Raw genomic sequence first — 57,671 nt, 5'->3', positions numbered from 1 at the left:
TTCCAAGCAATTTACGGCCGCGGCTATTTTATTGCTGGAGCAACAGGGTAAACTCGCTTTAAGCGATGATGTGCGAAAATACATCCCCGAATTGCCCGACTACAAAACACGGATCACCCTAGGACACTTGATGCACCATACCAGTGGGATCAAGGACTGGGGTAATGTCATGGCGTTATCCGATTGGCCTAGGGGCACCAAAACCTACAGCAACCAAGACGTGCTCGCTATTCTTAGCCGCCAAAAGACGCTGAATCATCAGCCCGGTGAGGAATACCTCTACAGCAATTCCAATTATGTTTTGTTTGCCATTATCGTCGAGCGAGTCAGTGGTCAGAGTCTGGCCGACTTTACCCGTTCGGCTATTTTTGAACCGGCGGGTATGAAGCATACCCAGTGGCGAACGGATCCAAAAAAAATCGTACCCGGTCGCGCCATTGCTTATGGGAAAAATGACAATACGTATTTTAGTGACATGCCCAATGAATCGGTCTATGGCAATGGGGGATTGCTGACTACGGCCGAAGATCTATTGCGGTGGAATACGTATTACGGGAGTGGAAAGTTGGGTGATCCCTCCTTATTAGCCAGGCAACTTAGCACTATGCCACTAAATAACGGTCGAACGAATGCGTATGGAGCTGGTCTGCGAATTGACTCGATTCGTGGCTGGCAAGTGATCATGCATGATGGGGCAACGGCTGGTTACCGGTCTACGCTGGAATATTATCCAGCCCTTGGCTTATCGATTGCCTGGCTGGCTAATACGTCGGAATTCGATGGCAAGCCCGACGGAACCGGTCAGTTACGTAAGCTATTTTTAGTGAATCGATCATCTGAATCAAGGCCTAAAAAACCGGATACCCTAACGGTAGCTACTGAGAAATTAGCCCGGTACACCGGTTGGTATCGAGACCTCCAAACCGGCAGCGAATTAAGCTTAGTGGTCAAAGCGGGGAAGCTGGCTACGAACCAGGGCGAGCAGTTGACCCCCATTGCAGAGAATGAATTTAGGCTTGGATCAGACCGAATAACCATTCAACCCAACCGAAAACAACGGTTACTCTATAAAACGGGTACAAACACGAGAATCTATGAAGCTGCCGAACCGGCACTGGTCAATCAGAAAGCGTTGGAAGCTTATACCGGCGACTACTATTCCGACGAAGTAGATGCCAAATTGAGGATTTACTTACAAAGTGGAAAACTCATTATTCACCGCTATTCGGATGCCACTTACACCTTACTGCCGACGTATAAAGACGCTTTTGCTATTCAAAATTCATCGGTTAAAGTTTACTTTGATCGGGACAAAGGTGGTCGGATTATCAATCTGAAGTTTACCACCCCACGAGTGAGAAACGTAGCCTTTAAAAAGCTTCCCCAAAATGGGAGATCGTGCCTGGGCCGGTTTTGATCGGGACCAAACCGCATAGTCACCTTTGCGCAGAAGGGTAAAGGTGACTATGCAAGCCTAAAAGAAGCGACAGGCCCAGACGGTACTTTTCTCGCATTTGAAAATGAGCGCGCACCTTCATGATGTGTTGACCTTTCTGCAGCCCGCACCACCGGCGTGAAGTGACATCAGAATTAAATTAGCGTTTAATCGGCTATTGGGCCTTTGCACTAATTTCAACTTTTTAGTGATTTTCCTAATTGCAGAAAATAATTTAAGAATTAAATTATCAAAAATTCGATTTGGTATTTCAATGTTTTTATAAGAGGTATCCAAAAATAATTTATACAAGTACTATATAATAATTACTAAAATAGTTAAATATCCTTATTATACATATTGACTATAAGAATTCTTTCTCACTACTCATTTTTTTAATAAAATATAACAATCTACAAATAGGAAAAAACAAACAAAATGTAGATTTCACCTGAAAAATCCTGTATTACTATTAGGTCCGACAATTAAACATTATCGGACCTAATAGGAATTAGACATTATATAAATTATCTATCATTACTCAATAGTTATAAATTGTAACTTACTAGTTATAAACAAAGTAATAATTTAATTTATCAATCAATATGAATATATAATACTATTTTTAAGGTAAAATAAAGTATTATGTTGATAAAAATCTATTAACTCGTATATCATCAGCGTTGCTTTATCAATATGTAGATTACAATGAATGAAAGTTAATAAGACAAAAATTATATTAGTCCTGCTGGACTTTTTTCTCAGTAACACTAAAAGTTAACTTTACTCACAGGCAATAATTTCGGATTTGGCAATAAGAGTACTAGTGGCCATTTAGTACGTTTATACTATTTCTGCAGTGTCAAGCTAATCCGCATAATTTGAAAACCATCGTCAGAGCAATCGCGTTATGTGCCAAAAACAATGGTTTCTTATGCTGTTAGACCGGAAGATCTCTTTTGCCTATATCTTTAAAAAGGTTAGGTTCGATTTGCTCGTTGTCCTACTAATTGGTTTGATCACCAATCTGCTTACCGTATATATTAATGAGCATCTACCCGAAATGCCCTTGACCATACCAACTTTCTTAGGCACGGCTATTTCGATACTGCTCTCGTTTAAAATGAACCAGTCGTACGACCGCTGGTGGGAAGCTCGCAAAGTATGGGGAGCTATTGTGAATGATTCCCGAAGTTTTGTCCTTCAATTACAATCTTTTTTAGACCAGACCGATCCCGAAATCATCCGAAAATTAGCTTATCGTCAAATAGCCTGGTGCTACTCGCTGGGCCAGTCCTTGCGGGGTCTAAATCCGCTGGATGGAATTGAGTCGCTGCTGTCAGGCACGGACTACGCCATCCTGTCAAACCACACCAACAAACCACTGGCCATCCTGCAATTAAACGCCCGCGATATTCGGGAGCTACGGCAACAGAATTCCATTGATGTGTTTCGACACGTCCAGCTTGACAATACCCTGGTGCGCTTTTGCGATTCAATGGGAAAAGCTGAACGAATTAACGGAACCGTATTTCCATCGACCTACCGCCATTTTCTACATTTCCTCATCTATCTTTTCGTGATTACACTTTCAATTTCGCTCAAAAATGTCGAGATGATTTTTGAAATACCGCTCCTGCTTCTCATTGCCGCCGGCTTTTTGCTAATCGAAAAAAGTGCGTTTCATTTGCAGGACCCCTTCCGCAATCGCCCCAGTGACGTCTCCGTCACAGCGATTGCCCGCACAATTGACATCAACATTCGCCAGCTACTGAGTGAAGAAACGGTACCCGAACCGCTACAACCCAATGGATTTTACATTCTCTGATAGACCATCTTATAATATATCGTATAGGCGCAACAATATGGATTCGGTCAGCCTTCGTAATACCGCCAGATGAGTGTTCCAAAGCTCAAGCCCTATACAACTCTGATTATCATCTGAGAAAGCTACGCTTTTGGTTCAATTCCCTTCGATTCATCTCTAAAGCTTATCCCCAGTGAGCGCCCCGGTATCTGTTCTTTGCCGTCAAATTCGGTCGTTTTTCCCGTGGTAAAAACCGTCTGACTATTGTTCAGCATTCTGAAGGGCTTAGGCACCTTTTTCAGCTTATCCTCTACGAGAACCATAGTTTTTCGGCCATCCTGGCTTATATTAGCCCAAAGTACAACAAAAGACACGTTATTTTTAAGGTTATTAACTATTTGAACAGTGACTTCAGTCCAATCTTTCATGACCGGAATCATCGGTCGAAATCCCGGCGAAAATGAATTCCATCAGGCAGTCCACGAGGTCGCCGAAACCATTATTCCCTTCATGGCGGATAAACCGCATTACCAGAAAGCCAAAATTCTGGAGCGGATCGCAGAGCCTGAACGTGTCATTATTTTTCGGGTGCCCTGGATGAATGAGCAGGGCGAAGTGGAAATCAACCGTGGCTACCGGGTTCAGATGAACAGCGCGATTGGGCCTTACAAGGGCGGTCTCCGTTTTCATCCTTCAGTAAACCTGAGCACACTCAAATTCCTGGCCTTTGAACAGATTTTCAAAAATAGCCTGACCCAGCTCCCTATGGGGGGCGGTAAGGGCGGATCCGATTTCGACCCCAAAGGACGTTCCGACCGCGACGTTATGGTTTTCTGCCAAAGTTTTATGACGGAACTGTTCCGCCACATCAGTTCAGACAATGATGTGCCCGCCGGAGACATTGGGGTTGGTGCCCGGGAAATTGGCTTTTTGTTTGGTCAATACAAGCGGCTTAAAAATGAGTTTACCGGCGTCCTGACGGGTAAAGGCGCGAGCTACGGCGGAAGCCTGATTCGTCCGGAGGCAACGGGTTATGGCGTGGTTTACTTCGTGGAGCAAATGCTGAACCAGCAGCGCGACAGTATCAAAGGCAAACGGGTGGTTATTTCCGGTTCCGGAAACGTGGCCCAATACACGCTGGAAAAATGCATCGAGCTGGGTGCAAAGGTGGTAACAGTCTCCGATTCGTCGGGGTATGTTTACGATGAGAACGGGATTGATGCAGCAAAGTTAGCCTATATCATGCAGTTGAAAAACGAAGAGCGGGGTCGCATCAACGCGTACGCCGATAAGTTCGGTTGTGAGTTTGTGGCAGGAAAAACACCGTGGGAGATTCCCTGTGATATCGCTTTGCCGAATGCAACCCAAAACGAACTGAACGGGGATGATGCCCGCTTATTGATCAAAAACGGTTGCATCTGCGTGGCCGAGGGAGCTAATATGCCGTGTACCCCGGAAGCAATTGAGGTATTTGAGAATAACGATATCCTGTATGCGCCCGGAAAGGCGGCCAATGCGGGTGGTGTGGCTGTTTCCGGCCTTGAAATGTCCCAAAATTCACTGCGATTGTCGTGGTCGCGCGCGGAGGTGGACAGAAAACTGCAGGAGATCATGCTGACGATTCATTCGACATGCCTACGCTATGGCCGCAAGCCGGATGGGCGTATGAGCTATATGCAAGGCGCCAATATCGGGGGCTTTGTCCGGGTGGCCGACGCGATGGTGGCGCAGGGATTGGTGTAATTGACACCGTTTGTTAGAACCAGCTTAAAAGCTGGTTCTAACAGAAAATGCGTTACTCACTCTGTTCATCTTTGATCCCTTTGAGCAGGGCATAAATAGCCATTGCGTGGCCTTGACCAAGCGAAAAATCCTCCGCAAGCCATTTCGTAATTTCACCTGCTTTCACATCCGCTTTCAGCAGACCCTCCGTAGTAAATCCTTTTTCCTGGGCGAGTTTGCGGAAATCTTCAGGCCCTTTGCCCGTTTTGGTTTTGATTGTTTTCAGATAACCCTGGAAAGACATAACAAATTAGATTGGTTAAGGTAGATACGATACTGTATTGCCGGATTTTGTTGACAAGAGCAAATTTAGGCGTTTTGTCGTGCGCACACCGGGGTGAGATGCGTCCTTTTTAGGGTGAATCGCGCCAGATTTTTGAGGGTGTGGTTTGGAGTAATTCGTTCAATTGATTCACAGTGCCCCCTTCCTCGTTCAGAAAAATGAACCAGGGATTTCTCCATAGACGCCCGTGCCTGTGTCTACGCAACAGGAATATAAAGACCCTAATGAACAGACTAAAAGTAGGCAATCGGTTATTTCATGGATAGCGTTAATTCAGTGATAGCGGGAATATTGGCGGTATTTTTTCCACTTATGTAGAGCTTTTGCCCATCCGAAAACAGGTTGCCGTAATTCGGAACATTATCCAACAAAATAGGAGCGGTTGCCCAGCTATCCTTGATCAGGTCATAGACATAGATTGATTTACTTTGCAGCAAAAACAAATAATCGCCCAGTACCGCAGAATACACACTCTGGTAAGAAGTTTCCACCTCAACAGGAATATCTTTCAACGCGGTCCAGGTGTTGGTAGCGGTTGAAAAATAAGCCATTTTCTGTTTAGCACCCGCCCCGCCAAGCGCATATATCTTTTCTTTATAGGCGACTAATTCCGTGCTGGTGGTTGCGTAAAGATAATTCGGAACGGTAAACCATCTATCCTGGCTGATCGAGTAATACTTAAACAGCGTACTGGGCGTGCGTCCGCCCACAAAATAAATACTGCCGTTATAATACGTAACCCCTGCTTCTCCAGCATTATCTTTTGCGGTTGTTGGATAACTTATGGTTTGCCAGCTATTCGAGGAGGCCGTGTATTTGGTAGCATCGTTGGCAATAAAAAAAACGTTGGTTCCATCCGAAACCAGCTTACTGGAGTATCCACAACCACACACATTATTGGATTTGGCCAAAGCCGAAGAAAACGTATTCCCTCCAAGGGCATAGCGTACAAAAAACTGCGGCTTTGCCGTATTGGAATAATTGCCGAAATAGATCGAATTACCAACCAAAACCGACTGTATGGGGTAAGGTCCGGCGTCAAAGGTGCTGAGAGGCATACTGAGTTGTTTGGCCGTCAGAACAACATCATTTACCGTTTTTTCAGGCGTTGCGGATTCACCTTCATTTTTTTTACAGCCCCCTACAACAAGTAGTAAAAAGCAGAGAAAGAAAGTCTTCATAGTCTAAAAGTAGTTAGGCATCCTGGTTTTATAGATTAAAACTAATTAGTAAGTGAGGATGCTTTTAGCGTAGAAGTACGGGTTTTAGCCTTAGGCGTAGAACCCGATAAAATACGGAGAGAGAAGTCCTAATCAACCAGCAAAATGAGCCAGGGTCACCTTTTGAACCACCGATACGTCAAGTACATGCACCCCAAAATAATTCCTTGAACCTCGCCAATACGATCGCACGGGCGAGGCTATCTTCAATGAGGAAACGCTTCGGTTTTGTTTTTTTGAATAAACGGTACGTATAAAGTAAGAAATAAGTACGAATAGAAAACACAGTAAATCTGGCAATTCACTAGTTACCTATAAGGTTTTCAGATGATTAAAACAAAAAGATGGTTAATTAAAAGAGATGGTTTATGGTTCAGTTTTAAGCCTCACTCTGGTATATCTAAGCAGGACAACTCGATTTGCTCCAAGTAGGGTGTTAAGCGATCTACCCGTGAAAAAGAACAAATACAGGTGAGCTTACCCGTCTCTTTATCGTGGCACTCCTCCACGAAATATTCATTCAATGAATAGAGGTACCGGACCCGGCACAGGTCCTCCCGAATCGCCAGGGGCACACCCCATAATTTCAAAGCCCCTTCCCGAATAAATAAGGGTTTTGCGTCATATTCTTCCCGTTCGACTTGCATTTGAAAATAAGATTAATGGATACGATGTTCTGGAAAACGGGTTTAAATTTAAGAAAATGTCCAGCAACTTATTATACTATCTTTATAGATGAAATCTAAACACTATGAGGCATTATAAATATGAAAAACCAACTAAATAGTAGTCTACAAACCGTTATAAGATACTTTTGATACGTCAAGGAAAGTACAAACTATAAGGTAAGAATTGGAGAAAAAAGCTCTGTTCTGATTCTTTGAGAAGAATGCTTTTCAAAAATGGAAATCCCAAATGAAACCGTGAGTTTAAATCCTTCAGGAATGTCTTTTATATGAAACAGCTTTGTGAAAGATAAAGTGTATAGATTGACAACTAAAAAAGGCTGATAAGTTATTTATTGGGGCAGCTAAAAGGAAAGTTAATGCAGCTAGAAAACCAAAGCACACCCCTCCAGTTGCCTGGAAAAATGTGCTTTGCTTACTATGTATTGATGATTTATTATATCCTCAATCTTTCAGGACCTGTAGATAATCTTGGTAGGCGCTTTCGATATCAACCTTCTGACCTTTTGATTTACAGTAAATTAATACGCCATAACCAAGCTCAAATTTCTCTCCTTTTTTCACGGCTACGGAACTCTTTTCTCCCTGTTTCATGGCCTCCCTGCCAAATGCATTGGCCGCCATCAACCCGTAATCGCGGGTGTGAAACCAGCTTGGACGGAAGTTTTCGGGATCGGGCATGATCGTGACGCCAACGGTTTTCTCGTCGATTACACCACTGTAATCCACCCATTTCGACGCTTTTCCCCACGTTCCGGCCCCTTCTTTCAACCCCTCGGCGTTGGTAATGTGTCCTTTACCGTACTGAACCGTAAATTTGGTGTTGACGCGCACTCCAAGACCCATTTCCTCCTGATCGCCGAAAGCCAGGTCACTGGTTTCGGAAGAAAAAGTACTGTTGGTCAGCAGCAAGGTACCCGAAGGCCGGATCAGAATGGTATATTTCACTAATTCGGCCAATACCCGATCTTTACCGTCTGCCGTCATGTAATAATTCCGGACGGTAAATGAGCCGCTACCCGGGCCGCCTTTGGGTTGCTCCACAAACATTTCGTGCTCAACGCGCGACTTCAGACGCCAGTAATCATTGCCATTGATATCACCAAAACTGAGCCAAATACCAGGGTGAAAGGTCGCATGGTCCTTCGGATCTCCTTCCTGGGGCGGATTGTTACGGGTAACCTGAATACCGCAGGACGATTTTACGTGCGCGAAATAGGGTCTGCTGATTTTCGGATCTTCATACACGTAGCTTGCAAACGGTTTTCCCCCGATCGTGATGGTCAGCTCTCCGGGTTTTTGTTCGAAAGCAACGGTCGGTTGGGCCGCGGCTTTTTTCGCTTTTTGGGCAAAAAGTGGATTGCAGACAAACAGGGTAAGACAAAGCGTTGCGGTGAAAACAACGGCTAGTGGCCGTGCCAATACGGTTTGGGTTGAATTTTTATTCATGAGCGTAAGAGTTTAGTGAGGGTCATATTCGGATTAACCTTTCCAGGGGAGCTCGTACCCTTTTCGGTAGTCTCTGCCCAGCAGCGCGTTCGCTTTGGCATCGAATCCGGGCGAATTGATTTTGACTTTTACGGGATCATATTGGAGCGAAGAAGCGCCAACGCGCGTGGCAATGTTCGCCAGAAACGCCATATTCGTAGCGATGGCCCCTTTTTCAATGGGCGAATTCAACTTGGCAGGATTGTTCTCCCGAACTGCGGTAAGGAAGTTGGGAACGATCGCTTCCACTTCATTGGGGGATTCTATTTTGATCTGCTCCTTACCTTTGGTGACAATCACCCCAGCACGACCGAATTCCATTTTCCCGTCAGTTCCGTAAGCTACATTGCCATTGTCGTGGCCTTCCAGATTGTACGGTGTCCAAAGGCGCATTTCCCAAATGATCTGGGTGTCGTCGTACTCGAAAATGGTGGTTTGTGTATCGGGGGTCTGGTGGTCGTCGTTGTAAAAATACTGCCCGCCCGCGGAAACAATTCGTTTCGGATACCGGTCACCGAGCGCCCACACGGCAACGTCAATTTGGTGTACGCCATCATTGGCCGCATCGCCATTTCCGTACTCCCAAAACCAGCGCCAGGTGTAATGCCAGCGGTTTTTAGTAAAAGGAACTTTCGGGGCCGGACCAAGCCATAAGTCGTAATTGACACCTGCGGGCACAGGTTCTGCCGGCGCACGGCCGATAGCCTCGCGGTGCTGGTGATCAATGGCTTTGATGGTATGCACCTTTCCAATAATCCCTTTCTGGAGCTGCTTCATGCCCTCCATATGAGCACCGTTGCTGCGTCGTTGCGTGCCGTGCTGGACACATTTATTAAAATGTTTGGCTGCTTTGACCAGCAAGTTGGTCTCCTTGATATTGTGGCTGCACGGTTTCTCAACGTAGACGTGTTTTCCGGCCATCAACCCCCACAAGGCAATCGGCGTGTGCCAGTGGTCAGGCGAGGCAATGGAGATGGAATCAATGGAATTGTCTTTTAGCAGCTCCCTGAAATCGCTGTATTTCTTGATTTTGTCGGCGTTCGGCAGGTCTTTCACTGCTTTTCCCAACTGCTGAGGGTCCACGTCACACAAGGCAACCAGTTCGCAGCCCTTGACCGCTGAAAAGTTTTTGACGTGGTTTCTGCCCATGCCGCCAGTTCCGATGATGGCGTGTCTGATCTGGTCGCTCGGCGGGGTTTGCGCCCACGAACTCCGGGCTATGTACGGCGCAGCAATCATGCCAAGCCCAGTCGATTTGATAAAATTCCGGCGGGTTTGCCCGGAGGGAGTTGGTTGGTTTACCGTGTCTTTCATGTAGTCGGATTTAAGAAATAGTTAATGCGCAATTAATTGAATTGATGATTCCGTGAATAGTCCCAGATCGACGCCGGCCAGGCATAACTGCCCGGTTTCAACGTCAAAAACATCCCTTTTTCTTCTTCTATCTGCATTCTGATCGTTCCCGGACCCAGTTCGTGTGTCGGGTAAAAGCGGGTATACCCCAGTTTTTGGAGGATTGAAAAAGAAGTAGAACCGCCTTCGATCAGCAACTCGTCGACGCTGGTTTGTTTTAAAATGCCTACAGTCACCTCCGCCATGATTTCTCTGATCCGGGTCGGAAGATTGCCCGTGGATACAGCGTGAAAACCGTCGACCGCGATGATTACCGTATCCTTTGCCGCCAGCGCTTCAATAATCTTGGCCTGCCACTCGGCACACAGTTGCTGTTCGTTAGAAACGAATATTTTTTCCGGCATGTAGACCACCGCCTGCCCCGCTTCCTTCGCTGCTCTGACGAGCATCCTGCTTTTTGCAAATGCACTGCCGCACACATACAGTTTTTTTTTACCCAACTGCAGGGAGGCAGGGTGAGTGAGACGACCGTTTTTTAAATTTCTGAGAATCGCGTCAAAAAAGCCGGACCCGCCCGCGGCAACCGTTTTGGCGTCAATTTTTTGGGTCCAAAGATCCAGGTCCCGCACACTCGCCGTATTACCGATGACCAAGCCTTTTTCAGGCAAATCCTCTTCCGTTGACAGGACCGAGGTTTGCGTTTTTTCTCCTATCAAATCCAGCACGCGGGCGGAAGTGCGTTTTTTGACCGACCCATGGGTAAAACTGAACTCATTCAACGGCATGCCGTCGTAGTAGTAAATCCCATTTTCGATTGTTCGTTTTAGAACCGGGTTGGCAGGAATGAGCAACGCACGTTTCTTTTCCGAAACCTGCATTTGCGCCAGCAGTTCCTTACCCACATTGCCCCTCAGAATCGAATCTATTTTTTTGTAAACAAAATCAGGTTGCAGCGTCAGCAGCTTGCGGGTGATGGTTTCGATCACGGTCGAAGCGTCGTCCGGTGTTTGCGACCGCGTATCGGTTGCAATAACCAGGATGTCTGTTTTCACGCCCGCATCCACTTTTGTATCGATTACGACCCGAAAACCGTTCCGTAATCCAACTCCCCCAATTTCGGCGGCCCCGGTAAAATCGTCTGCAATAACCGCTATCATACATTCGGGCCGGACTGAACCTTATTCTCAAAAAGTCGGACGGCATAATCGATTGCCAACAGCATGGCATCGGGACTGGCGATGCCTTTTCCGGCTATTTCCATGGCTGTTCCATGATCCACTGAGGTGCGGATGATCGGCAATCCGAGGGTGATATTAACGCCTTTTACACTATTCATTTTCTGCGTCTTATCATCCCAGGTAAAGCCCACCATTTTGAACGGGATATGCCCCTGGTCGTGGTACATCACCACGCAACCATCGTAGCGCCCGCCGATGGCTTTCGGGAATAGGGTATCACCGGGAATAGGGCCCGTCACCTGGTAACCCCGACTGACCGCTTCCGCTATGGCCGGAATAATCTCTGTTTTTTCTTCCCAACCAAAAATTCCTCCGTCGCCCGCATGGGGGTTTAACCCGGATACCGCTATTCTCGGATTGGGAATCCCCAATTGCAAACAAGCCTGGTGCATGAGTTCAATTGTGTCCATGATACGATCTTTTTTAACCAGGTCACATGCCTGGCGCAACGACACATGCGTCGACACATGGATCACGCGCAAGTCGTTTTCAACCAGCAGCATCGCGTATTTTTTTGTGCCGGTATACTGCGCGTAAATTTCCGTATGCCCCGAAAATGGGTGCCCGGCCAGGTGGATCGACTCCTTGTTGATCGGCCCGGTAACCGTACCGTCAATTTCACCTTTTAAAGCCAGATTGATCGTTTCAACCACCGTTTGAAACGCGACCTCACCCGCCAATGCCGACATTTCTCCTTTCGTAATTTGGTCAAGGTTTGTGTTCTCCAAATCGTACACATCGATTTTCCCGAAAACAAATTCAGCGTCCCGCACCGATTTGACCGCATTTACCTCCAAATCCAGCCCGCAAAAATTGATTGCATCCGCAATAACGCGGGCATCGCCCACAAGCAACGGGCGGCACGTTGTATAAATCGATTCTTGAGCAACTGCCTTTACCGCCACTTCCGGCCCAATACTGGCCGGATCGCCCATGGTAATTCCTAAAATCGGTCTCTGATCCATCCTCTTATTGAATATTGTTTAGCTGATTCAAATCGCCGAAATGCGATAAGGTGAGCTTTTGAATTGATTTCTCTTCCGCTTTGGTCAGTTTGAACAGGGGTGGCAGCATGTCGGACTGACACAATCCATAGCCTGCCATCATCGATTTCAAGGCCGGCAGGGAATAACTCAACGTTCTGTCTTTTTGATAAATCGCCGAAATGCGGTCGGCCTTCTGTTGAGCCAGTACGGCCCTGTGATCGTCCTTTTCGGCGACGGCCGTGCAGAGGGTTTGGTAAAGTTTCGGCGTAAGGTTGGCGGTACTCGGAATAATTCCGTCGGCCCCCAGTTGCAGGGCACGAAGTGATTGCGCGGCCCATCCCGTCAGAAAGGAAAAGTCGGCACGGTTTTTCCACCTTGAAACGGCATTTTCCAGCCGCTCAATACTTCGTTCAGAATCTTTAAAGCCGACAATGTTCGGGTGGGTGCTGAGGACCTCAACCACCTCGAGCGGGATGGATAAATGGGTTGTTCCCGGGATGTTGTAGATAATCAACGGCGCAGGTACCGCATCCGCGAGTTGGGTAAAATAGCGCAGCATCTGGTCGGTATCAGCCGGAAAATAGCTTGCCATCGTCGCAACAAACACCTCCGCGCCCAGATCATAGTAATGCCGCGCGTCTTCGATTGAATCGCTCATCGAATTACCCGAAATACCAGCGTATACCCTACTTTTCCCCGCGGCCGCTTTCACGCTGGTTTCCACCAGTTTCTTTTTCTCAGCCCGCGCAATGGAAGCTGATTCGCCCGTGGTGCCCAGTACAAAAGGGAATGTTCCAAAGTCTGTTATATGGCGCACCAGGCGCTCTGTCGCAGCTACATCAATGGTCATGTCCGCCTTCACGGGGGTCACCATCGGCACCACAACACCGCTACATTTTTTGTTCATATTCGGGTATGGTAAAGGCTGCGGTGTAAATGTTCCGGGCGTCGGACAAGCTGATCGCGCGTGGGTTATTTTTGAGCAGCCGCTGAATAGGCAAGGCGCCGGCGGCCAGCTTGTCGATTGATTCAACGGGGATACCCACCTCCGCCAGGCTCCTGGGCATACCGCAGTTTTGCATCAATTTTTTAACGATCGCAACGCCGGATTGGGCAATGTCCAGTGCCGAACCGGTAACCTGGCTTCCCAACGCCCGGGCGACCGTTGCGTATCGCTCAGGTACTGCTGCCAGGTTAAACTCCATAACGGAAGGCAGCAACAGGGCCACGGAAAGGCCGTGCGAAATATGAAATTCCGTGCTCAGCGGATACGCCAGTGCATGGACAGCCGCCGTATTCACTGGCCCAAGGCACATTCCCCCGTACATACTTCCGAGTGCAACCTGAGCCCGGGCCTCTTCGTCACTTCCATTTAAGTAGGCTCTATACAGGTAGGTACCGATCAGTCTGATGCCTTCCAGTGCGATTAAATCGATCATGGGGTGGGCATACGTATTGGTGTATGCTTCCAGACAATGCACCAGGGCGTCGATCCCCGTGGCCGCAGTGACGGCAGGTGGCACCGTTGTCGTTAGGGCCGGATCCAGGTACGCTGCGTCCGGAACCAGCTCCGGACTGATCACCCCAACTTTATGGCCGTTTGAATTGACAAAAATTGCGTTGGGTGATACTTCACTGCCGGTTCCGGAAGTCGTGGGGATACAGGCCAGATAGACGGTTCTTCTCTGGATAAAACCGTCTACCAACACCTCAGCAATCGCCTGAGTATTGTGCAATTGTGCAGCAACAAGTTTGGCAACATCCATGACGCTCCCTCCCCCAATGCCCGTTATACTATCCGCCCCAAACTCCCGCGCTTCTGCCAACAGCCGGTCCACATCGTCGAACGTGGGTTCTCCGAGGATTGAGATGTTGATGCGCAGCTCCACCCCTGCCCCTCTCAGTGTCGTAAGCAGTTCTGAGAGGGTATTTTCCAGCGTAGGGATTGTGACCAGATACAGTTTTTTGCAGGCCAGCTTGCTGTAGTCTTCCAAAAACTGGTCAAGGCTTCCAGCTCCGAAGGACACCTTCCTGGGATTGAGAATTTGGATTTTATTCATACGCTATATCCGAACTATTCATAAAATGGCCTCATGGGGATCGGCTACGCTTTTCAAGGAAATGTAAACGTTTACATTTATAACAAAAAAACACCTCGTATTGGCTACTTTTTTTGTTTGTAACCGCACGAGCTTCGAACGATCAGATCGGTTTTTAAAACGATACTAACACAAGGGCGATCGGGATCAGCAATTCGCTGATGGAGTAACTCGATGGTGATTCGTCCGATTTCGAAACCCGATTGCCGAACCGCGGTCAGGGGTGGATTGAGCGACATAGCCCAGTACATGTCATCGAAACCAACGATGGCGATTTCCTCCGGAATTTTCAGTCCACGACTGTGAATGGTTTCCAAAGCCCCCAGCGTCAGCAGGTTGTTCGACGTAAAGATTGCACTCGGCGGAACCGGCAAATCCAGCAACTGGGCCGTTAATTCCACCCCACTTTGATGGTCCGAATTGCGGCCGACAATAAGCTCGTTGTCAATCGCTATTCCATACTTGGTAAGGGCAGCCTGGTAGCCCGCAATCCGTTCCGTGGTGGTAGGAATAAAAGCGTTACCAGCTATATGGGCGATCTTACGGTGCCCAACGTTGATCAAGTGTTCAACTGCATCAAACGCGCCCTGAAAGTTATCAACCTTCACCACATCCAGGTCCGTATTGGCCAAGCCTCGATCAATACACACGACGGCGTACCCCTCGTCTACTAATTCTTTCACGTACGCTTGCATTCCCGGAAACGGTGCCACAATGAATGCATCGACAGACTCGGATTTGAGTATTTCAATGTAAAATTTCTGCCGCTCCTCATCCTGCGAAAAGTTGCCAATCACAATCGCAAAATTCTTCGCGTAAGCGTACTGTTCAATCCCCCTGATAATATCCACGTAAAACGGGTTCTGAATATCCGGAATCAGCAAACCAATCAGCTTACTGGCTCCGTGAGTCGCCCGGAGTCGTTGGGCCACCCTATTCGGCCGGTAGCCTAGCTGCTTGATCACCTTTTGCACCCGCAATTCAGTTTCTCCCTTTACGACGGTTTTTGAGTTGATTACCCGCGAAACCGTAGCCGTGGATACACCCGCCTTGTCCGCCACCTCTTTGAGACTTACGCCTTTCTGAACTGCCATCTAAAATAAAAATGTAAACGATTGCAACAATATTACGCGATCGGTTTCAAACATAAAAAGAAAACCGCAGTCTTTGACCAATTTTAGAGAAATCTTCACTAAATCGTTCAATTACCTATTGCTTTTTTTACAAATTTAGACAAAAAATTTTGATTTCAATGTAAACGATTACATTTTTGCAACAGATACAGATCACAGCGTGTCATGACACTAACAATAAATCCGGACCAACCAGGCTGATTATCAATCACCTTTCTTTTCACAGCATTTTTTGCCTGGCAGTAAACAATGCGTTCCCGGCTAATTGTTTCAACTCGTTCTTAATCCATCTTCAATTTAAAGCAACAACCGGAAATAACTAATAGTCAATAGCCTATACCCGAATTCCTTATTCCTAAACCTTATTTCTTCTTACTCCCTGATGCGTCCATCACTTTCTGTACTGGATTATTGTATTATTCTGACTTTTCTCATTGGTACACTTGGCTTCGGCTTCTATTTTGCAAAGGCTCAGAAAACGACCCAGACGTATTTTCTGGCGAAAGGCAAAATTCCTTCCTGGGCACTGGGAATGTCACTGCTGGCGACGCTGATCAGCAGTGTCACATTTCTCGCCTATCCCGGCACAGGCTATTCATCAAACTGGATTTTACTCGTCCAGGGCTTGATGGTCCCGGTGGTGCTGCTAGCGACTATCTGGTTTATTGTACCGCTGTTCAGGAAAGTAATCAACCTGAGTACGTACGAGTATTTTGAACGAAGGTTTGGGGTAGTTGCCCGCTACTACAGTTCGATCGCTTTTGTGCTTAGACAATTTTCCGGCATGGGGACGGTTTTGTTTTTGCTGGCCATCTCGTTGCAAAAGATGTTGACCATCAACACCATGCTGATCATCATCCTGGTAGGCGCGATCATTATTCTGGTCAACTTGCTTGGCGGAATCGAGGCCGTAATCTGGCTGGACGTCTTTCAGGGATTTATGCTTTTTGCGAGCGGGATCATCTGCATCAGCGTGCTCCTGTTTTCCGTCAAAGGCGGTCCCGCGGAGATTTGGCGGGTGGCTTCTGAAAACGGGCGAACCGGCTTTGGTCCGTATGAGTGGAGTCTGACCAATTTAACGTTTATCGTGATGGCTATCAACGGGATGTTCTATGCCATTCAAAAATATGCCACTGATCAAACCGTTGTGCAACGATATTTAACGGCTAAAACCGACAAATCGGCCATTAATGCTTCCCTCCTGGGCATCCTGCTCACGGTCCCGGTCTGGACGCTTTTTATGTTTATCGGTACTGCACTTTTTGTTTTCTATAAACAAAACCCGTTGCCTCCCAATACCCGCGCCGATGCGGTTTTTCCTTATTTTATCATGACCCAACTGCCGGTCGGCGTGGTTGGATTGATTTTATCGGCCATGATTTCTGCGGCCATTTGTAGCCTGAGTGCAGACCTTAACTCGCTGGCAGCCGTGGGTGTGGAAGATTATTACAAAAAATTTAACCCCGGAAAAACGGATAAGCACTACCTCCTTACCTCCAAACTGATCGTTGTCCTGTCCGGGCTCATTTCAATCGCAATTGGAATGCTTTATATCAATGCTGGCGATGAAGGTGTACTCGGCATCGTATTTACCCTCTATGCTATTTTCTCGGGGGGCATTGTAGGAATCTTTCTGCTGGGCTTATTCAGCGAACGGGCCAATAGTCAGGGAATTAACATCGCCATCGTAACCTGTATTGTCTTCACGGGTTACGCTTTCCTGACCTCTACCCCAATCGGCCTGGGTGCCGACAAAAAACTGCTCCTGGACCTGGGTGCCTGGAATTTTTCCCATCATAAGCTCATGCTCGGTGTTTACAGTCACCTGCTCGTCATGGGTGTAGGGTACGTAGCCAGCCTGCCTTTTCCAAAACCCGTGCTCGACAGAACCTTATTGTACAAAGGTTGGCGAGAAGCGAACAGCACTGTGACGTCCTATACCTGATGGCTGCTTTTTGAGCTAATAAGAATAGGCAACCGGAATTCCGCGCATTTAATGAAAAGACAAGGGTCACGAATCGGTGCGACCAAAGGTCGGATTGGCGGGATAAACCGTAGTGAAGCGCACTGAGCATAAAATAGTTACACAATTCGGTCTTCTGCGCAGTACTTTTTGCAGGAATTGCCGTAATGCTTACTAAAATCGGATTCCGTGAAAAACGTTGAGAGAAGAGAATTTGTCAAAATAGGTCTGGCCGGAACTGGCGCGCTCCTGATGGGAATCAACCACAGTCCGGCGGAAGCAAAATCAGTCGTTGTAACGAAAAAGAGCAACATCCTCGACTACGGCGCCGTGGGCGACGGCAAACAACTCAACACGGCGGCCATCCAGAAAGCCATTGACGCCTGTTTCCGGAACGGCGGTGGTCAGGTGAACGTTCCGGCGGGAACGTTTCTAACCGGGTCGGTCGTACTTAAAACGGGCGTGCATTTGCACCTGGAACAAGGGGCGGTTTTGCTCGCCAGCCCGCAGTTTAAAGACTTTCCCAAGCGCACCGTCCGGACACCTGTGCGCTACCAGCGTGACCTCATGCGTTGCCTGATTTACGCGCAGGGAGAAAAAGACATCAGCGTAACCGGGCCGGGTATCCTGGACGGAAACGCCCGGCTGGATGGCAGCGGAGAATTCAAGGAGAAAAACCCGGAAAATCCGCTCCTGATCTGGTTCGACGAATGCGAGAACGTCCTGATCAAAGACGTAGCTTTTCGCCATTCGGTCTGGTGGACGCAGGCGTATACGCGCTGTCACCACGTGCACGTGGATCACATTACCGTCACGGAAAACTACTTCCACAACGCCGATGGCGTCGACATCATCGACACCGATGACTTCGTGGTGGAAAACTGCGACATCAACAGCAACGACGACGGAATCTGCCTGAAAAGCTACACTCCGCCGGGCTGCAACCGGGGCACCATCCGCAAAAACAAGGTCCGCAGCCTGTGCAATGCCATCAAAATGGGCACCGACTCCTCGGGCGGTTTTCGGAATATCCTGATTGAAGACAACGAAATCTGGCAAACCGTCATCTCCGGGCTGGCGCTGCAAATTGTCGACGGCGGAACGATGGAAAACATCACCGTGCGCCGGATTACCATGAACGGCATCGGGACTCCTTTCCACCTGTGTCTGGGCAACCGAAATCGGAAAATGCCGAACTCCCGCTCGATTCAGAACGGGATTATGCGCCAAATCCGAATCAGCGACATCAAAGCCATCGTCCATCAAGCCGAACGGTATAACGACGAAGAACGGAAACGGCACAATTACCCCGTGCATACGTCGTCGATCTGCGGGGTGCCGGGCAATTACATCCAGGAGGTAACGATTGAAAACGTCGACATTGAGATTCGGGGCGGTTTTCCGCCGGCGACGGCCGACGACACCCTTCGCCAGATCCCCGAAGTAGGCAACAAATACCCCGAAAACCGGATGTACGGCACCTTACCTGCGTACGGTTTTTACCTGCGTCACGTCAAAGGAATTCATTTGAATAACATTTCGGTGTCCATCCTGCAGGCAGACGGACGCCCGGCTTTTTTGCTCGATGACGTGCACGATTCGGAATTTGATGAAATCGCCGTCGAAAGCCGTACGCCAACGGCCGTGTTTGCCATGCAGCAAAATTGCAGTGGTGTTTCCCTCCACCAAACGATCCTAAACCATGATAAGTCCTAAGTTTCTGAGCCGTTACCCCCTTACTCCGCCGGCCGATCCCCAAAAGGACCTGAATATCCTTCGGTTCGGTGCGGTGGGCGACGGCCAGCGCATGAACACGGCAGCGCTTCAGCGGGCCATTGATACCTGTTCCAAAAATGGCGGTGGCCGACTGGTCGTGCCTAAAGGCAACTTCCTGACCGGTACATTCTTTTTGAAAAGCAACGTGCATCTGTACCTCGAAGAAGGCGGGGTTATTCTCGGAAGCCCTTACCTGAAAGACTATCCTCCGGTGTATAGCATCACGGACCAACAGCGTAAGAACCCTTTTCAAACGCTCGTTTGCGCTCTGAATCAGTCCACCGTACTGATTTCGGGTCCCGGAACCATCAACGGAAATGCGCAGGTCAACAGCACGGGCGAGTTTCGGGATACGGGCAACAATGATTTGCGACCGTGTCTGTTTCGGTTCGAAAACTGTTCAGACGTTACGATCAGGGAAATTACGTACCGGCAATCGCTGATGTGGACCGCCATTTTTTCCCACTGTCAGCACGTGTGGATTGACAACGTAAAAATCAACGAAAATTATTTTTACAACGCTGACGGCCTGGACATCATCGACTGCGTGGATTTTCTGGTGGAAAACTGCGATATCAACACCGACGACGATGGCATCTGCCTGAAAAGCTCCACGCGGGGGTGCCTGCGTGGGGTGATCCGCAATAACAAAGTGCGCAGCCTGTGCAACGCCATTAAAATGGGTACCGGTTCGGCGGGCGGTTTTCAGAGCATCCTGATTGAAAACAACGAAATCTGGCAAACCGTCATCTCCGGGCTGGCCCTGCAGATTGTCGACGGGGGAGTTATGGACGATATTGTGGTCCGGAAGCTGGTCATGAACGGGGTTGGAACCCCCATCACAATCCGGCTGGGCAACCGGCGAAAAACCGCAACAGGTCAAATGGGCACCCTGCGCAACGTTCATATTCAGGACATTACGGCGACGGTTTCGAAAGCAATCAAGTACAATGAAGCCGAGGAGAAACACCATCCTTACCTGCCCTATACCTCATCGATTTGCGGTATCCCGGGGCATTACATCGAAAATGTGACCATTGAAAACATGGCCATCACCTTGGGCGACGGTTTTCCGGTCGGAACGGCGGAGGACGCCCTGCGGGACATTCCGGAAGTGGCCGAGAAATACCCCGAAAACCGGATGTTCGGCTTGTTACCGGCGTACGGTTTTTACATCCGGCACGCCCGGAACATCACATTGAGAAACATCCACGTTTCCACCAACCAGGAAGACGGTCGCCCGGCGTTTGTACTGGACGATGTGCACACCGCCCAATTCACCGATCTGAAAACTACCAGTCCTAAAACCACGCAACTTCTGTCGGTAAAACCCGGTTGCAGCCAGATTGCCCTCCGGTAAACCGTAAAACCCACCCCTTCCGCATGAAAACCGTTTCCTTGCTTTACCTCGCAGCCTTTTTTGCGTCAACTGGCTGCCTGGCCCAAAAGAAAGATTATCTGTATTACGTCAAAACCCACTGCGACAACCTGATTGACAAGGGGAAAGATCAGTACGGCAAGCAAACTTCACAGATGCTGGCGTCGGTGATCGATACCCGTGACATGAGCATTCCGAAAGACAATGTAACGCCCACGGAAGGAACCCGCCCCTCGGATCGGGCGGTGGGTGGCAGCAATTTCTACCACGATGTTGAACTGGTCAAAGTCTTCAACGAACTGACGGCGGTTACCGGAAATCAGCGGTACAAAACTGCGCTCAATCAGTATGCGCGCGATTTTTTGACGTACGGTCAGAACCCACTCACCGGTTTGCTGGGCTGGGGTGAGCATATTTACTATAATTTTTACGCTGACACGGTGATGGAGGGCTCCGACCCGCTCGGCAAGTACAAGTCCCACGAGTTTCTGGAAAGTACCCCACCCTGGGCGTTTCTCTGGGAAATTGATTCGGCGGCAACCCGCAGAGCCATTGCCGGTGTTCGGTACCATTTTCGGTCGGGCGTAACGCAGAGCTTTTTGTATAACCGGCACGCCAGGTGGCATAAAGCCGACAAAGCCGAGTACCGGGGTCTGGAGCAATACCAGGACGGCGGGCAAGCCTGGATAAAGCATTCAGGGCTTCAGTGTTATTCCTTTACCTTTTTATACGGAAAGACCGGTCATCCGGAATGGAAGCGGTGGAGCGAAGGTACCGGGAATCTGTTTTGGAAATTCCGAAACCCCGAAACCAACCTAACCATCTCCTGCGTCGACGACCCTCGCTCCTCGGGCGTAAATGCATCGCTGCCGGGGGCCTCCCTCCTGGCTTATTACTTGCTCAAGTCGTCGCAGCATCATCCGGATTTTCGGCACATGCGGGAAAAAGCGGAAACCCTGTTGAAAGCCATCGACCACCATTCGTGGGATGAACGGCGGAAGGGATATTGCAGCGAGATTGCGTTGGATGGCACGGTTGCCGACTCCACCCTGATTCCAGTGATTACCACGGGCTACGGGGCCGCCGACATTTCGCTGGTTGGCCGCATTGCGGCTTATTTTTACAAAGTAACCGGCGACCCGGCCTATCGGGAAATGGTCAGAAAAGCCGCTACGCGGGTGGCGGCTCAGCCCTGGCCGGATACGTTTGTCATGAACAGCCTGGCCAGTGCGCTGCAATTTTCCCTGGACGCAGCCGAAGTACTGAATGACAAAACGATGCTACAACACGCCCGGAAACTGGGCGACATTGGCATCCGAAACGTATGGAGCGGTAAGCTGTTTGTGCGCCAACCCCAGGATCCGTTCTACGAATCAAAGCTGGGAGCGAACGAATTCGTTGCCGGCCTGTTGCGGCTGCACCTGATCGAGACGAAGAACCCCGCCCGCGCTTCACTCCTGAACTGGTCGCTATAACCGTTCCTGTGCATTCCTAAGCTGTGGGGTTGCCATACGCGGCATAATGAGCCGTTGGAGAGGGCCCCTGAGCATTCAGCAATCAATTAATAATTTGAAAATATTCTCGTTACACTAGCACAATGTGGCTCCGATACTTTTGTGGCTTTTAAACCATAAAGTAACTGGAATGCAACAATTGTTTACTTTTCCTAAATGGCGCAGCCTGACAATCTTTTTCCTGCTTCTGCTGAGTGGATTTAGTATGCTGGCGCAGTCAACCTCCCTGCGCGGCACGGTCACGGACGAAAAAGGACAGCCGCTGCCCGGCGTCAACGTCCTGATAAAAGGTACATTGACAGGCGCCGTTTCCGATGCTTCGGGCCAGTATTCCCTAACCTCACCCAAGCCACTTAACCCGACTGACCGGCTGATCTTTAGCTTTGTGGGCTTCAAGTCGGTGGAAACGAACATCGGTGCCAGCGGAGTCATAAATCAGCAGCTTTTGCCCGCCGACCAGGTGCTGAACGAGGTAGTCGTGACGGCCCTGGGGATTAAGCGGGAAGAAAAATCACTGGGCTACGCGGCCCAGAGCCTCGGCGAACAGGTCGTGAAAGACGCAAAAACCACCAACTGGGTCAATTCGCTATCGGGCAAAGTGGCCGGTTTGAATATTCAGGGAACCGGAGCGGGTCCGATGGGTTCGGCCCGGATTACGCTGCGGGGCGAATCGTCGCTGAATCTGGATAACAACCAGGCGCTGATTGTGGTCGATGGCGTACCGGTCAGCAGCCGGATCACGGGAACGGGGTACAATTCCCACCTCTCCGCCGACAGCCCAGTGGACTACGGTTCGAGCTTATCCGACCTGAACCCCGACGATATCGAAAACGTAACCGTCCTGAAAGGACCCGGTGCAACCGCCCTCTACGGAAGCAGGGCAGCCGGGGGAGCCCTGATTATCACCACCAAGTCCGGGGCCCGCAAGGATCGCGGCATCGGGGTGACCATTAATTCCAACGTTAGCATCGAACAGGTCAACCGCTGGCCCGACTACCAGTTTGAATACGGCGAAGGACGCACCAGCGAGTACTTTTCTTACCTGGACAGCCCCGACGGACCCAACACGGCCACGACCGTTGCCGCGGGCCGGGCCTGGGGCCCCAAGTTTGCCGGTCAGTCATATTATCAATACAATCCAGCCTCTCCGGACGGCAAACCCACGGAGCGCACCCCCTGGGTTCCGTACAAGGATTACATTTCCGGCTTCTTCCAGACGGGCATTACCTACTCCAACAGCCTGTCGCTGGAAGGGGGCAACGAAAACGGGTCCGCGCGCTTGTCGGTTACCCACATGAAGAACAAATGGATTATCCCGAACACGGGTTTCGAGCGAATCAACGCGGCCCTGTCGGTAAACCAGAAACTATCGGATCGGCTGAAATTGACCGGGAAAGTGAACTACGCCAACAAGCAGAGCGATAACCTCCCGGCTGCCGGTTACAACAATCAGACGCTGATGTATTTTTTGATTCTGGGCACCGCGCCGAACATTCGGCCAGAGTGGTTCAAGCCGTACTGGGTACCTGGTCTGGAGCAGGTGCAGCAGCGGGCGCCGTTCAACCCAACGCCGGATAACCCGTATCTGGGCATGTACGAGATGCTGAACAAGATGAACAAAAATGGGGTCATCGGTAATCTTTCGGCAACCTACCGAATTTCCGACGAGCTGGACTTGCTCGTGCGCTCGGGGATGGACATGGCCTTTGAATTCCGGTCGCAGCAACGCCCTTTCTCCATGACCCGCTATCCCCGGGGGATGTACCGTGAACAGAACGTGTTCAGCTACGAGTCTAACACGGACGTGCTGCTCAGTTACAAGAAAGACCTGACCCCGCTGTTTCACCTGAATGCTTCGGCGGGAGCAAACGCCATGCGGCAAACCTACGATTTTGCGGGTATGTACGCCGATCAGTTGGCCCAACCCGGTATTTACCAGATTTCCAACAGCTTAGATCAGGCCGTGGCTGACCCGCTGAAAACCCGTAAGGCGATCAATAGCGTGTATGCCGCTGCGCAGCTTTCCTGGGATGAAAAAATCTTCGTGGATGTCACGGGTCGCAACGACTGGTCGAGCACGCTGCCCTACGGCAATAATTCTTTTTTCTACCCCTCGGTCAGCACCAGTTTCTTGCTGAACGAATTGGTCCAGCTGCCCCAGGCCATTTCGTTCGCCAAGCTACGGGCTTCCTGGGCGCAGGTGGGCAACGACACGCGTCCGTACCAGACGGCCCGGTATTACGACAAGATTTACGGCAACAGCTTTACCAATTCGTCCACGCTGTTCAACGCCAATCTGAAGCCGGAAATTACGTCGAGCTACGAATTTGGGCTGGATGTACGGGTGCTGAACAATCGTCTGGGGCTGGATGCGGCCTACTACAACAACCGCAGCCGCAACCAGATTCTGGCCATCCCGCTGGACCCGGTTTCGGGATACGCCAACGCGCTGATCAACGCCGGTCTGATCAACAGCCGGGGTCTGGAAATCAAGCTGACCGGCAAGCCCGTTATCCGGAAGTCATTTAGCTGGAACACCACCCTGCTTTGGTCGCGGAACCGCAGCTACGTCCGGGAACTGGCCGAAGGGCTGACCAACCAGGTTATTTACAACCACAACACCAACGTCTCGATCGAAGCCCGCGTAGGTGGATTGATGGGCGATATGTATGGTCGGGGTTTCCAACGCGCCCCGGACGGCCAGATTATTTATTCGTCGGTCGGTCTGCCCGCCCCGCTCGATCCCGAAAACAAAAAATGGGGCAATGCTTTTGCCGACTGGAAAGCCAGCTTATCAAACGAGTTTACCTTCCAGAAAGTCCGCCTTAGCATCCTGCTCGACGGTCAGAAAGGCGGCAGCATGTATTCGCAGACCAACCACAAAAACAATACCCTGGGGAAAACCAAAGTTACGCTACCCGGTCGCGACGAGGGAATCATTGGGCAGGGCGTCGTTAAGCAGCCCGACGGTTCGTTCAAACCCAACACGGTGCGGGTTCCGGCCAGCTCGTACTACGATAATTATTACCAGATTGCCAACGCCGAGACGAATATTTTTGACGCTTCCTTCCTCAAAATTCGGGAGGTTCGGCTGGAGTTTAACCTGCCGGCCAATCTGCTTCGGAAGCTGGCCGTTCGGCAAACGAGCCTGGCCTTTTACGGACGCGACCTGTTCAACTTCACCAAGTTTCCGGGCTTCGATCCTGAAGGAGGCAACCTGAACGGTAGCACCCTGACGCCGGGGGTTGAACTGGCGCAGTTTCCGTCGGCCCGCGTCATGGGCTTGAACCTAACCTTAAAATTGTAATTTCTACGTATGAAACTCCACCATACAATACGTCTCATCGGTTTGCTGGTATTGGGCTCGCTAACGGCCTGCACCGATGGATTTGAGGACCTAAATACCGACCCCAACCGACCCAAAGAAATTACGCCGGGGGTCATGCTGGGCCAGTTGCAATACCGGATCGTGAACAGCACCATCAGTGCGTCCCGGAATTTCACCCACGAACTAATGCAGGTCGACGCCCCCCGCGCCAGTGCGGGCGGGGGCGGGCTGCACCGCTACGTCGTGAATCCCGGCGCGGGGGTCTGGAACAATTTCTATGGCTACCTGACTGATATTGAGGATATTTACAAAATTGCCGACCGGCTCGGAGAGAATAATTACAAAGCCATTGCTTTGGTGTACAAAAGCTGGGCCTATTCCATCCTGACCGATTTATACGGGGATGTGCCCTACTCGCAGGCGATTCAGGCGGAAAGCGGTGTTTTCAAGCCTAGCTTTGATAAGCAGAAGGATATTTACGTGCAGGTGTTGAAGGATCTGGAAACGGCCAACAAACTCTTCGACGAGACGAAGGCGCTGACCTACGCCGGGGACATGGTTTTTAATGCCAACGCGGTTTCGGGTGGCAAAAACCCGGGCTTGCTGAAGTGGAAAAAGTTTGCCAACTCTCTGCGGTTGCGGCTCTTGCTGCGGCTGTCCAAACGGGATGGCGAACTGCCCATCCGGGAGCAGATTACGGCGCTGCTGAACGATCCGACGGGCCAGCCGCTGATGAGCAGTACGGCGGATGATGCTATTTTCCGGTATCCGGGGACATTTCCGTACTACAATCCCTATTACAACGCCCGGCAGGTGGATTGGCGGGATGGCAACTACTTCACGAAGTTTTTCCTGGATAAGCTCAATGCCAATAATGACCCGCGCCGTACGGCCTGGTGTTCGCCGGTTGTCGTGAACGGAACCAACCAGTTTGTCGGGATCGAAAGCGGCTACCCAACCAACCTGGAATATGCCGTTGGCCGTAATTCGAGTTATGCTGACGCCCTGAAAACGCTGCCCCAACTGGGGGTAATGATGCCCTATGCGGAAGTTGAATTCATGAAAGCGGAGCTGGCCCTTAAGGGCTTTCCAACGGGTAAATCGGTCCAGGCGCACTACGAAGCGGGTATTGCCGCGTCGATGACCCAGTGGGGCGTCACCCTGCCGCAAGGCTTTTTGCAACAACCGGGGATTGCCTATAACGCCACGGCCCCGGTCGAGAAGCAGTTGGAGCAGGTGATGTTGCAGAAATATTACGCCTACTTCTTCGTCGATTATCAGGCCTGGTTTGAAAAACGCCGGACGGGCTACCCGGTGCTGCCCCGGGGCGCTGGCATTCCCGCCGAAAACACATTCCCAGTCCGCGTTCCGTACCCGACTTACCTGCAATCGCTTAACCCCGAAGGGCTGGCCACGGCCGTTAAAGCCATGGGCGGAGACGATAGCAACATCCGCGTCTGGTGGGACCGGTAGGTTCTTTATTCATTCCCTACAGCTATGAATACGCTACGAATTCCCTTATATACATTGCTCTTGAGCTGTCTGACGGCAGTTGCATTTAGCCAGCCGGGAGCGGTTAAGCTGCCCGAGCGCGGGCTGTGCGCCCACCGCGGTTGCATAGATACGCACCCCGAAAATACGCTGCCCGCTTTCCGCCGGGCCATTGAGCTGGGGGCCCAGATGATTGAATTTGATGTGCAATTGACCAAAGACGGTCAGCTGGTGATTATGCACGACGAAACCGTGGACCGCACCACCAACGGCCACGGCAAGGTTTCGGAACTGACCCTGGGGGAACTGCGTCAACTGGATGCGGGGGTGCGGAAAGACGCCCAATTCGCGGGAACCCGCATTCCTACCTTCGAAGAAACCCTAGCGATCATGCCCCGAAACGTCTGGCTCAACTGCCACCTGAAAGGCGACGAGGCAGTGGGCAAAGCTGCGGCCGCCCAGCTGGTCCGGTCGGGGCGGTTGCACCAGGCATTTCTGGCTTGCGGGGAAGTCGCTGCGGCTGGTGCCCGGCAGGTTGCTCCAACTGTATTGATCTGTAATTCAGAGAATCGCTACCGGAAAGATACCCGAAAGTATGCCGACGCAACGGTGGCGATGCGGGCCAATTTTATTCAGCTGCTAAGGGCCGATGGCGAAGATCGTACCGAGGTATTGGCCCTGCTGCGCAAAAACGGGATTCGCATTAATTATTTCTACGCCATGCAGCCCGACGAGTTGCCGCAACTGTTTCAGTCCGGCGTTGATTTCGTGCTAGTGAATAATCTGGTCGATTTTCAAGACACGGCTAAACGGTTGGATATTAGTCCAGTTAAGCCGTTGTTTTAACGCTCATTTACGCTTTAAACTCTTGAACCGCAACGGTTCAGATACATACGATGAAAACATTTCCAATTCGGACTTTGCTGTTTGGGCTGTCCGTCTGGCTTCCGCTGGGCTTGCAGGCTCAACCCAAAAGCGGCCCCGACGAGCTGCGCACGCTGGTGGTTATTTTTGATGGTCTTCGGTCCGACTACATCCGGCCGGAAACCATGCCGAATCTGTATGCCTTTCAAAAATTGGGCGTGCACGCGCAACAACATCACAGCGTTTTCCCGACAGTAACCCGGGTGAATACGTCCTCCTACTCCACGGGGAGTTATCCGAAGACCCACGGTATTTTGGGTAACTCGGTCTACTTTCCCGAAGTCAGTGCCAACAAAGCCTTAAATACGGGTGATTACGAGGATCTGTACAAAATTGATCAGGCGACAAAAGGAGCACTGCAAACCACGGTTTCACTGGGCGAGTATTTGCAAACTGCCGGAAAACGGATGATGGTGTTTAGCTCGGGAACGACCGGACAGGCCTTCCTGCAAAACCGCAAACTCGGTGGTGGGGCCATTATCAATCCGGGCTTAATTCTGCCCGAATCCATAAGAGATAGTGTTCAGGCCGCGATCGGCGCGGCTCCGGCTTACGCCACGCCCAATACCGCCCGCCACGTTTGGGTCACTAATGCCCTGCTGCGCTACGGGCTGGTCGCCAACGGTCCCCAGGTCAACTCCATCTGGTATTCGGACCCGGATGGAACCGCGCACGCCAAAGGAGTCGGCGACTCGCTCACCATGCAGGCCATTCGGGGTGTCGATCAGCAGTTTGGCCGTGTTTTGGATTCGCTGAAAGCCAGAAATTTAGTCAAGCAGTTTAACATCATTGTCACCACGGATCACGGATTCGTCACGCACGCCGGAAAGATCAGTTTTTCGGAGCTGCTCATCCAGAAAGGGTTGAAGGCGAGCAAAGAAAGTGAGGATGTCGTTCTGGCAGACGGCGCGATTTACGTAAAGAACCATGACCCCTCCCTGATTCAGAAAATTGTATCTACGCTCCAGGCGGAATCGTGGGTGGGGGCTATTTTTACGAAAGGGGTCAAAGCGGGTGATTTGACGGGTTCAATTCCCGGGACGCTGTCCTTTGAGTCAGTTCATTGGCAACACTTCCAACGGGCCGCTGACATTCTGGTGGATGTCAACTGGAACGACGAGAAAAACAGCGCTGGGTATGCGGGGAAAAGCTTTGCCAGGGGTGTTGCCGGGCACGGTAGCCTGAGTCCCTACGAAGTGCAGATCAGCCTGTTTGCCGCCGGACCTTCATTTAAAAAAGGAACGACCAGCCAACTTCCCAGTTCCATCATTGACATTGCTCCGACGGTGTTGCACCTGCACGGCCTGGCTATACCCAAAAGCATGGATGGGCGAGTCCTGTCGGAGTTGCTTATGGTAGCTCCCCAAAAACCATCATTCAAGCCTAAAACGGAACGCATTGAAACCACCACCTCCTACGGCGGTGGCACTTATACCCTTGTCTTACATCGCACTGCAATGGGCCCTTACCAGTATATCGATTACGCCCAGGTAAGCCGCTCTGTCCAGTAAATTTTACAAATGCTCGGGCCTGGCCCGAGCATTTACTTTAGTAACTATTTCCCCTCGCCAGCATTTGCCCTGGCCGGATTGATACGCTCTACAACGAGCACGCGCGCAGCTACATGCCCATGCAATCCGTTCATAAAGGCATGATTTATCCGCCGGAATCCGTAGCCATTCTGTTGTACGCTGAACATTCCAAACGGGAAGTTTTTGTGGGTTCGCAGGCCAAGCAGTTTGCCGTGGTGGGTACGGTGGTTCCGCAGCTGGTGGATAAGATCATGGATGTCTGGATGTGCATCCAATCAAAAAATCATCTTATTGACCCTTGTGAGCTTGTCAAGATTATGAATTAATTGGTTTATACAACCGGCATATTACCTCCATCGACCACATAGTTTGCCCCCGTGATATACGAAGCTTTCGGCGAAACCAGGAAATAAACCAACTCAGCAGTTTCTTCAGGCTCTGCCATTCTTCCCAAAGGTACACCTCCTACCCGTGCCAGAAGGTTTTGGGTCATTGTTTCAGGACTGATGCCTGCTCCTTCGGCCAAACTATTTATAAAACTAGCCATTGCCTGGGTCTTGTTTAATCCTGGCGAAACGGTGATCACTCTAATTCCCTGAGCAGCAACTTCACTGGCTAGTGTCTTGCTATAGGCGTTCAAAGCTGCCTTTGCTGCACTATAAGCCATTGTTGATTCCCAAATTGGAAACAGACCACTGGTGGAAGAAACGTGAATAATGACACCGCTTTTCTGCGCCAGCATCATAGGCAAGAAAGCGCGGTCCAGTCGCACAGAGGCCAGCAGGTTTACTTGCAAAACTTCTTCCCAGTGTTCATCGGTCAGTACCCGAAACCCTCCAGCCGGAGCTGTGTTGGCCCCCATGTTATTGATCAGAATATCCACTCCGCCAAATCGTTCCGTAACCTCCCGGACCACTTTTGCCACCTCTTTGGGTTTTGAAAGATCGGCTGGCACAAAATGGTGCTTCATGCTCGGAGATTCTGGGTTGTGTCTAGCCACGATAATGACGACGGCGCCAGCTTCCGCTAATCGATTGGCGATGGCTTTTCCTATCCCTTTGGTGCCGCCCGTAACAAGTGCGATCTTTCCCCCAAGATTTTCGTCGACTAATTGCTTATTTTCCATCACTATTTTTTATGTAACGATTGTTTCAAAATTGATTGTTACTTTTGCTAATTCTGAAACACATGTTTCAGAATTAGCAAAAAAAATTTATTGACTAATGTGGGTTATCATGAATTGGGCCAGCCTCGAAATTTTTACGGGGTCTCTGTATAGGATGTACAGTTCATACCATCCTGTGTAAGTACTGATCATGTAATCTGCAAGCAGCGTAGGATCTGTGTCTTTTGCCATTTCACCTTTTTCCACAGCCTCTTTGATCAGCGAGCTCAGAAAAGACTGGGAAAAATCGTTATCGGCTTTTAGGATAGACTTAATGAGGTCATCTTTGGGCGAAACTTCAAAAGCCGTCTTGATTGCCAAACAGCCGTTAGCTCCCTGTATGACTGCGGCAACGACTTCATTAATAAAGTTTGTCAACGCTGCCAGCGGTGAAGCCGAGCTTTCGGCATGCTTTTGCAGCAATTTTCTTCTCTTCGTGGTATAATGATTCAAACAATGCACAAATAATTCGTGCTTGTCGCCAATCGTGTTATACAAACTGCTACTGTTGATGCCCATTGCATCCGTAAGATCTCGCATAGAAGCTCCGTTGTAGCCTTTTTCCCAAAAGACGTGGGTTGCTCTTTCAATTGCTTCCTGCTGATCAAATTCGACTGTTCTAGCCATGGTCTGATAATCTTGGTACAAAGATAGCATTTTCTGAAACGTTTGTTTCAGAAAATGCTATCTTTTTTTATTTGTCTGGTCAATGGGTTATGATGCCTCAATCTGCTGTTCATCATATCAATCCGGCTTGTTGTCTGTAAACACCCGCTCACGAAACGAAAGTGATTTAACTTGAATTGAAGTAATCAGTGTGAACGCAGGCAGATAAGATTTACCTGGATTCGGATAGAAAGTTTCGCCCTCACCCCCTCAGTGGGGAGCAAATTAACTTGTACTGGAAGCAAAATAATTAGGGAGACAGCACTCAAGCCAAGCTGTTTTCTATAGGGCCGATTCAACCTGACTAAAGCAGGCAAAAAGAGGGAGTTCGTATTACTCCCTCTTTTTGCCTGCTTTAGTCAGGCGTTCTTGCTTTTTCCTCCTTTGTTAGACCTTAATTTACGGGGATAGAGTTTTACCCATAACAGCGTGGCGAGGATACTGTTAATAATCATGCAAAGGTGGGTTAGAAACTCAGTCGTTCCCTTATCGAAAGGGGATGTTTTCGAGATTATATAGGCTTCACACAACATCAAGGCAATTAAAAAAACCAGAGCGAAGAGGCAAATCGTATCGATGCGTTTGCGGTGCCTTCGCGCGAGGGTAAGCCAGTCTCGATGGTATAAATCAGCAGTAAAGCCCAATAAAAATTGTGACCCTGCTAGCAGGTAGGGTTGAAAAACGGCCATCAAAGATGGGTGCGATCTAGTAATTAGATAGTGCTGAGAATCGGTAATTATATCAGGATAAGCTGAAACAGGCCCGAAAATAAGTAGACCAGCCTCAAAGCCTAATGTTGAGTGAGCGGCCTGGATGGCCAGGCAGACCGCAATAGCGGGTAGGACTTGCTTAGATTCCATATGGGTTTAGTTTATTTGTTGACCATTGAGAAGGACAAAAATACCAAATCCAAAACTTTTCATAGCGGAATATTAATATTATTTGTAAATTTTATTCAATTAATTCAATAAGTGTCTGGCTGACACAAGTGAATTTAAACATGTATTCAATTGAACTGATAGAAGATTCAATTGAACATATTGCAGAGTTCAATTGAATCTTTTAAATTGTGTATTGAATCCCTTGCACTCTTCTATCTAATGTCTTCAAAAAAGAGCGATTACTCTAAAACAAGCAGCTCATCGGACCCTAAATCAGGAAGAAACCGTAGCAAAGAATCAAAAGAACTTGAACGCCATTTCATCGAAATAATTGAAAAACTAGGGCGTGAGAAGAATGACAGCCTTGACAAATTGGATCTAAAATTAGGCCAGATCATTTCATTCGCCTTATTACAGCAGTTACGATTTCCTGATACCATAGGCCGTGATATGAGTGATGAATCGCGCGTGAAGCATTACAAAATAGCCCTACCGCTACTCCAAAATCTACTGGCAGATAAACCTAATAACCTTGATTCCGATCCGCCTACTGCTACGATACCGTTGACTTCCGGCCAGGAGGTTGCTCCTGAATCAGGGGTAACCCCGAAAACTAAGTTAAATGATAATCGAGGAGAAGAAACGAAGCGGTTAGGTTCTCAATATGAGGACCTGCTCGAAAGCTTACTCCAGAAGCAAAAGTTAAGCCCTGAAAAAATTGCTAAAAAATTAACGGATTTAGGTATTTCAATCTCGGACACTACGCTACTAAGGATTAAAAATTATGATACAACAGGAAGCGACATGTCAGATAGAACCCGCTTGAAATGGCTTAATCGTTTACTACCTCTACTTCATGGATTCGTAGACAACAAATCCGTACGCCTAGGTATCCAAGCCCTTGTTCAAAAGGAAGTTACTGAGATTCATACCTTTCAGGTATCCTATTGGGATTGGCGTAGTGAGCACGGCAAGGGGGATGTTAAAACTGGTCGATTAAAACTGCCATTTCCATTTGAGTCTGATGTGGCCACCCTTGAACTACCGGATAATGCCGACGAATTTACCGGCGAGGTATGGGTAAAATCGTACGGAAATAACAACTACGATCTGAGTGCGCGGTTCTACAACAGTAACAATCCCGATATACTGGTAACGTTTCACATCGATAACAAGGAAAAAATGGATTTACTGGTGGGCGCATTTATGAGCTTTGACAGCAATAACCATAGGCCCATGCACGGCATGTTTTACCTCCAATGGGTCAATTGTAAACCCATCGATGCCAAAGTAGTTGGACGAAAAGCCTTTGAACTTACTGCGATAGATCCCAAGGTTCGGTTGAGCTTATTTCGGCAAACTCATGTACTAAAGTTTAAAAATCAATCTCCCTTACCAAATTATGTTCACGCAACCCTCAAAACGCTGCAGGAAGACCTACTGGGCTATACATTTATAGGTTATTTTATCAATACGAAATATTTGCGTCTGGAAAACTTTCTATTCAGCTTCGACCAGAATGGTCAGGTGCAGATTCGATACCATGGCGTCAGTCAACCCCAAATAGGCCTCTACCGACTTTTTTTTGACAGGATGATTTGGCTTGGTTTGGATTACGATTTTAAGTCCCGCTTGTACCGTTACCGTATGAACTTTCAGCGGCACAAACAAACGGAATGGTATTTGGGTAATATCGGCGGCTCGGATAAAAAAGGTATTCACCAATTTATGAGCAGGGTGGCTATTTTACGGACCAAAAAGGATTGGAATACAACCCCCGTAGAGGTACCTATTGAATTTACCGATCAAGAACGCCCATTGCTTAATGCACTGTACAAGCGGCTACCCATCGTGAAAGAATATCTTTCGGGCGAACTACCATCTGAAATTCCCATGAACGAACTACTATCAGAAACCCCTTATTTGCTGCGTAAAGCGGGCTTATTAACCGAGCCCATTGTACCCGAAGTCGAAACGGCTCGTAATTTCGACGGCGTTAAGGGTAAATTTCTGCTGTATTCACTCTCCCGTAATGCTGGGCTGGAAGACGATGATGATACCTTTGAGATTGTAGAAATGCCGTTAAAAATTGAATCTAATGGCTCCCTGGAATTGAAAGGCAACCAACGTACTTATTTCGGGCAAGCGACTTGGGCCGAGAACAAATTAGTACTTCAATTTAACCAGCGGAAGGATGATGACAGCACTTTCCGGGAACCTGCATTTACAACCTGTTACATAAAAATCACTCCGCTTAATGAGCGAATTACAAAATATTCTGTTGGCACCTCAATCCGTTTTTTAAATACGATGCCCGAAGCCCGGACTGAACTACTTGTCCAGCTTACATCGGAGCCAGATGGAGAACAGACCGAATCGTATAAAACCTATACTTTTTTTACAGAAAAATGGCTCACATTATCCGATAAGGAGGAAGATGGCTCAACTAAAGACTACATCATGAACTATTTTGCGGGCCGCGCAAATAGAATGATCGTCCCCCATGATAGCGGTCATAAAAAACCAACCAAACGGCAGGACTTTTTCCGCCTATTATTTGGTCATGCAGCTAAAGACTGTATGAGAGAGAACCAGGCACAGCAATTTTTTCGCTATTTCTACCAAGCTGTTTGTCACGGGCTTAATCGCGGCATTAAACATTCTGCACCGTTGGACAAGGCACAGAAAGCAGAAATGAAACTGTACGAAACGCTTTGCAATCATTTTAGAAAAGTATATCCAAATCGAAAAGAATGGGGAGGGGCCTTGGAACGAAAAGCGGAGACACTACACCTTTATTTGCATCCTACTGATTCGTCAAACCCTCCAGAAAAAGTGCTTTAGCGGTTATTCATTGTTAATGTTGCCCTCCGATCAACGCCCTATATTCGGGCTTTAAGTGAAGGAAGACCATTGACATTCCTATTAAACAAACCTCTATAGATTATTAAAAGTTATATTGTTCCCTACCAAGATCCTGATAATATCTAAAGCCCCAACGACTCGATCTTGTTTTAGGCACTTTCTTAATATTGTAGAAGCTTCGACAGCCGGGTGAATACATACTGTAGATTAGAGGCAAGGCAAATTTAGTTTTAGATAGGCTATCTTGAGGAGTTCTAATAAGAGTCAGTTTGGTCTGCAATTGTCTGATGACAAGTGAATCCTGATGTAATACTTTCTCAATCGCTTATGATAAAATGGGTTTAGAACTAAACTCAAAAAGGAACCTATTCTCGGCCAGATTAGTCAAACCCGAATTTTCTTACTTTTCGATACAGATGTAATCAGAAAATCAAGGTTCGACCAATCTAAGACCAACGATTATTGATTGGCCAAAAGTAACTCTAGGCTATTGCCCTGGGGTTTTAACCGAAATACGGCTCCGTTGGCCGGTTTTTCAAAGCTCCCCTTTTGGGCTTTGAGGTGATAAGGGTGATTCTCAAACGTATAGCTGACCTGCTTGGCCTGTACCGAAGTGATTGGTGTGGCCATTCCGTCGGCGACGGTCAGGTCCAGGTACCAGTTCGGATCAGATTTGCCTTTGCGTAGCACGGTTAAGGAGCGCTCTTTAATGTCCAGTTCAAAACTGCCCTCACCCACGGGCCACGAAACATGAACCGTGCTTTTGTCGACGTTGGTAAAGGTAGGATTGCCGCCTTTTACCGGTGTTTCTTTTCCGTTTACCCGCGTCATCAGGCGCAAACCGGCCAGGTTCCCCCGCTTGCTCCAGAGATAGCCATCGACCACGGGCAGGGTGAAGAACGAACACTCGTTGGATTGGGCCACCTCCGTGGTGTACTTATCCGCGATCTGCTCGTTAAACAGGTGAATGTCCCGAATGCGCAACGTATTATCTTCCCAAAGGACGTTTAGCCGGTAAAAACGGCTGTTGTACCAGATCGTTTTTTGATCGCTACCGGCGATATCCTTGCTTACCGCGAACGAAGTGGCTGGCGTTACGGGATAGGTTTTTTTGAACCACAAGCCCGACTGTTCCATCGTCTCTACCCGAATTTTTCCTTCTTTCTTTAACTGCGCCATCAGCGGCATTTGCAGTTCAAGCCCTTTCTGCATGGCTTCCCAGGTAAACGAGTTCTCCTGACCCGCCTGGGTGTAATTAAAGTTCAAGGCCGGGTCGTTGGTAAAAGTGGTAAAGAACCACTGAATCCATTCTTCACTACCGCCCGCTTTGGGATAAACGGGTTCTAGGGTGATCACGCCCTGCCGGGCTGAACTGACTCCGGTGTCATATTGCCGGATTGGGTCGCTGCCCAGCAGTCTGAACACGGGTACGGGAAGCTGTTTGGATGCGTTTTGAGCGGGCATGTACGAGTTGATGCGGCTGGGATAATACGCTTGGTTCCAGTATCCGCCCCAGAGGGTATAACCGTCAGTTCCGTACTGATCCTTGCAGTTGGCCGACGCCACGATTTTATACTTATCGTACATATAATTGAGCGAATGGGCATCAATAAACCAGGAGGCAATCGTTCGTGGGTAATAGCCAAAAATAGCTTTAAAATCAGCCATGTAAACGTCGATCAGCTTTTCACGCTCGGCGGGCGTATACCCCGTGGAAAACCCTACGTCGGCATGCCAGTCCCAGGGGTAACGGCCCCGCCATTTGAGACCCGCTTTCTCGACCAGCGGTTGCGGAATTTCCCACCAGCCGCCAATTTCGAACTGGTCTTTCGGCAGTTTTTTCAACAATTGCTGGTAGCGATTATCCATCAGCGCATCGTATTGAAGCAGGAACGTGCCGCCCAACTGGTATTGATTCATCAGCTCGACCTGCTTGACAACGGTTTCATACAGCACCTCCTGGGTTATTTTGGCATCGCGCGGTTCGAGCAACCGAATGAAGTTGACGATGTTCACTATTTTGGGTTCTGATGCGCGCGGGGCATTGTTACGCTGTGCCTGGGCCGTAAAAGCCGAAAACGCGGCTACGAGGATAAATAGAGATCGAAGGATCGTGTTCTTACTCATACGTATTTTTAGTTCAAGCGAATCGGTAAAAAACGGGCAGGAAGCCTCCTGCCCGTTTTTGGGCTTTTACCAGCCCGGATTTTGTTTCAGTTCCTGACCATTGTTGGCGTAAAAGGCAATCTCGCGGGTGGGCAAGGGTTGTAAATAGTCTTTGGCCGGATTAAATTTTCGGTTCCGCTCGGCAATCAGAAACCCGTTGGCGTCTACCCGGTTCAGGTAACTGGGATCGTTGTAGGGCGCCCGCGTAGCCCAGCTTGTGCCGGTTATTTTAATGCCCTTTACATCCTGCGGCATCTCGGTCTCGGCCGTTTTCCACCGGCGCAGATCGTCATACCGGAACCCTTCCAGGCACAGTTCTACCGTACGCTCCCGGCGAATCTCGGTTTGCAGGTTGAGCCGGTTGGTAGTCACAAAGGCATTCGTCAAAGCGGGCATGTTGACCCGGGCGCGAAGCTTGTTGATCGAGAGGTTGATATCCTCGTCGCTGATGCTGCCGTTCCGTTCATAAACGGCTTCCGCGTAATTCAGCAACACTTCGGCGTAGCGAATCAGGTGACGGTCAAAATCAAAGAGGCTGGCACTACCCAAACGCCCCGAGTTGTTGGCAGCCGGATCTTCCGACATGTATTTGTAAAGGATGTAGCCCGTGTTAAAATTCCGTTGGGGCTTGTCGGGCCAGTTCTCCACCTTCGTAACCGGAAAGAAAACGCGGTTGATCAGCGTCCCCGGAATAATCATGGTCATGGTCATGCGGGGGTCGCGGTCTTCAAATTCGGAGGTAAAGGTGGCATAGCCACGAAACACCGAACCGGGAGCGGTAATGGGCAGTCCGTTCTTATCGAGGTACATGTCCACCATTTTACGGGTTGGATTATAACCATCCTGATCGTACATATAGGGAGCATCGTGGCCGAAGATGTTGCGGGCATACCGGCGGTCCAGGATGGATTCCTTCGAATCATCCCCCGCTTCGAGAAACAGGTACCGGTAACTTTGCGCACCGCTACCCGTATACAAGGCGTAGGTACCCGCGTCAATGACCTGACGGGAGGTGGCGATGGCTTGATCGAGGTACTTGTTCGCGCTGGCTTCGCCCCGGAATTTCTGCCAGGTACCCTCAAACAACGCCACGCGGGAAGCCAATGCCAGGGCCGCTCCTTTCGTAATCCGGCCAATGTCGGGCGCGCTTAGGTCGGCCTGTACAGGCAGGTCGGCCTGGGCTTCCTGCAAATCCTTCAGGATCAGGTCGGCGGTTTCGGAGCGGCTGGAACGGGGCGCAAACAGCTCCGCATCGCCGACTTGGAGTACCTTCGTAATCAGGGGCACACCGCCGTAGATTCGTAACAACCGCCAGTAGTACCAGGCTCTGAAAAACTTGGCTTCGGCCACGTATTTTTTGATGTCAGCCTCGGTTTTGCCCGCGCCTTTTTCAATGATATTATTCGCCGAACGGATATTGGTGTAGCTGCTTGTCCACTGCGAAGAGGTTTCGGCGGGCTGCAGATTCCCGTTGCTGACCACGTTGGGCGTATTGAAGGCAATGTCAGACTCGGTATCCTCCGTACCGAAGCCGTTCAATCCGTTGTATAAATTGTTGGCGGCCAGTTTGAAATCATTACCCGTTCGCCAGAAGGTGGCATCGGTAATGGTGTCCTGAGAAACCAGATTCAGCTCATCCTGACAGGAAGTGACACTCATTGTCCCGACTAACGCCAGCGTAAACAGTCTAATAGGGAGCGTGTATTTAATATAATTCCGTTTCATAAGGGTGGGCGGTTTAGAAGCTTACGTTAAGGCCAAGTGAATAAACTTTGTTGAACGGATAGGTGCCTTCGTTGCGGTAGCCATCTTCGGGGTCGAAATTGCCGCCCAAAGTGCCTTTCGAGAAGGTAAATACGTCTTGGCCGCTTAGATAAACCCGGGCTGAAGCTATTTTAAGGCTCTTGGCAACATTAGCCGGTAGATTAAAGCCGACCGTAATCACCTTGAAACGGAGGTAAGCCACATTATGCAGGGTATTGGCCGACGCACGGTAGTTGTAACTGTTGATATCGTCGAATCCCAAATTCCCCGGAATGTATCGTGGGTAAGTGGCATCGGGCCGTTCGGGGCTCCATGTTTTCCCGTAATAATATTCAAGACTTGGCCAGAAGAAGGTGTTGGGCCGGCTGATGTTCCCCTCATAAATGACATCGCGTTTGCCAACACCCTGTAAAAACAAGGCCAGATCGAACGCTTTGTAGCGAACACTGATGTTGGAGGAGAAATTGTACCGGGGCGTCAAATTACCCAGGTAAACCATATCGCCCGCCAACCCTTTGGTCTTATCGCCAAAGGCCGTCAACCGTCCGTCGCCATCCACATCTTTGTACATGACGTCGCCGATGGCCAGCCGGGAAGGTACGCCCTGCAATTGCCGGTAGCTGTCTAGCTGGGCCTGCGTTTTTATAATGCCGTCATAAACGTATCCGAAATACGAGTAGATGGGGTAGCCCTGCCGGACAAAGTTCAATCCCTCGCTGTAGTTATCCGAGTTTTTCAACTCAACGAGTTTATTGTAACTATCACTCAACTGCACGGTCACACTGTAGTTGAAATCACGGATGTTGTCTTTCCAGGTGGCAATGGCCTCAAATCCTTTGGTGATCAGTTTCCCCTGGTTGGAGGAGGGCGGAGTAGCACCGAAAGTGGCCGGAACCGCCACATTGACCAGCATGTCGTTGTTGATCTTGTTGAAATAGTCAAACGAGAAGGTGAGACGCGAGTTGAGCACGGCTACGTCGATGCCTATGTTTCGGTTCTCGACGGTCTCCCAGGTGCGATCCGCCGAGGCAGGACTGGCATTTGCACCAGCTACGCCCGCATTGGGTGAACCCAACGGATAGACACCGCCCACGGTAATTAAAGGAATGTAATCAAACAGGCCCAGGCTGGCAATTTCCTGGTTGCCGGTTCGTCCCCACGACAGGCGCGTTTTCAGCATATCGAATACTTTCGCGTTTTTAATAAAGCGTTCCTCCGACAGATTGTAAGCGACAGCAACCGACGGGAACAGAGCGCTCTGGCGCCGGTCGGGGGCAAATTTGGAGCTACCATCGGCCCGGGCCGTGACATCCACGATCAGTCGGTTCTTGAACGAGTAGCTAGCGCGGCCGAAATACGAGGTCAGGGCCTGGTTGTTGAGCAATCCCGAAAAATTAGCGTAAGCGGCTTTGGTCCGATCGGCCAGATTGAGCGTAAAAATGTCATTGCTGGCAAAGTTATAACCCGTAATGTTCTGCCCTTCGTTTCGGGTTTGCTCCAGCGAAGCCCCACCAGTTAGATCAATGTGGTGGTCAGCACTCAGGTCTTTGTTGTAGTCAAAATAGACCTGATACAGCTTATTCAACCGCTTGGTATTGGCATACGCAGCCGAGTTAGGCGTCTGACGAATGTCCTGCACCCCACCGGCATAATTATAACGGGTTAGGGTTGGCGAGGTGGAATTCGTGTTGTTGTACTCAAACCGCACCGCAGCCTGCCCAGTTACTTTCAAGCCGGGCAAGAGGAGATAATCCAGCTTAAAGTTGGTCGCAAAACGCGACAGATTCCCCTTCGCGGTTCCGCCTTCGGCCAAGTATTGCGCCGGATTTTCATAGCCCTGATACCCATAGAACTGACCAACGGAATTATAAACCGGGGCGTACGGAAACTGGCGGGTCACGTTGGTGAGGGCGCTACCCAGCAAGGTGGGATTTACCGTGGCCTGGTTATCAAAGTTGGTGCGGGTTTCAATGTTCACCTTGCTGCTGGGGCGCAGGTCATAATTCAGGCGCAGATTATAGCGATCCGATTTATTGTCGCCAAACCGCACGATGCCATTATCCCGATTGTAGCCCAGCGAAATAAGGTAGTTGTTGTTCTCCCCGCCACCCGATACCGATAGGTTATGTAACTGCTGCGTCGCATTTTGGTAAATGGCTTTGTTCCAGTCCGTATAACCATAGAAACCGGGATAATTGGTCACGCCATAATTCCAGCCATTTTGGAGGTCGGGTGCCGCATTCGCCCTGATTTTGTCAAATACTTCCGGCGAAAAGCCGTTGAGACCCGCGTTGCGTAGGCCCTCGTTCATAAATTCGGCAAACTGCAACGTGTTTTGCATCTTACGCAGATAGGTCGGCGTCTTGAAACCCACGTTGCCCGTATAGCTAACTTGCGGAATTCCCTTTTTGCCCCGCTTGGTGGTGACAATGATCACGCCATCGGCGGCACGGGCCCCATAAATGGCGGCAGCGGCATCCTTTAGTACGCTGACGTCGGCAATATCGTTGGGATTCAGGGTACTGAAGGTCGTTACATCGCTGGGCACGTTGTCGATTAAGACCAAAGGCGCGTTCCCGTTGACGGACGAATAGCCCCGGACCTGAAAACCGAAGGTCGAACTTCCCGGCTGACCGCTGGCTCGGGTAATCGTCAGTCCCGGAATGGTTCCCTGCAACGCATCGATCGGGTTATTGACCGGCCGGTTTTCGAATACCTCCGACTTGACGGTTGAAATCGCGCCGGTAACTGCCCCCTTGGCCCGGGTTCCATACCCCACCACGACGACCTCGCTTAGGGCCTTGTTATCGTTGACCAACTTCACGTTAATAACCGTTCGGTTGTTCAGGACAATTTCCTGCGAAACATACCCGATGTAAGAGATAACCAGTGTTTCGCTACCGGTCGGCACCGACAGGGAATAGTGTCCATCGGTGCTGGTGGTCGTACCTACATTTGTCCCTTTGATCACCACACTGGCCCCAGGAAGACCGATATCGTTTTCGTCGGTGATACGCCCCTTTACGTTGACAGCCTGGGCCTCCGTATAGGCTAGTTCCGGGTTGTGCGCTTTCTGTTCGGATACCGCTCGGAACAAAATAATCTGCTTGTTTTCGACCTTGTAATCGAGGCCTACCGGCTTCAGAATCAGATTGAGTACCGTGACCAGGGGTTGGTTATAAGCCGTAACGGAGATCTTCTGATCCGCATCGACAACAGACGAACTGTACGTAAACCGCACATTGGCCTGTTTATGCAGTTGTCCTAATACCGCCTTGATCTCAAGGTTATTGGCCTTGATTGTCACTAAGCGATTCAGTACTTCCTGAGCCTCCGTCGGACGGGCTATTCCGAGCGTGGCAAAAAGGCCCGCCAGTACGATCTGATACGTTGATAACTTCATGATGGCAAGCAATAGCCTAAGCAAATGATAGCTCTTTTTCATAAATTTGTATTGTGGTGTTCAATTCGTGAAAAAATGGGACATAACAACCCCGGCATCTTGTAAAAGATGGTGCTCGCAGGCCAACCGGGTGTTCTTTCAGGGCGGTGATGGCTCCAACATCACCGCCTTTTTTGGTGCCTTATCAATGTGGTATGTTTTTTTACATAGGCAGATTAACGTTTACAACCTTTACTGGTAATTTCAATGGAATCATTGGTGATGCGATAGGATGCGCCAATAGCCCTGCAAATGCTGCTGAGCCGTTCGGGCAAAGTTTCTTCGGCAAACGTGGTCGTAATCCGGCAGGTAGCCAGCACTGATTCATCGAAGGTGATGTCTACTTCATAAAGCCGGGACAGGGTACGAAAGACATCAGCCACTTGCTGGTCATCAAATGTGACTTCCGTAGGGCCCACAGCGGGGGCCACCGCCAGTTGACGAGGAATGGGCAGGACCTTGGGACGAGCGCTGAGTGAGCTGGGCGAAAAAATCACCTGTTGGTTGGGAACCAGGGTTATTCCGGTTGGGTCTTGCTGGGCGCTCGGTTTCAATCGATCAAACTCAGCCCGGTTAAAGATTGACACTTTTCCCGTGCGAACCATGACCCGTACGGTGGCGTCTTTGGTAAAAGCCTGTATCCGGAAGCTCGTACCCAGCACTTTGGTGACGACCGTGGTCGTGTAAACCAGAAAGGGTTGCGCGGCATTTTTATGGATGTCGAAAAAAGCCTCACCCACCAGGCGAACAGGGCGGGACGTGCCCGTAAAAGAGACTGGATAGGTCAGCTGACTATGAGGTGACAGCGTGACGACACTCCCGTCGCTCAGCAGCACCGTCATTGGACGGCTCGTCTGGTTTGATTTTTCAATCAAATCCTGCTGCATTTTCTCAACAATACCCTGATTGTGATGAACGGGCTGACTGTACCAGTAAACGCCGATACCCAGGATCAGGACAAATACGGCGGCCCACTTTACCCAGTTTTGCTGCCAGAGCGGTCGGACCAACCCCTTTTCGCTGGCATCATGGGTGGTGTGCAACGACGCATCGGCCCGTTGGATTAAACGGTTAATGTCTTCTTTTAAAACATCAGGGGTCAGGTCATCCCGAAAACGGGTTTGAACCGCTAATACGAGTGTTTGTGCCTGGGCTATTACCGGCTCCTTATGGGGATGTTGCCGAAGCCATGTGTCCCAGAAATTAACCTGCTCCAACTCCTCCAGATCAACCGTAGTACGGTCCCACTCCGGCTGGGCATGATGCATTACCCAAATAACAAACGAAGGCGTAATGGCAAAATCTTCCGGAGTATAGTCAAGATAGGAGTTCATGGGCAAAGCAGAAACGCACGTTTAACTAGCTAAGTCTGCCTTGGCGGGGTGGATAACCAAAAATAGAAAACTATTTTTTTATAATTATTTAACTATCTATTAATCAAAGCATAACTATTTAAAATAAGCAACAACGGTAAGCTCGAATCGTACCAATTGTTTTTCAATTCTTTCAAGGATCGGTACAACAAGTTGGCAACGCTGGGCCGTGACAGATTCATTACTTCGGCGATCTGATCATGATCGAGTTGTTGATAGAATCGGAGATAGATGATCTCCTGCTGTCGTTTCGTGAGCTGGCCAATCTGCCGGTGAAGGTGTCGAATTAGTTCTTGCTGCTGTTCACTGGCAACAATGAATTGTTCGATAGAAGGCTCGTCTTCCGTCCGGAATTCAACGTCAGCCTGGAGCGCGGCCTTGAAGTGTTTGGCGCGAACACTTTCTTTGATCAGCTTATGACGAAATGCTTTCAGTAAGTAGGCCTTCACGAAAACCGTATCGCTCAACTGTGCCCGGCGGTTCCAGAGATCGTAAAACAGCTCCTGAATACAATCACGGATCAATTCGGAATCGGCCGAGAATCGGGTTCCGTAATTATAAAGTAGCCGGTAATAGTGCTCAGAGAGTTGACCAAATGCTGCCGCATCCCCCGCTTTGAAGCGAAGCCATTGATCGAAGGCCGATTGATCGGTAGTTGATTTGGACGAATTCACGGAAACGGTTCCAATTAGCGTAGCGAACAAAAATATTAAAAATTAAGACCAAAGGCAGAATTAGTTGGATAAATTACGGCTTATCGCCGAATCTTAGCAATAAAAACAAACCGGCGGTTGAAAACAGGATGCTGCTGACCCTAGAGCTGATCGATCGCAAAATACGCTATAAGCGGTAGACGGCAAATCATCATCGGCAAGATCACCCTGCCGGAATCATGCCTTCGGAACCGAGCGGCCTTTTCGTAGCAGGCCGTTGGCCCCGCACTCGGTTGATAGAAAGCCTGGGATAGCGTATGGCCTGTGTGAACCCCGAAAACACCCAAGAAGGTGTGCATTGGTGACATGGTACATGGTCCAGCCACAAGTAAAATTACCGGGCGGTGGTCTTTTTAATGGGGCTAATTTCATCACTATGCGTTGCTCATTTTTGAGCGGCTGGCTAACGGCCGTTCTACTTCTGGGATCAATCCTGTCGGCACATGGACAAACAACCGCTGTACTGACCGGCTACGTAACCGATGCCACAACGGGAAAACCCATGCCCTTTGCCCACGTCTATGTTAGTGGATCAACGCGGGGTGCCACTACTGACGAAAAGGGCTATTATTCGTTGGTGGGTATACCATTGGGCACGGTTGAAATAGCGGCTTCGTTTGTGGGTTATCAACCGGCTACGCGAAAAATTCGGTTTGAAAATACAGCTCCGCAAAAAGCCGATTTCCGGCTGCAAGAAAGTGAACAAATGCTGGATGCCGTAACCGTACGGGGCAATCCGAAAAGCTGGGAACGGCACTTGCGTCAGTTTAAAAAACAACTCTTCGGCGAGCCGTTTGGCGGGCAATGCCTACTGGTAAACAGCGATGCGCTCTATTTTAAAGAAGACAAAGATCATCTGTATGCGACGGCAAGCGAACCCTTAATTATTGAAAATCAGGCACTGGGGTATCGACTGATGTATGCCTTGCAACATTTCGATGTTTCAGCATCGGGCAATTTTTATTCGGCGGGTATGGCCCGTTTCGAAGAATTAAAACCCGAGAATGAACGGCAGGCCAACCGTTTCCGGCGGAATCGGCTGATGGCTTATAAAGGATCGATCAGGCACTTGATGGCCAGTCTGATTGACAATACATTCGAACAGGCGGGTTTTATGGTTTATCAGGAAGATGCCACGAAGCCGATTTCCAGCGAAGGCCGGACCATTACGCTGGCCGCTGCGATTAGCGACTACAAGCGGTTGATTCCGATTCAGGTTTCTACGGTCATTCAACCCGGCCGATTAGCGACGGAACGCCGATTGGTTTCGTCCCGGAAACTGATTGTGTTTTATAGGCATGCGTCCTCGGGTTTCTCGCCCTATCCCGATGCGCGTTACGCCTACACCGAAATGAAACTACCCAGCGGTCAGCTCCAAATGGCCGTGAATGGGGTGATTACGATGCCTGAAGGAATGGAAGCGGTAGGATCGATGGGAAATGACCGGCTATCGACCATGTTGCCCGCCGACTGGAAACCCGACGGGAATCAGCAGGAGGCATTGACAAACGAACCGTTGGCTACCCAGGGAAAACTCGCGCTACCCGACACCTGCCTGGGGCGGATCAGGGCGACCTTCAACAAGCAATTCAACTTGCTGGCTCCTACGGTATTTGTACACATCGACAAACCTTTTTACGCCACCGGCGATCGGCTCTGGATGAGCACCTACTTACTTGACGCGACTAGTTACCAGCTAGCCGGTGGCGAAACGGCCCTGCATGTCGACCTGCTTACACCAACCGGGAAACTCGTGGAGCACCAATGGATGCGTATTGTTGATGGACGTGGCAAAGGGAATTTCCGACTGGCTGATACCCTTATGACTGGAACGTATCGTGTACGCGCCTATACGGATGAAGATGACGCCCAGCGACGCCCCGCATTCGAGCGTTCGGTGGCCCTCTATAACCTGGTTCGGACCGACTTATCCATGCCGAATGATTCGGTTCCTCAGCCAGTAGACATTCAGATTCTGCCGGAAGGTGGTCGGTGGATTTCAGGATTGCCAGCACGGCTGGGCGTCAAAATTGTACAGCCTAATGGGCAGGGTCTGGCCATCGCGGGCCGCATTGTTGACGACCTGGGAGCGGAAATAGTTCGTTTCAAGACCAATCCGGAGGGGATGACCAGCGTGTCGTTGGAACCAAAACCGCAACGGACTTACTACGCCGACGTCGTGTATAATAACCAGCCGCAACACGTTCCATTGCCTAAACCCGAAACACAAGGGCTGCTGCTTTCCGCCGATGCCATCAGCGACACCACCCATCTGGCGTTGACCATCAGGAGCGCTAACCGGACCGGTATCGATTCTGTATATATTCTTATTCAACAACACGGCCGGGTAGTCGATGGGCGCAAAATTCTCCTGCAAAATGGAGTGGCGAAGATCAGCTTGCCCATGATGAGTTGGTTACCGGGGCTGGCACAAATCACCCTTTACGATGCCCTGGCCAAGCCGCAAGCCGAGCGATTGGTTTTTGTACCCGAATTCATGGCAGCGGTCCGTGTGAGATTGAGTTTCAACAAAAACCGCTATCAGCCCCGCGAGCAGGTCATCGTAAGCGTCAATTTGACCGATAACGGAGCACCGGCGTCAGCCGCTTTGTCGGCTTCGATCACCGATGCCAGCAAAGTGCCTGATGATACCGCCGAGGCTTCGTTGCCAGCACACTTGTTATTAACGGGAGAGTTGAGGGGACGGATCGAAAACCCTAACCAATACATCGTGAATCACTCGACCGAAACCCGTAAAGCGCTGGACGACCTTTTGCTGACCCAGGGCTGGCGACGGGTCCGCGGCACACCCACAACAGATTCGCTCGGAGGTGTATCGCTCTGGGGTCGTATCCTGAATGCAAAAAATCAACCCATACCCGGTGCAAAACTCACCGTGGTGTCGACCGGATCCGGGAAATCGTTCGTCAAATCAGCAGCCGCTGACGAACGGGGGCGCTTTCGGCTGGCGGGTATGGCCATTGCCGATACGGTGCAACTGATGACCCAATTCGCGGACCGTCAGTCAAAAAAAATCCTTCCTAAAGAAGCCTTTCTGGTTCAGGAACGACCCGGCATAGGATGGGAATCGAGTAAACTTACCCGTTCGCCAAACTGGTCGGCATTACGCGCCCAACTGGAAGCGGTCCGAATTCGACAGGAATCAAACGCCAATTTTTACCGCGACAATACGGCAAAAGTGCTGAGCGAAGTTACGGTTCGAACGCGTAAAATCGAGGGTAGACCCGAGGATATTCAACAGCGTAGTTTACACCAAGAGGCTGATGCGGTTCTGGTGGTCGATGAGAGATCACCAACCTACGCAAATCTCTACGAAATGATTCAGGGACGCTTGACGGGCGTGACAGTTACCCGCGAAGGGGCTGCGCAGGCGCGTAGCTACAAGGTATTTGTGCGGGGTGTGGGTAGTTTCAAAAGTGGGATGCAGCCCTTGTATTTACTGGATGGGGTTCCCATTCAGGACCCTGACGGAACCGCTTTGATGAACTTCAATTCAAGCGATATCGAGCGGATTGAATTACTTAAAAATTCGGGCAAGGCGGGCATATACGGGGTTCGGGGTGGAAATGGCGTTATTGCTTTTTATACCAAGAGCAAACGTTCGATGCAGGGCAGTGCAAAACCAAAATCGGATATGACGCCGATTCAATTTATTGGCTACCCGGCGGTACAGCGCGAATTCTATGTACCACGCTATGATACGGAAACAACCACCGGCACCAGTGCTGGTCCCGTCGATTACCGGGATGTCTTGTACTGGAAACCCATCATGCAAACCGATAGCCAGGGCCATAGCCAGCTCCGTTTTCCGCTTTCAGATGCCGTACAGACGTTGCGCGTGGTGATTCAGGGCGTTACGACTGATGGACGTCCGGTGCTGGGCGTTCAGTTGGTCCGGGTCCAATGAAATAATCTATAACCTGTCCTCGTCAGAACTTGTCGGATGGCTAGTAGCCCGTTGCATTTTGCGGGCCTGAGGGTCGTTGAGCAGGATCTCAAAATTTCTGGTTGCGAAAAGCGGGCTCCTTGCGCAACATGGAATGCAAAAAGCTCCAGCAATAAACCAGGTGTCCCTCATACCCGGCGGGATTGCCCTGCCAGTCAAACACTTCTGCCCCGGACCCCATTTTATCCACAAAACCGTTCTGAAAACCACCCCCGTTGGGAAAAGCCCCGTCCTTTTGCCGCTGAAGCATCGCGTCAAGAATTCTATCGGCTTGCTTGGTCATTCCGACCGTGTAGAGGGCATCAAGCAGGTAAGACGTGTTGATTACACAGCAACCTCCATTCAGGAATTGTTGGAATTCGGAATGATGTTCCATCTCCGAAGGTGGAACGGGACGCAGGCAAACCGGCACCCCCAAATCAAATCGATTAAATCCCGTTGCCTCCAGTGCACGCCAATACTTCTGGAGCATTTTTTTGCCTTTTTCTTCATCGATCAGTCCAGCTGTAATGGCCAGACTTGTCGGTATATCAGAATGAATGTCGTGAAGTTCTCCATCCCGGCTCCTCCACCACCCCAGCCATTCGGTCTCCGAATTGTAGAAGGTGCTAAGAAAAGCGGATTTTAATTTTTTCCCTTGCCGAACATACGTCTCGGCTTGTTTAGGTCGGCCCACCTTTTTTTCAAGGTCAGCAAGGTTATTCAAAGCCCGGTAAGCCAGAATATTTATATACGCATTTTTATGCCCGGATGCGTAGCAATCCCAGGCCATATCAGGGTTGCGCGGGGGGCGAGACCCTTTGTTTCCACTCTGTTTTGATTCGATTATGCCATCACCGTCAATGTCATTATCTGTCATAAATTGTGCTACCAATTCTAACTCTTTCAGGCGCCGTTTCAGCCAATTCGTGTCCCCTGTGGCTTTGACATAGGACCATGCACCGATGATAAGGGATGGATTACCGTCCATGACCATTTGGTGTTGGGAAGGTCGATACGATTTATCGGTCGGGTCAGGATCCCCCTGGTCCTCTTTTCGAGCGGGCTTACCGCCGGCCGTATACCCGATCAACCCGTAATCCGTCATTTTCTGATCCAAAAAATACTCAATCGATCGGCGCAGAATGGGGGGCATCGTCACGCCGGGGGCCAGCTCTGGCATGAAAAGGGTTGCCTCCCCCAGCAAATACAGCAAGCTACTGACCGGGTCACTGAGCGCGTTGTTAGACCAGACCCCAATGGCTTCTTTGCCTCCCCCAGAGGCTCCACAACTCTGATGGATCAGGTTGAACCAGCCCCGTCGGGCCGCAGCCCATCGTTTTTTATCCGTGAATCCTGACGGCATAGGCAATACCGCCGGCACGAATGTCAAATCAGTAGCCGACTTTTTAGTTGGGACCGGTACATTAATTTTTATTCGTATTGACCCTTCACGCCTGTTGCCTTCGGTATACCCGGTGACTGCCTGGCTTTGGGGACTCGTGAGGAGCAGTTGCCCCATGTCGGGGGCGCTTACAATAACCGGCAATTGAAAGTTGCCTTTGTTGGTCCAGTTGCTGCTGATAATGGAGGTAATCGTTTTCCTGGGGTTAAGCGGAAATACCAGTTCCATTTTGTCTACCTGGTCAGATAGGTCATCGTTACTCGCCACCTGCATGCGCAGTTCGCCTTTTCTGGCTGCGATTTCCCAGGTTACCTCTTTATTCTCCGGCAAGGAGAATTTGTAGTGAATGGTTTGTGGATCAATCATTTTTGATTTCACATCCACGACCAGGAGCTGGTTTTCCTTACTGAGGGTTAACACAACGGGTGACTTCAGCAAGTTAATGGTGTCACGTCCGGTTCCCTCCGTATCCCATCCCAGCCTGGTTAGTTTCGCAGAATCCCTGCTCGCTTCCATTTTCAATTGCAAGGAAGGAGAAGAACTGGAAAGTTCAGTAGTTTGGGGGGATTGCCCGGCCCAAAAGATCAATACCGCAGCGCAAACCATAAGGAGGCTGAAAATGGTCTTCCAAGGTAACCGTTTATCGATTCCAGCCTGTTGAATTACATTTTTTAGCGTCATCACTGCCTTATTAATTCGTTTATGTACCACGTAAAAAACCACCGTACCGAGGAACGGCTTTAAGAAAATGGCCTGGTCGAGTCAACCGCACGCCCAGCCGACTCACCTTTTTGCTGGCGATCCTGCTTCTGTTCTACCATCCTGAAGCCAGTACGTCGGCGATGTGCATTGTTTTCAGGGTGTACTCATGGCGTCGGATATAGCCATCCAGTTGCATTAGGCACGAAAGGTCGGTTGAAATGATGTAGTCAGCTCCGACGGCCGAAGCGTTGGCTACTTTTTGTTCCGCCATACTGGTTGAAATAGCTTCATGCTTCACCGAAAAAGTCCCCCCAAACCCGCAGCAGACCTCACAATCATCGGTTTCGATGAGCTGTAAATCTTTCACCTGTTTCAGCAGCGTCCGGGGCGGCTCTTTTATTCCGCATTCCCGCAGGGCTCCGCAGGCATCATGGTAAACCGCCCGGCCGGGAAGGACGGCACCCAGGTCAGCGCACTGCATCACATCGGTAAGAAATTCTGAAAGCTCGTAGAGGTTCGTTTGAAGCGGTTGGGGGCCAGACAGGATCCGGTCGTGGTAATTACGCACAAAGCCGGTGCATGATCCCCCGGGGGCGACGGTGTAAGCCCCGCTGTCGAAATGAGAATGAAAGGTGGCGGCAACGGTTGCACATTCGCCGTGATACCCGGCGTTGAACGCTGGCTGACCGCAACAGGTCTGCGCTGGATTGTAGTGGACTTCGCAGCCGCATTTTTCCAACACTTTTACCATGTTCCACGCGGTTTCGGGAAACAACTGATCGACAAAACAAGGAATGAATAATTGTACTTGCATATCTTGGTTTACGAACGGATCGTCCGGTCGAGATGAACAAACCCACCGTCGACATGGATAAGCTGCCCGGTGGTATGGCTTGATTTTTCAGAAAGGAGGAATGCAACCATCGCAGCAATTTCGTCCGGAGTCGTCATGCGATTCCCCAACGGAATCAACGATTCAATGGCGGCTCGTTTTCCCTCTGGATCGGCAAACGTACGGATCCATTTTTCATACAGCGGTGTCCAGCAGTCGGCGACAATCAGGGCGTTAACGCGGATGCCATACCGAAGGAGTTCTACCGCCCATTCTCTCGTCAGGGCATTACGCCCCCCGTTGGATGCGGCATAAGCAGACGTGCCGCCCTGGCCGGTTTCGGCCGTCCGGGAGCCGATGTTGACAATGGCTCCTTGGGAAGCAATCAGAGCGGGCAATGAAAAATGGGCCATCAGGTAGTAGTGCACGAGGTTGCGGTGCAGGCTTTCCATAAATTGGTCGTAGCTCCCGTTCTCGAGGCTGACTCCGTCGTTGACACCGGCATTGTTAACCAGTCCGTCGATGCGCCCGAACTGGCCAAGCACCGTTTCCACCGCTTTCCGGTTTTCTTCCGGACGCGTGAGCTCAGCAGTGACCTGAAAGGACGCTTTTCCGGCTTTTTCCAATTCCGACACCAGTTGTCGGTTGTCTTCTTTATTCCGCCCGACCACCACCGGGATGGCACCTTCTTCCGCGAGGAGCCGGACGATGCCTTCCCCAATTCCTTTCGCTCCGCCCGTAACGATGATGATTTTCTTTTCCAGTCCGAGATTCATGCTGCTATAAATGAAATGAATAGTCGAGTTGAGCCAACGATGCGTTGCTGCCCAAAAAAAGATATACCTGGGTTGGGCCGTGAACCCCCTTGACCAGGGTTTTCTCAATATCCCCCGTCCGGCTCGGTCCGGAGGCAAAGAAAATGGCCGACGGCAGTCCTTCCCGGTATTTAGCGTGCAGCTCCCCAATCCCGTCCCCGATGTCGTCAACGAGCTGATCGATGGAGGCCACCACGATATGAACCGGCGCATAAACCGTGAGCGCCCGGCCATAATCCTGCGCCGTACTTAACACGATGGTACCGGTGCGTGCGATCAGGCACTCGCAGCCCGTAATAACCGCTTCAGCCGAATCAGAAGCGGTGTTGGCTATCCAGGGAAGCGCTTGCAACCCCAGGTCAAAGGGAAAGGACGCTTTGCTGGCGTACAGGTTCTTCCAGCCGTTTTGCTCCTTTATTTCCCTAAGCTTTTGGTGCAGGATTGGGGTGCTGCCGAACAATTCAAGTTTGCCGTCGAGTGCAGCAAACTCGGCGGCAAACCTTTCCAGCCGGGTTCCTTTTTCCTTTCTGAAAAAATCCCGGACTGGAATTTCCGGATTCAGCGAGTCGGAGGGGTTTCTCAAGGCTTGCGCAATCTTTTCCAATATGTTTTTCCTGGCGGAAGAATGGTCCATTGATCAGGTAGTTTCCGGCTAGTGCCTGGTTGGGTGGGCTACGACTTTTTCTCCTTCCATTGTTTGCTAAACGACTTCCCGGAAAAGATCGGCAGCTTCCGGCGGGGGCCCCACCCGCCGGAAAACAGTGTTTCCATAATTACATTTTTAACACGCCCGCCCACCGCGTCAAGCAGTCGCCGGTTGTTCATCAAGACTTTCCATCCTTTCCAGGCGGTTTTTTCCAAAGAGCTGGTATGGTGATCACGCACGGCACGGTGTCGGTTGTGCAAAAGAAGCTGGTGAAGGCTGATCTTGACCGGACACACGTCGGTGCAGGCTCCACATAACGAAGACGCATAGCTCAGGTGTTTGTTCTCGCTTATTCCTCGCAGGTACGGGGTGATGACGGAGCCGATGGGTCCGCTGTAGGTACTGCGGTAGGTATGGCCTCCAATCGATTTATAAACCGGACACACATTCAGACAGGCTCCGCAGCGGATGCACTGCAAGCTCTCCCGAGCTACCGGGTCGGCCAGAATAGTTGTCCGGCCATTGTCCAGCAGAATGACATACATTTCCTCCGGGCCGTCCACTTCTCCTTTTTTTCGCGGGCCGGTAAAGATCGAATTGTAAACCGTCACTTTTTGTCCCGACCCATGCGTGGCCAGCAGCGGCCAAAAGAGGCCCAAATCGTTTACCGACGGCAGCACTTTCTCAATGCCCGTTAGGACAATATGCGTCTTGGGAAAGCTGGTTGTCAGCCGGGCATTTCCTTCATTTTCAGTGATCGCAATGCCACCGATATCGGCCAGAATGAAGTTAGCTCCGGTAATCCCAATCTCCGCTTCCCGAAATTTCAACCGCAGTTTTTCCCGCGCAGCGAGCGTTAGTTCTTCCGGACTTAATCCCGGGGGGACGCCCATTTTCTCATGAAACAAGTGGGCGACTTCTGCTCTGGTTTTGTGCAGGGAAGGCGCCACGATATGGTACGGAGGCTCATCCGCCAGTTGTTGGATGTATTCGCCAAGGTCGGTTTCGATCACCTCAATGCCGCGAGCGGCCAGAAAGGGATTGAGATGAATCTCCTCCGTAACCATCGATTTACTTTTTACGGCGAGGGAAGCGCGCTTTTGGGCGCAGATCGCACCGATCGCATCGAGTGCCTGCTGTGCGTTTTCCGCCCAGATTACCTTTCCTCCCGCCCGGGTAAAACGGGCCTCAAACGCCAGCAGATACTGATCCAGGTGGGCTAGGGCTTCCGATTTGATGCGGGCGGCCTGCCTTTTCGCGTTTTCCAGGTCGGCAAATTGCTCGGTCCCTTTTCGGAAAGCCTCATCCGATTGCTTCAGCACCCGATTGATAATCGCCCGGTGCTCCAGATCCGCAGCTTTTGCCTTGCTTTCTGTGTGAAAAATCTTTTCGCGGGAGGTCATATCCAAACCTTTTTTCAGTTAAAAATCAAATAGAGGCCGGCCATGATGGTTAGAAGAATGCCGGACAGAACCTTGTAGTTGCCAATCCCTTTCCAGCCAGGCTGGCGTAGCGGGTCCAGCGGGGAACTCCAGTACAGCAGGCTGCTCTCGGCTGTGTGCCGAACGGGAAAAACAAACGAGAGGACAACCTGGAGAAGAACACTAATGCCGAAGAGGTAAAAGGCTGTCATCATGAAGGGAATTTGTCCTAAAAAAGACAGCGGAAATAGCTTTCCGACGGTGAATACCGCTACCCCCAGGAACGAACCGGCCCAGAGGGTATACTGGGCCGATTGGGCCGATGCTTTTTTCCAGAAAACACCCAGCAAAAATACGCAGGTGATGGGGGGAGCTATGTGCGCAATTACGTCGTTAAGCCCCATGAAAAGGCTCTCATACAGGCTGAGCAGGGGAAGCATGGCGATGGAAATCCCCAGCGAAACCACAGCCGCAATCCGGCCAGTGGCGACGAGCGCCTGGTCCGGGATGTCCGGGCGGGAGCGTTTGACCAGATCAAAACTGATCAACGTAGAAATGGAGTTCAAAGCCCCCGATACCTGGCTCATCAGCCCGGAAAGCAGCGCTGCGACGACCAACCCGGAGAGGCCGACCGGCAGGAGTTCCGTGATCATCAGGGTGTAAATTCCTTTGCTGTTAACCAATTTTTCTCCCGCAACCGGGTACGTGGTGATGGACGACAGGTTCAGCTGCCCTTTTGCTGCGAGCGCGTAGGCCATCAGGCCCGGCAACACAAATAGAAAGACCGGCAGAACTTTAATGAAGCCACAAAACAAAGCCCCGGTTTGGGCGTGGTGACGGTCTTTGGCTCCCAGAGCACGTTGCACGATGGTCTGGTCGGCACACCAGTACCAGATGCCCAGCACCGGGTATCCCAGAAAGACCGCATACCAGGGAATCCCGCCAGGGTCCCCGGAAGGTCTCAGCATTGACAGTTTATCCAGATTGCCGGTCCGGGTCAGCGTATCCGTGAACTCCGTCCACCCCCCCAGTTTATGCCAGGCCGCGACGGTAATGACGAGCGCGCCGGCGACCAGGACGACCGTTTGAACCGACTCCGTCACAACCACGGCTTTCAGCCCACCGATCACCGTATAGATGGTGACCAGAACCGATAGGACCGACACGCTGAGGTACATGTTGATGCCGAGCAGGGTTTCCAGCACGATACCGCCCGCCAATAGCGAAAAGGCAATATGGACGATCATGGCCGACAGGATGGAAATAACCGTCAGCCAGTCGCGACAGGCGCGGTTGTAGCGTTTCTCCAGGAAATCCGGGAGGGTGGCGACCCCCGACCGGATGTAGAAAGGAATGAAAAAAACCGCCAGCAGGATGAGGGTGAAAGCGGCCATCCATTCGAAATTGCCGGACAGCAAGCCAGTGTCGAAGCCGGACTGCGCCAGGCTCACCAGGTGAATGCACGAGATATTGGTGGCAAACAGCGCCAGGCCAATGGTCGGCCAGCGGAGCGATTTGCCAGCCAGGAAGTAGTCGGTGGAGCCAAGGGTTTCCGTCCGGCGCCCGCGGCCTTTCAAGCCCGCCCGAAGCCCGATGCAAACCATTACCACTATGTAAAGAAGGCAAATCGCAAGATCAATCGGATTGAGCACGAGGATGGTAGGGATAGTGGGGGTTTAGGAATAGGTAGCTATTGGTACGGGTGCACCTCGACAATGGCGTGAACAGAAACCGGCGGAACGTTGATTCGCACATATCCTTTCTCGTAGCGGAAAGGCAGTGGTTTGCCCTCGGGTTGCAGTCGAACGGAACGGGGTGCTGACGAAAGACGCAGACTAACTTCTAGGGGGGGCGTGGCCGGTAGTTCCTCGTACCGCATGACGGTTTTATTAGCGTGGTCGCCCCCGACATTAACCAGGTGTACCAGTTGGGCCTTTCTTTTTTTACTCCAGACAACATGAACCTTCTCCGATCCTTCTACCTTCAGATCGCGTTTCGGCAACATTCGGTCTACCACACAGGAAACCAGCCGGTTAAGAATAGGACTTTTATACTGCCGATACGCGGAGGAGAGATCCAGATACACCGCTGCCAAAGCGCCTTTTCCCAGTTGATGCACAGTCGCTACCGGGTAGTGGGTGCTGTAGCGAAAATCACTCTGGGCGTAAATCAAGCCCTCCCTCTCGGAGGAATCCTTCGAAAGGACCTTCTGCCATCGGGTTTTTAATCCGGTGATACCACCGGCTTTTTCACTGCCCGCATTCAACAGCATCAGGCTGTCGCGCCCTTCAAACTGCACCGGAAGCCAGGACGCAAACGTTTGGGATGCAGCCGCACCGATGATCAGCAACCGCCCTCCCGACTTTACATATTTTTTGAGCCTTTCGAGCAACTTCTCGTCAAACTGTTCCCATTCTGGCACGACGATCAGGGCGTATTGTTCCATTTTTTTGTCCAACTGGTGATCCATCAGAATCTCAACACTATAGCGGTTGTCCAGCAAAAGGGAGGTAATTCCTTCCAGGTGTGACGACCAGCCATATACGCCGTTATTTTTTTCCTGCCAGCCTTTCAGGGAATACCAAATCCCCACCTGCGGGACAATTTCCGCATCCTGGCAAAAAGGTTGCCGCTGCCGGCAATAGGCGGCCAGCCGGGCCATTGCTTCGGTGTCTGTCTTTCGGAACGAAGCATCCCGGTTCTGCTGAAGATATACCTGGAAGCCCCCACCCATCGCGATGACCTGGGCTGCTTCCTGTTGCAGTTGAACCAGCGACTTCGGGCTATGGATGCCGCCCATAAAGTCAATCGGAAAAAAACTCCAGGCCATCAGATCCCAGGGGCGTCCCTGGAGAGCGAGGCAGCGCGCCTGAAACGCGCTGTTGTATACGCAGTTTCCGGCTGAAACATCACCGGATAAGAAATCAACCTGCGTATCCACGGGTACCGGCATCATCGAAGAATAAGCCCAATTGCTGGCCACCTGAAAGCCGGGTGCGTGCCGGTGCAGGGTGTCCACATACGCTTTCAGGTAGGCATGGTACGCCTGCCGGTTATGGTTCAGCCACCGCCGGTAGCCACGATCGGACGGTTTCCGGGGTACGGCAGCCAGTCTCGTTTCGGCCAGAAACGCCTGCGTATTCTTCGTTGAATAATCCAGCCCCGTCGACCAACAATCCCCGTCAATCCATACACCGTCAATGGCATATTCATCGATCAGCTCTTTCAATTGCGGGATCATCAGCTCACGGACATAGTCACTCTCCAGAGAAACTTTGGTCGAGTCGGTGGTACCATCTGCATTTTTACGGCCCCATTCGGGATGTTCTTTTAGGGCTTTTTGATCCCAAATACTTGAGTAATGTACATACAAGGGAATCCCTTTCGCCTTGGTGATGGCCCTCCAGGTCCGCAACGGATCACTCAAAAAACTGTTGGCACTGTATCCAACCT

The 57,671-nt window shown here is 50.4% G+C and carries 39 protein-coding genes (2 of these 39 cut by a window edge); 14 read left to right on the top strand and 25 right to left on the bottom strand.

Features of this window, described 5'->3' with window-relative positions:
• Nucleotides 1–1,417 carry the 3' portion of a serine hydrolase domain-containing protein gene (locus ACYVH9_RS25655; protein WP_460639286.1) on the top strand. Its footprint begins 242 nt before the window's first position, so the window shows 1,417 of its 1,659 coding nt (coding positions 243–1,659); its start codon lies off the left edge, out of view; it ends in the stop codon at nucleotides 1,415–1,417.
• 928 nt (nucleotides 1,418–2,345) lie between these two features.
• Complete coding sequence (locus ACYVH9_RS25650; RefSeq protein WP_460639285.1) at nucleotides 2,346–3,263, top strand: bestrophin family protein; 918 nt, start codon at nucleotides 2,346–2,348, stop codon at nucleotides 3,261–3,263.
• Nucleotides 3,264–3,385: 122 nt separating this feature from the next.
• Here the strand turns inward: ACYVH9_RS25650 and ACYVH9_RS25645 are convergent, their stop codons facing one another.
• Nucleotides 3,386–3,670: a hypothetical protein gene (locus tag ACYVH9_RS25645; RefSeq protein WP_460639284.1), complete on the bottom strand. Its 285-nt coding sequence runs from the start codon at nucleotides 3,668–3,670 to the stop codon at nucleotides 3,386–3,388.
• Between ACYVH9_RS25645 and gdhA the strand changes: the two genes are divergently transcribed.
• On the top strand, nucleotides 3,669–4,985 hold the full coding sequence (gene gdhA, locus ACYVH9_RS25640) for an NADP-specific glutamate dehydrogenase (protein ID WP_460639283.1): 1,317 nt from the start codon (nucleotides 3,669–3,671) through the stop codon (nucleotides 4,983–4,985). The genes ACYVH9_RS25645 and gdhA overlap by 2 nt on opposite strands.
• Nucleotides 4,986–5,037: 52 nt before the next feature.
• Here gdhA and ACYVH9_RS25635 read toward each other — a convergent pair whose 3' ends face one another.
• The 9 genes from ACYVH9_RS25635 to ACYVH9_RS25595 form a co-directional block, all read right to left on the bottom strand.
• Nucleotides 5,038–5,268: a DUF4287 domain-containing protein gene (locus ACYVH9_RS25635; protein WP_460639282.1), complete on the bottom strand. Its 231-nt coding sequence runs from the start codon at nucleotides 5,266–5,268 to the stop codon at nucleotides 5,038–5,040.
• A 290-nt stretch (nucleotides 5,269–5,558) separates the two neighbouring features.
• A complete protein-coding gene (locus tag ACYVH9_RS25630) occupies nucleotides 5,559–6,488 on the bottom strand; it encodes a Kelch repeat-containing protein (protein WP_460639281.1) in 930 nt (309 codons plus the stop codon).
• A gap of 1,169 nt (nucleotides 6,489–7,657) precedes the next feature.
• Complete coding sequence (locus tag ACYVH9_RS25625; protein ID WP_460639280.1) at nucleotides 7,658–8,662, bottom strand: DUF6807 family protein; 1,005 nt, start codon at nucleotides 8,660–8,662, stop codon at nucleotides 7,658–7,660.
• A 33-nt stretch (nucleotides 8,663–8,695) separates the two neighbouring features.
• On the bottom strand, nucleotides 8,696–10,015 hold the full coding sequence (locus ACYVH9_RS25620; protein ID WP_460639279.1) for a Gfo/Idh/MocA family protein: 1,320 nt from the start codon (nucleotides 10,013–10,015) through the stop codon (nucleotides 8,696–8,698).
• A gap of 32 nt (nucleotides 10,016–10,047) precedes the next feature.
• Complete coding sequence (locus ACYVH9_RS25615; protein ID WP_460639278.1) at nucleotides 10,048–11,211, bottom strand: four-carbon acid sugar kinase family protein; 1,164 nt, start codon at nucleotides 11,209–11,211, stop codon at nucleotides 10,048–10,050.
• Nucleotides 11,208–12,257, bottom strand: a complete 1,050-nt coding sequence (pdxA, locus tag ACYVH9_RS25610) for a 4-hydroxythreonine-4-phosphate dehydrogenase PdxA (protein WP_460639277.1) — start codon at nucleotides 12,255–12,257, stop codon at nucleotides 11,208–11,210. The genes ACYVH9_RS25615 and pdxA overlap by 4 nt, the downstream gene beginning before the upstream one ends.
• Nucleotides 12,258–12,261: 4 nt before the next feature.
• Nucleotides 12,262–13,185 carry a dihydrodipicolinate synthase family protein gene (locus ACYVH9_RS25605; protein WP_460639276.1) on the bottom strand — a complete coding sequence of 308 codons (924 nt, stop codon included), beginning with the start codon at nucleotides 13,183–13,185 and terminating at the stop codon, nucleotides 12,262–12,264.
• Complete coding sequence (locus ACYVH9_RS25600; protein WP_460639275.1) at nucleotides 13,169–14,338, bottom strand: iron-containing alcohol dehydrogenase; 1,170 nt, start codon at nucleotides 14,336–14,338, stop codon at nucleotides 13,169–13,171. The genes ACYVH9_RS25605 and ACYVH9_RS25600 overlap by 17 nt, the downstream gene beginning before the upstream one ends.
• Before the next feature lie 104 nt (nucleotides 14,339–14,442).
• The gene (locus ACYVH9_RS25595) at nucleotides 14,443–15,471 is read right to left on the bottom strand and encodes a LacI family DNA-binding transcriptional regulator (RefSeq protein WP_460639274.1); all 1,029 of its coding nucleotides are present in this window, start codon (nucleotides 15,469–15,471) and stop codon (nucleotides 14,443–14,445) included.
• 421 nt (nucleotides 15,472–15,892) lie between these two features.
• On the opposite strand from ACYVH9_RS25595, the gene ACYVH9_RS25590 reads away from it, so the two are divergent.
• The 9 genes from ACYVH9_RS25590 to ACYVH9_RS25550 all read left to right on the top strand — a co-directional run bounded on the left by ACYVH9_RS25590 (nucleotide 15,893) and on the right by ACYVH9_RS25550 (nucleotide 29,742).
• Nucleotides 15,893–17,455 carry a sodium:solute symporter family protein gene (locus ACYVH9_RS25590; protein ID WP_460639273.1) on the top strand — a complete coding sequence of 521 codons (1,563 nt, stop codon included), beginning with the start codon at nucleotides 15,893–15,895 and terminating at the stop codon, nucleotides 17,453–17,455.
• Between the two features lie 207 nt (nucleotides 17,456–17,662).
• The gene (locus tag ACYVH9_RS25585; protein ID WP_460639272.1) at nucleotides 17,663–19,189 is read left to right on the top strand and encodes a glycoside hydrolase family 28 protein; all 1,527 of its coding nucleotides are present in this window, start codon (nucleotides 17,663–17,665) and stop codon (nucleotides 19,187–19,189) included.
• The gene (locus ACYVH9_RS25580; RefSeq protein WP_460639271.1) at nucleotides 19,176–20,609 is read left to right on the top strand and encodes a glycoside hydrolase family 28 protein; all 1,434 of its coding nucleotides are present in this window, start codon (nucleotides 19,176–19,178) and stop codon (nucleotides 20,607–20,609) included. Before ACYVH9_RS25585 ends, ACYVH9_RS25580 begins: the two co-directional genes overlap by 14 nt.
• A 23-nt stretch (nucleotides 20,610–20,632) precedes the next feature.
• Nucleotides 20,633–22,102, top strand: a complete 1,470-nt coding sequence (locus ACYVH9_RS25575; protein WP_460639270.1) for a hypothetical protein — start codon at nucleotides 20,633–20,635, stop codon at nucleotides 22,100–22,102.
• Nucleotides 22,103–22,271: 169 nt separating this feature from the next.
• Complete coding sequence (locus ACYVH9_RS25570; protein WP_460639269.1) at nucleotides 22,272–25,448, top strand: SusC/RagA family TonB-linked outer membrane protein; 3,177 nt, start codon at nucleotides 22,272–22,274, stop codon at nucleotides 25,446–25,448.
• Between the two features lie 9 nt (nucleotides 25,449–25,457).
• Nucleotides 25,458–26,942 (top strand): SusD/RagB family nutrient-binding outer membrane lipoprotein, encoded by a 1,485-nt coding sequence (locus tag ACYVH9_RS25565; protein ID WP_460639268.1) that lies wholly within the window; start codon nucleotides 25,458–25,460, stop codon nucleotides 26,940–26,942.
• Nucleotides 26,943–26,966: 24 nt separating this feature from the next.
• Nucleotides 26,967–27,806 carry a glycerophosphodiester phosphodiesterase gene (locus ACYVH9_RS25560; protein WP_460639267.1) on the top strand — a complete coding sequence of 280 codons (840 nt, stop codon included), beginning with the start codon at nucleotides 26,967–26,969 and terminating at the stop codon, nucleotides 27,804–27,806.
• A 50-nt stretch (nucleotides 27,807–27,856) separates the two neighbouring features.
• On the top strand, nucleotides 27,857–29,395 hold the full coding sequence (locus ACYVH9_RS25555; RefSeq protein ID WP_460639266.1) for an alkaline phosphatase family protein: 1,539 nt from the start codon (nucleotides 27,857–27,859) through the stop codon (nucleotides 29,393–29,395).
• 119 nt (nucleotides 29,396–29,514) lie between these two features.
• A complete protein-coding gene (locus tag ACYVH9_RS25550) occupies nucleotides 29,515–29,742 on the top strand; it encodes a hypothetical protein (protein WP_460639265.1) in 228 nt (75 codons plus the stop codon).
• Between the two features lie 5 nt (nucleotides 29,743–29,747).
• On the opposite strand, the gene ACYVH9_RS25545 is transcribed toward ACYVH9_RS25550, so the two are convergent.
• From ACYVH9_RS25545 to ACYVH9_RS25535, 3 genes are all read right to left on the bottom strand, one after another.
• Complete coding sequence (locus ACYVH9_RS25545; RefSeq protein WP_460639264.1) at nucleotides 29,748–30,542, bottom strand: SDR family oxidoreductase; 795 nt, start codon at nucleotides 30,540–30,542, stop codon at nucleotides 29,748–29,750.
• 87 nt (nucleotides 30,543–30,629) lie between these two features.
• Nucleotides 30,630–31,208, bottom strand: coding sequence for a TetR/AcrR family transcriptional regulator (locus ACYVH9_RS25540; protein WP_460639263.1), 579 nt, complete (start codon nucleotides 31,206–31,208; stop codon nucleotides 30,630–30,632).
• Between the two features lie 398 nt (nucleotides 31,209–31,606).
• Nucleotides 31,607–32,107 (bottom strand): hypothetical protein, encoded by a 501-nt coding sequence (locus tag ACYVH9_RS25535; protein ID WP_460639262.1) that lies wholly within the window; start codon nucleotides 32,105–32,107, stop codon nucleotides 31,607–31,609.
• Nucleotides 32,108–32,347: 240 nt separating this feature from the next.
• On the opposite strand from ACYVH9_RS25535, the gene ACYVH9_RS25530 reads away from it, so the two are divergent.
• On the top strand, nucleotides 32,348–34,972 hold the full coding sequence (locus ACYVH9_RS25530) for a hypothetical protein (protein WP_460639261.1): 2,625 nt from the start codon (nucleotides 32,348–32,350) through the stop codon (nucleotides 34,970–34,972).
• 480 nt (nucleotides 34,973–35,452) lie between these two features.
• On the opposite strand, the gene ACYVH9_RS25525 is transcribed toward ACYVH9_RS25530, so the two are convergent.
• The 5 genes from ACYVH9_RS25525 to ACYVH9_RS25505 form a co-directional block, all read right to left on the bottom strand.
• Nucleotides 35,453–37,120 (bottom strand): hypothetical protein, encoded by a 1,668-nt coding sequence (locus tag ACYVH9_RS25525; RefSeq protein ID WP_460639260.1) that lies wholly within the window; start codon nucleotides 37,118–37,120, stop codon nucleotides 35,453–35,455.
• 66 nt (nucleotides 37,121–37,186) lie between these two features.
• Entirely contained in the window at nucleotides 37,187–38,884 is a 1,698-nt protein-coding gene (locus tag ACYVH9_RS25520; protein WP_460639259.1) for a RagB/SusD family nutrient uptake outer membrane protein, read from the bottom strand.
• 13 nt (nucleotides 38,885–38,897) lie between these two features.
• Entirely contained in the window at nucleotides 38,898–42,368 is a 3,471-nt protein-coding gene (locus ACYVH9_RS25515; protein ID WP_460639258.1) for a TonB-dependent receptor, read from the bottom strand.
• Between the two features lie 173 nt (nucleotides 42,369–42,541).
• Nucleotides 42,542–43,699 (bottom strand): FecR family protein, encoded by a 1,158-nt coding sequence (locus ACYVH9_RS25510; RefSeq protein WP_460639257.1) that lies wholly within the window; start codon nucleotides 43,697–43,699, stop codon nucleotides 42,542–42,544.
• 92 nt (nucleotides 43,700–43,791) lie between these two features.
• Nucleotides 43,792–44,412, bottom strand: a complete 621-nt coding sequence (locus tag ACYVH9_RS25505; protein WP_460639256.1) for an RNA polymerase sigma factor — start codon at nucleotides 44,410–44,412, stop codon at nucleotides 43,792–43,794.
• 415 nt (nucleotides 44,413–44,827) lie between these two features.
• Between ACYVH9_RS25505 and ACYVH9_RS25500 the strand changes: the two genes are divergently transcribed.
• A complete protein-coding gene (locus ACYVH9_RS25500; RefSeq protein WP_460639255.1) occupies nucleotides 44,828–48,379 on the top strand; it encodes a carboxypeptidase regulatory-like domain-containing protein in 3,552 nt (1,183 codons plus the stop codon).
• Between the two features lie 88 nt (nucleotides 48,380–48,467).
• Here ACYVH9_RS25500 and ACYVH9_RS25495 read toward each other — a convergent pair whose 3' ends face one another.
• The 7 genes from ACYVH9_RS25495 to ACYVH9_RS25465 all read right to left on the bottom strand — a co-directional run.
• Nucleotides 48,468–50,318: an MGH1-like glycoside hydrolase domain-containing protein gene (locus ACYVH9_RS25495; protein WP_460639254.1), complete on the bottom strand. Its 1,851-nt coding sequence runs from the start codon at nucleotides 50,316–50,318 to the stop codon at nucleotides 48,468–48,470.
• 298 nt (nucleotides 50,319–50,616) lie between these two features.
• Entirely contained in the window at nucleotides 50,617–51,318 is a 702-nt protein-coding gene (locus ACYVH9_RS25490) for a (Fe-S)-binding protein (RefSeq protein ID WP_460639253.1), read from the bottom strand.
• Between the two features lie 8 nt (nucleotides 51,319–51,326).
• On the bottom strand, nucleotides 51,327–52,112 hold the full coding sequence (locus ACYVH9_RS25485; protein WP_460639252.1) for an L-fucose dehydrogenase: 786 nt from the start codon (nucleotides 52,110–52,112) through the stop codon (nucleotides 51,327–51,329).
• A 4-nt stretch (nucleotides 52,113–52,116) separates the two neighbouring features.
• Complete coding sequence (locus ACYVH9_RS25480) at nucleotides 52,117–52,785, bottom strand: LutC/YkgG family protein (protein ID WP_460639251.1); 669 nt, start codon at nucleotides 52,783–52,785, stop codon at nucleotides 52,117–52,119.
• A gap of 38 nt (nucleotides 52,786–52,823) precedes the next feature.
• Complete coding sequence (locus tag ACYVH9_RS25475) at nucleotides 52,824–54,200, bottom strand: lactate utilization protein B (RefSeq protein WP_460639250.1); 1,377 nt, start codon at nucleotides 54,198–54,200, stop codon at nucleotides 52,824–52,826.
• Between the two features lie 14 nt (nucleotides 54,201–54,214).
• Complete coding sequence (locus ACYVH9_RS25470) at nucleotides 54,215–55,822, bottom strand: sodium:solute symporter (RefSeq protein WP_460639249.1); 1,608 nt, start codon at nucleotides 55,820–55,822, stop codon at nucleotides 54,215–54,217.
• Nucleotides 55,823–55,908: 86 nt separating this feature from the next.
• A protein-coding gene (locus tag ACYVH9_RS25465) for an alpha-L-fucosidase (protein ID WP_460639248.1) crosses the window boundary here: on the bottom strand, nucleotides 55,909–57,671 show its 3' portion. Its footprint extends 256 nt past the window's final position; the window shows 1,763 of its 2,019 coding nt (coding positions 257–2,019); the start codon falls outside the window, past its right edge; it ends in the stop codon at nucleotides 55,909–55,911.

Source organism: Larkinella harenae (genome assembly GCF_054780515.1).
The sequence above is the reverse complement of the archived record's forward strand: the minus strand, read 5'-3'. Positions and strand labels throughout refer to the sequence as shown.

What these genes read in the sequence shown, in the direction of transcription:
- ACYVH9_RS25615 (WP_460639278.1), bottom strand. Translation starts at nt 11,211, where the DNA reads ATGATAGCGGTTATTGCAGACGATTTTACCGGGGCCGCCGAAATTGGG.
- ACYVH9_RS25565 (WP_460639268.1), top strand. Translation starts at nt 25,458, where the DNA reads ATGAAACTCCACCATACAATACGTCTCATCGGTTTGCTGGTATTGGGC.
- ACYVH9_RS25525 (WP_460639260.1), bottom strand. Translation starts at nt 37,120, where the DNA reads ATGAGTAAGAACACGATCCTTCGATCTCTATTTATCCTCGTAGCCGCG.
- ACYVH9_RS25530 (WP_460639261.1), top strand. Translation starts at nt 32,348, where the DNA reads ATGTCTTCAAAAAAGAGCGATTACTCTAAAACAAGCAGCTCATCGGAC.
- pdxA (WP_460639277.1), bottom strand. Translation starts at nt 12,257, where the DNA reads ATGGATCAGAGACCGATTTTAGGAATTACCATGGGCGATCCGGCCAGT.
- ACYVH9_RS25620 (WP_460639279.1), bottom strand. Translation starts at nt 10,015, where the DNA reads ATGAAAGACACGGTAAACCAACCAACTCCCTCCGGGCAAACCCGCCGG.
- ACYVH9_RS25645 (WP_460639284.1), bottom strand. Translation starts at nt 3,670, where the DNA reads ATGAAAGATTGGACTGAAGTCACTGTTCAAATAGTTAATAACCTTAAA.
- ACYVH9_RS25570 (WP_460639269.1), top strand. Translation starts at nt 22,272, where the DNA reads ATGCAACAATTGTTTACTTTTCCTAAATGGCGCAGCCTGACAATCTTT.
- ACYVH9_RS25510 (WP_460639257.1), bottom strand. Translation starts at nt 43,699, where the DNA reads ATGAACTCCTATCTTGACTATACTCCGGAAGATTTTGCCATTACGCCT.
- ACYVH9_RS25550 (WP_460639265.1), top strand. Translation starts at nt 29,515, where the DNA reads ATGCAATCCGTTCATAAAGGCATGATTTATCCGCCGGAATCCGTAGCC.
- ACYVH9_RS25535 (WP_460639262.1), bottom strand. Translation starts at nt 32,107, where the DNA reads ATGGAATCTAAGCAAGTCCTACCCGCTATTGCGGTCTGCCTGGCCATC.
- ACYVH9_RS25495 (WP_460639254.1), bottom strand. Translation starts at nt 50,318, where the DNA reads ATGGAAGCGAGCAGGGATTCTGCGAAACTAACCAGGCTGGGATGGGAT.
- ACYVH9_RS25635 (WP_460639282.1), bottom strand. Translation starts at nt 5,268, where the DNA reads ATGTCTTTCCAGGGTTATCTGAAAACAATCAAAACCAAAACGGGCAAA.
- ACYVH9_RS25490 (WP_460639253.1), bottom strand. Translation starts at nt 51,318, where the DNA reads ATGCAAGTACAATTATTCATTCCTTGTTTTGTCGATCAGTTGTTTCCC.
- ACYVH9_RS25625 (WP_460639280.1), bottom strand. Translation starts at nt 8,662, where the DNA reads ATGAATAAAAATTCAACCCAAACCGTATTGGCACGGCCACTAGCCGTT.
- ACYVH9_RS25650 (WP_460639285.1), top strand. Translation starts at nt 2,346, where the DNA reads ATGTGCCAAAAACAATGGTTTCTTATGCTGTTAGACCGGAAGATCTCT.
- ACYVH9_RS25605 (WP_460639276.1), bottom strand. Translation starts at nt 13,185, where the DNA reads ATGAACAAAAAATGTAGCGGTGTTGTGGTGCCGATGGTGACCCCCGTG.
- ACYVH9_RS25575 (WP_460639270.1), top strand. Translation starts at nt 20,633, where the DNA reads ATGAAAACCGTTTCCTTGCTTTACCTCGCAGCCTTTTTTGCGTCAACT.
- ACYVH9_RS25595 (WP_460639274.1), bottom strand. Translation starts at nt 15,471, where the DNA reads ATGGCAGTTCAGAAAGGCGTAAGTCTCAAAGAGGTGGCGGACAAGGCG.
- ACYVH9_RS25555 (WP_460639266.1), top strand. Translation starts at nt 27,857, where the DNA reads ATGAAAACATTTCCAATTCGGACTTTGCTGTTTGGGCTGTCCGTCTGG.
- ACYVH9_RS25480 (WP_460639251.1), bottom strand. Translation starts at nt 52,785, where the DNA reads ATGGACCATTCTTCCGCCAGGAAAAACATATTGGAAAAGATTGCGCAA.
- ACYVH9_RS25580 (WP_460639271.1), top strand. Translation starts at nt 19,176, where the DNA reads ATGATAAGTCCTAAGTTTCTGAGCCGTTACCCCCTTACTCCGCCGGCC.
- ACYVH9_RS25470 (WP_460639249.1), bottom strand. Translation starts at nt 55,822, where the DNA reads ATGGTTTGCATCGGGCTTCGGGCGGGCTTGAAAGGCCGCGGGCGCCGG.
- ACYVH9_RS25560 (WP_460639267.1), top strand. Translation starts at nt 26,967, where the DNA reads ATGAATACGCTACGAATTCCCTTATATACATTGCTCTTGAGCTGTCTG.
- ACYVH9_RS25590 (WP_460639273.1), top strand. Translation starts at nt 15,893, where the DNA reads ATGCGTCCATCACTTTCTGTACTGGATTATTGTATTATTCTGACTTTT.
- ACYVH9_RS25475 (WP_460639250.1), bottom strand. Translation starts at nt 54,200, where the DNA reads ATGACCTCCCGCGAAAAGATTTTTCACACAGAAAGCAAGGCAAAAGCT.
- ACYVH9_RS25485 (WP_460639252.1), bottom strand. Translation starts at nt 52,112, where the DNA reads ATGAATCTCGGACTGGAAAAGAAAATCATCATCGTTACGGGCGGAGCG.
- ACYVH9_RS25520 (WP_460639259.1), bottom strand. Translation starts at nt 38,884, where the DNA reads ATGAAACGGAATTATATTAAATACACGCTCCCTATTAGACTGTTTACG.
- ACYVH9_RS25600 (WP_460639275.1), bottom strand. Translation starts at nt 14,338, where the DNA reads ATGAATAAAATCCAAATTCTCAATCCCAGGAAGGTGTCCTTCGGAGCT.
- gdhA (WP_460639283.1), top strand. Translation starts at nt 3,669, where the DNA reads ATGACCGGAATCATCGGTCGAAATCCCGGCGAAAATGAATTCCATCAG.
- ACYVH9_RS25500 (WP_460639255.1), top strand. Translation starts at nt 44,828, where the DNA reads ATGCGTTGCTCATTTTTGAGCGGCTGGCTAACGGCCGTTCTACTTCTG.
- ACYVH9_RS25545 (WP_460639264.1), bottom strand. Translation starts at nt 30,542, where the DNA reads ATGGAAAATAAGCAATTAGTCGACGAAAATCTTGGGGGAAAGATCGCA.
- ACYVH9_RS25630 (WP_460639281.1), bottom strand. Translation starts at nt 6,488, where the DNA reads ATGAAGACTTTCTTTCTCTGCTTTTTACTACTTGTTGTAGGGGGCTGT.
- ACYVH9_RS25515 (WP_460639258.1), bottom strand. Translation starts at nt 42,368, where the DNA reads ATGAAAAAGAGCTATCATTTGCTTAGGCTATTGCTTGCCATCATGAAG.
- ACYVH9_RS25540 (WP_460639263.1), bottom strand. Translation starts at nt 31,208, where the DNA reads ATGGCTAGAACAGTCGAATTTGATCAGCAGGAAGCAATTGAAAGAGCA.